The 57,187-nt window shown below is 62.0% G+C and carries 50 protein-coding genes (2 of these 50 running past the window's edge); 19 read left to right on the forward strand and 31 right to left on the reverse strand.

The annotated features are described in order from the left end of the window. Positions 1-199 carry the 5' portion of a formate dehydrogenase subunit alpha gene (gene fdhF, locus MHAR_RS03560; RefSeq protein ID WP_014586252.1) on the reverse strand. 2,552 nt of this gene lie to the left of the window's left edge, so only the first 199 of its 2,751 coding nucleotides appear in the window; the start codon lies at positions 197-199; its stop codon lies beyond the left edge, outside the window. 69 nt (positions 200-268) lie between these two features. Between fdhF and MHAR_RS13620 the strand changes: the two genes are divergently transcribed. The 3 genes from MHAR_RS13620 (at position 269) to MHAR_RS03570 (ending at position 2,984) form a co-directional block, all read left to right on the forward strand. Continuing rightward, on the forward strand, positions 269-442 hold the full coding sequence (locus tag MHAR_RS13620) for a hypothetical protein (protein WP_187287848.1): 174 nt from the start codon (positions 269-271) through the stop codon (positions 440-442). Between the two features lie 185 nt (positions 443-627). Further along, positions 628-2,052: an NADPH-dependent glutamate synthase gene (gene gltA, locus MHAR_RS03565; RefSeq protein ID WP_048144805.1), complete on the forward strand. Its 1,425-nt coding sequence runs from the start codon at positions 628-630 to the stop codon at positions 2,050-2,052. Positions 2,053-2,204: 152 nt separating this feature from the next. Beyond that, the gene (locus MHAR_RS03570) at positions 2,205-2,984 is read left to right on the forward strand and encodes a formate/nitrite transporter family protein (protein ID WP_014586254.1); all 780 of its coding nucleotides are present in this window, start codon (positions 2,205-2,207) and stop codon (positions 2,982-2,984) included. Positions 2,985-3,156: 172 nt separating this feature from the next. On the opposite strand, the gene MHAR_RS03575 is transcribed toward MHAR_RS03570, so the two are convergent. Next, complete coding sequence (locus MHAR_RS03575; RefSeq protein ID WP_014586255.1) at positions 3,157-3,483, reverse strand: hypothetical protein; 327 nt, start codon at positions 3,481-3,483, stop codon at positions 3,157-3,159. A 197-nt stretch (positions 3,484-3,680) separates the two neighbouring features. On the opposite strand from MHAR_RS03575, the gene MHAR_RS03580 reads away from it, so the two are divergent. After that, the gene (locus MHAR_RS03580) at positions 3,681-4,199 is read left to right on the forward strand and encodes a M48 metallopeptidase family protein (protein ID WP_014586256.1); all 519 of its coding nucleotides are present in this window, start codon (positions 3,681-3,683) and stop codon (positions 4,197-4,199) included. Here MHAR_RS03580 and MHAR_RS03585 read toward each other — a convergent pair. Both MHAR_RS03585 and MHAR_RS03590 read right to left on the reverse strand, forming a co-directional pair. Next, on the reverse strand, positions 4,180-4,389 hold the full coding sequence (locus MHAR_RS03585) for a TOBE domain-containing protein (protein WP_014586257.1): 210 nt from the start codon (positions 4,387-4,389) through the stop codon (positions 4,180-4,182). The genes MHAR_RS03580 and MHAR_RS03585 overlap by 20 nt on opposite strands. 322 nt (positions 4,390-4,711) lie before the next feature. Beyond that, positions 4,712-6,085 (reverse strand): MBL fold metallo-hydrolase RNA specificity domain-containing protein, encoded by a 1,374-nt coding sequence (locus tag MHAR_RS03590; RefSeq protein ID WP_014586258.1) that lies wholly within the window; start codon positions 6,083-6,085, stop codon positions 4,712-4,714. Between the two features lie 238 nt (positions 6,086-6,323). On the opposite strand from MHAR_RS03590, the gene MHAR_RS03595 reads away from it, so the two are divergent. Genes MHAR_RS03595 through speB form a run of 3 tightly spaced genes read left to right on the forward strand, consistent with a single transcriptional unit; the run spans position 6,324 to position 8,718 of the window. Continuing rightward, complete coding sequence (locus MHAR_RS03595; RefSeq protein ID WP_014586259.1) at positions 6,324-7,427, forward strand: pyridoxal phosphate-dependent aminotransferase; 1,104 nt, start codon at positions 6,324-6,326, stop codon at positions 7,425-7,427. A 35-nt stretch (positions 7,428-7,462) separates the two neighbouring features. Continuing rightward, on the forward strand, positions 7,463-7,846 hold the full coding sequence (locus tag MHAR_RS03600) for a translation initiation factor IF-5A (RefSeq protein WP_014586260.1): 384 nt from the start codon (positions 7,463-7,465) through the stop codon (positions 7,844-7,846). 5 nt (positions 7,847-7,851) lie between these two features. Further along, complete coding sequence (gene speB, locus MHAR_RS03605) at positions 7,852-8,718, forward strand: agmatinase (protein WP_014586261.1); 867 nt, start codon at positions 7,852-7,854, stop codon at positions 8,716-8,718. A gap of 19 nt (positions 8,719-8,737) precedes the next feature. On the opposite strand, the gene MHAR_RS03610 is transcribed toward speB, so the two are convergent. Together MHAR_RS03610 and MHAR_RS13220 are read right to left on the reverse strand one after the other, a co-directional pair. Continuing rightward, positions 8,738-9,121, reverse strand: a complete 384-nt coding sequence (locus tag MHAR_RS03610) for a type II toxin-antitoxin system VapC family toxin (protein WP_014586262.1) — start codon at positions 9,119-9,121, stop codon at positions 8,738-8,740. A 104-nt stretch (positions 9,122-9,225) separates the two neighbouring features. Beyond that, positions 9,226-9,336 carry an antitoxin VapB family protein gene (locus MHAR_RS13220; protein WP_143763264.1) on the reverse strand — a complete coding sequence of 37 codons (111 nt, stop codon included), beginning with the start codon at positions 9,334-9,336 and terminating at the stop codon, positions 9,226-9,228. A gap of 420 nt (positions 9,337-9,756) precedes the next feature. Between MHAR_RS13220 and MHAR_RS03620 the strand changes: the two genes are divergently transcribed. Beyond that, entirely contained in the window at positions 9,757-10,926 is a 1,170-nt protein-coding gene (locus MHAR_RS03620) for a hypothetical protein (protein WP_014586263.1), read from the forward strand. Positions 10,927-11,103: 177 nt separating this feature from the next. Here MHAR_RS03620 and MHAR_RS03625 read toward each other — a convergent pair whose 3' ends face one another. The 4 genes from MHAR_RS03625 to MHAR_RS03640 are packed head-to-tail and all read right to left on the reverse strand — an operon-like array spanning position 11,104 to position 18,254. Next, positions 11,104-12,018, reverse strand: coding sequence for a restriction endonuclease (locus MHAR_RS03625; protein ID WP_014586264.1), 915 nt, complete (start codon positions 12,016-12,018; stop codon positions 11,104-11,106). Positions 12,019-12,046: 28 nt separating this feature from the next. After that, a complete protein-coding gene (locus MHAR_RS03630; RefSeq protein WP_014586265.1) occupies positions 12,047-12,670 on the reverse strand; it encodes a PD-(D/E)XK nuclease family protein in 624 nt (207 codons plus the stop codon). Continuing rightward, positions 12,667-15,183 (reverse strand): UvrD-helicase domain-containing protein, encoded by a 2,517-nt coding sequence (locus MHAR_RS03635; RefSeq protein WP_014586266.1) that lies wholly within the window; start codon positions 15,181-15,183, stop codon positions 12,667-12,669. Before MHAR_RS03635 ends, MHAR_RS03630 begins: the two co-directional genes overlap by 4 nt. Next, on the reverse strand, positions 15,180-18,254 hold the full coding sequence (locus MHAR_RS03640) for a PD-(D/E)XK nuclease family protein (protein ID WP_143763265.1): 3,075 nt from the start codon (positions 18,252-18,254) through the stop codon (positions 15,180-15,182). The genes MHAR_RS03635 and MHAR_RS03640 overlap by 4 nt, the downstream gene beginning before the upstream one ends. Before the next feature lie 140 nt (positions 18,255-18,394). Between MHAR_RS03640 and MHAR_RS03650 the strand changes: the two genes are divergently transcribed. Beyond that, positions 18,395-19,021, forward strand: a complete 627-nt coding sequence (locus MHAR_RS03650; RefSeq protein ID WP_014586268.1) for a hypothetical protein — start codon at positions 18,395-18,397, stop codon at positions 19,019-19,021. A 645-nt stretch (positions 19,022-19,666) separates the two neighbouring features. Here the strand turns inward: MHAR_RS03650 and MHAR_RS03655 are convergent. Next, positions 19,667-23,398: a C25 family cysteine peptidase gene (locus MHAR_RS03655; protein ID WP_048144324.1), complete on the reverse strand. Its 3,732-nt coding sequence runs from the start codon at positions 23,396-23,398 to the stop codon at positions 19,667-19,669. A 614-nt stretch (positions 23,399-24,012) separates the two neighbouring features. Between MHAR_RS03655 and MHAR_RS14040 the strand changes: the two genes are divergently transcribed. The 3 genes from MHAR_RS14040 (at position 24,013) to MHAR_RS03665 (ending at position 25,658) form a co-directional block, all read left to right on the forward strand. Next, positions 24,013-24,135, forward strand: a complete 123-nt coding sequence (locus MHAR_RS14040; protein WP_266335541.1) for a hypothetical protein — start codon at positions 24,013-24,015, stop codon at positions 24,133-24,135. Between the two features lie 317 nt (positions 24,136-24,452). Beyond that, positions 24,453-24,917 (forward strand): hypothetical protein, encoded by a 465-nt coding sequence (locus MHAR_RS03660; RefSeq protein ID WP_143763266.1) that lies wholly within the window; start codon positions 24,453-24,455, stop codon positions 24,915-24,917. Positions 24,918-24,995: 78 nt separating this feature from the next. Beyond that, entirely contained in the window at positions 24,996-25,658 is a 663-nt protein-coding gene (locus MHAR_RS03665; RefSeq protein ID WP_014586271.1) for a MarC family protein, read from the forward strand. 59 nt (positions 25,659-25,717) lie between these two features. On the opposite strand, the gene MHAR_RS03670 is transcribed toward MHAR_RS03665, so the two are convergent. Both MHAR_RS03670 and MHAR_RS03675 read right to left on the reverse strand, forming a co-directional pair. Next, on the reverse strand, positions 25,718-26,809 hold the full coding sequence (locus MHAR_RS03670) for a (Fe-S)-binding protein (protein WP_014586272.1): 1,092 nt from the start codon (positions 26,807-26,809) through the stop codon (positions 25,718-25,720). Next, entirely contained in the window at positions 26,806-28,263 is a 1,458-nt protein-coding gene (locus MHAR_RS03675; RefSeq protein WP_014586273.1) for an FAD-binding oxidoreductase, read from the reverse strand. Before MHAR_RS03675 ends, MHAR_RS03670 begins: the two co-directional genes overlap by 4 nt. A 196-nt stretch (positions 28,264-28,459) precedes the next feature. Between MHAR_RS03675 and MHAR_RS03680 the strand changes: the two genes are divergently transcribed. Next, positions 28,460-31,600: an Eco57I restriction-modification methylase domain-containing protein gene (locus tag MHAR_RS03680; RefSeq protein ID WP_014586274.1), complete on the forward strand. Its 3,141-nt coding sequence runs from the start codon at positions 28,460-28,462 to the stop codon at positions 31,598-31,600. A gap of 61 nt (positions 31,601-31,661) precedes the next feature. Here the strand turns inward: MHAR_RS03680 and MHAR_RS03685 are convergent, their stop codons facing one another. The 10 genes from MHAR_RS03685 to MHAR_RS03730 form a co-directional block, all read right to left on the reverse strand. After that, complete coding sequence (locus MHAR_RS03685; protein ID WP_143763267.1) at positions 31,662-32,897, reverse strand: acyltransferase family protein; 1,236 nt, start codon at positions 32,895-32,897, stop codon at positions 31,662-31,664. 208 nt (positions 32,898-33,105) lie between these two features. Further along, on the reverse strand, positions 33,106-33,831 hold the full coding sequence (locus MHAR_RS03690) for a Dph6-related ATP pyrophosphatase (protein ID WP_048144325.1): 726 nt from the start codon (positions 33,829-33,831) through the stop codon (positions 33,106-33,108). A gap of 2 nt (positions 33,832-33,833) precedes the next feature. Then, entirely contained in the window at positions 33,834-34,301 is a 468-nt protein-coding gene (locus MHAR_RS12390; RefSeq protein ID WP_014586277.1) for a winged helix DNA-binding protein, read from the reverse strand. Between the two features lie 35 nt (positions 34,302-34,336). Continuing rightward, positions 34,337-35,221: a hypothetical protein gene (locus tag MHAR_RS03700; RefSeq protein ID WP_143763268.1), complete on the reverse strand. Its 885-nt coding sequence runs from the start codon at positions 35,219-35,221 to the stop codon at positions 34,337-34,339. A 106-nt stretch (positions 35,222-35,327) separates the two neighbouring features. Beyond that, positions 35,328-36,242, reverse strand: a complete 915-nt coding sequence (locus MHAR_RS03705; protein ID WP_014586279.1) for a phosphoribosylaminoimidazolesuccinocarboxamide synthase — start codon at positions 36,240-36,242, stop codon at positions 35,328-35,330. A 93-nt stretch (positions 36,243-36,335) separates the two neighbouring features. Beyond that, a complete protein-coding gene (locus tag MHAR_RS03710) occupies positions 36,336-36,944 on the reverse strand; it encodes a hypothetical protein (protein ID WP_014586280.1) in 609 nt (202 codons plus the stop codon). A gap of 53 nt (positions 36,945-36,997) precedes the next feature. Then, positions 36,998-37,627 (reverse strand): hypothetical protein, encoded by a 630-nt coding sequence (locus MHAR_RS03715; protein ID WP_014586281.1) that lies wholly within the window; start codon positions 37,625-37,627, stop codon positions 36,998-37,000. 69 nt (positions 37,628-37,696) lie between these two features. Continuing rightward, positions 37,697-38,392 (reverse strand): hypothetical protein, encoded by a 696-nt coding sequence (locus MHAR_RS03720; protein WP_014586282.1) that lies wholly within the window; start codon positions 38,390-38,392, stop codon positions 37,697-37,699. Positions 38,393-38,469: 77 nt separating this feature from the next. Next, positions 38,470-39,621: a radical SAM protein gene (locus MHAR_RS03725; protein WP_014586283.1), complete on the reverse strand. Its 1,152-nt coding sequence runs from the start codon at positions 39,619-39,621 to the stop codon at positions 38,470-38,472. After that, entirely contained in the window at positions 39,594-40,451 is an 858-nt protein-coding gene (locus MHAR_RS03730) for a polyprenyl synthetase family protein (RefSeq protein ID WP_014586284.1), read from the reverse strand. Before MHAR_RS03730 ends, MHAR_RS03725 begins: the two co-directional genes overlap by 28 nt. A gap of 231 nt (positions 40,452-40,682) precedes the next feature. Here MHAR_RS03730 and MHAR_RS03740 point away from each other — a divergent pair, with 231 nt between their 5' ends. The 5 genes from MHAR_RS03740 to MHAR_RS03760 all read left to right on the forward strand — a co-directional run bounded on the left by MHAR_RS03740 (position 40,683) and on the right by MHAR_RS03760 (position 49,397). Continuing rightward, positions 40,683-42,230: a laminin B domain-containing protein gene (locus tag MHAR_RS03740; protein WP_014586285.1), complete on the forward strand. Its 1,548-nt coding sequence runs from the start codon at positions 40,683-40,685 to the stop codon at positions 42,228-42,230. A gap of 86 nt (positions 42,231-42,316) precedes the next feature. Continuing rightward, positions 42,317-44,362: a PPC domain-containing protein gene (locus tag MHAR_RS03745; protein ID WP_014586286.1), complete on the forward strand. Its 2,046-nt coding sequence runs from the start codon at positions 42,317-42,319 to the stop codon at positions 44,360-44,362. Positions 44,363-44,440: 78 nt separating this feature from the next. Continuing rightward, entirely contained in the window at positions 44,441-45,880 is a 1,440-nt protein-coding gene (locus tag MHAR_RS03750; RefSeq protein WP_014586287.1) for a C45 family autoproteolytic acyltransferase/hydolase, read from the forward strand. A gap of 53 nt (positions 45,881-45,933) precedes the next feature. Beyond that, positions 45,934-46,893 (forward strand): alpha/beta fold hydrolase, encoded by a 960-nt coding sequence (locus tag MHAR_RS03755; protein ID WP_014586288.1) that lies wholly within the window; start codon positions 45,934-45,936, stop codon positions 46,891-46,893. Positions 46,894-47,243: 350 nt separating this feature from the next. After that, positions 47,244-49,397 (forward strand): C25 family cysteine peptidase, encoded by a 2,154-nt coding sequence (locus MHAR_RS03760; protein ID WP_014586289.1) that lies wholly within the window; start codon positions 47,244-47,246, stop codon positions 49,395-49,397. A gap of 129 nt (positions 49,398-49,526) precedes the next feature. On the opposite strand, the gene MHAR_RS03765 is transcribed toward MHAR_RS03760, so the two are convergent. From MHAR_RS03765 to MHAR_RS13625, 4 genes are all read right to left on the reverse strand, one after another. Next, positions 49,527-49,856, reverse strand: coding sequence for a P-II family nitrogen regulator (locus tag MHAR_RS03765; protein ID WP_048144810.1), 330 nt, complete (start codon positions 49,854-49,856; stop codon positions 49,527-49,529). Positions 49,857-49,878: 22 nt separating this feature from the next. Further along, complete coding sequence (locus tag MHAR_RS03770) at positions 49,879-51,081, reverse strand: ammonium transporter (protein ID WP_014586291.1); 1,203 nt, start codon at positions 51,079-51,081, stop codon at positions 49,879-49,881. 362 nt (positions 51,082-51,443) lie between these two features. Further along, positions 51,444-52,022, reverse strand: coding sequence for a hypothetical protein (locus MHAR_RS03775; RefSeq protein WP_014586292.1), 579 nt, complete (start codon positions 52,020-52,022; stop codon positions 51,444-51,446). Beyond that, positions 52,019-52,180, reverse strand: a complete 162-nt coding sequence (locus MHAR_RS13625; protein WP_187287849.1) for a hypothetical protein — start codon at positions 52,178-52,180, stop codon at positions 52,019-52,021. The genes MHAR_RS03775 and MHAR_RS13625 overlap by 4 nt, the downstream gene beginning before the upstream one ends. Positions 52,181-52,518: 338 nt before the next feature. On the opposite strand from MHAR_RS13625, the gene MHAR_RS03780 reads away from it, so the two are divergent. After that, complete coding sequence (locus MHAR_RS03780) at positions 52,519-53,607, forward strand: putative sulfate/molybdate transporter (protein ID WP_048144331.1); 1,089 nt, start codon at positions 52,519-52,521, stop codon at positions 53,605-53,607. Positions 53,608-53,649: 42 nt separating this feature from the next. Here the strand turns inward: MHAR_RS03780 and MHAR_RS03785 are convergent, their stop codons facing one another. The 4 genes from MHAR_RS03785 to MHAR_RS12395 form a co-directional block, all read right to left on the reverse strand. Beyond that, positions 53,650-54,351 (reverse strand): type 1 glutamine amidotransferase, encoded by a 702-nt coding sequence (locus tag MHAR_RS03785; RefSeq protein ID WP_014586295.1) that lies wholly within the window; start codon positions 54,349-54,351, stop codon positions 53,650-53,652. Between the two features lie 61 nt (positions 54,352-54,412). Continuing rightward, positions 54,413-55,411, reverse strand: a complete 999-nt coding sequence (locus MHAR_RS03790; protein WP_048144332.1) for a pYEATS domain-containing protein — start codon at positions 55,409-55,411, stop codon at positions 54,413-54,415. Positions 55,412-55,578: 167 nt separating this feature from the next. Then, positions 55,579-57,027 (reverse strand): LamG domain-containing protein, encoded by a 1,449-nt coding sequence (locus tag MHAR_RS03795; RefSeq protein ID WP_014586297.1) that lies wholly within the window; start codon positions 57,025-57,027, stop codon positions 55,579-55,581. 111 nt (positions 57,028-57,138) lie between these two features. Then, positions 57,139-57,187 carry the final stretch of a HEAT repeat domain-containing protein gene (locus tag MHAR_RS12395; RefSeq protein WP_014586298.1) on the reverse strand. It continues 1,457 nt past the right edge of the window, so only the last 49 of its 1,506 coding nucleotides appear in the window; the start codon falls outside the window, past its right edge; it ends in the stop codon at positions 57,139-57,141.

A 57,187-nucleotide genomic window follows, 5' to 3' on the forward strand; every position in this document is an offset into this window, starting at 1 on the left:
GGGTGGTGCAGGAGGTGGGGCGGAGGCTCTCTCCCTCGATCTCGACGATGCAGAGTTTACACGATCCGATGGGCGTCAGGTCCGGATGGTCGCATAAGGCCGGTATGTAGATCCCGGCCCCTCGGGCAGCTTCCAGGACCGTAGCCCCTCTCCTGGTCCTGACCTTCCGTCCATCAATGGTTAGGGCGATCTCGTCCACTTTCACCACCGCTCAGTTTTAGGAGTTCCGTCGTCATATTTCTAAGTTGCTCTCGATTTTCCGCTTGAAATGGAACTTCTAGATGGTGTATTTGAATCAAACGGGGCGACCGCCGCCTTGATGGATAATATATATGTACTGATGGGCCGGAAAGATCTCTCCGCCTCGTTCGGGCCTCCTCCAAAAGAGTTTAGACCGGTGGCGATCGAGGGACGCCGGAAGGCGAAAACCGAAAAGATTTAAATATCCTGGATTAGGTTGAATGCCACAGCCCATCGAAGGGAGGATTTCGATGGCAGCAAGCCAGGGGGCCCCATCTTATCGCCGCTTTCGTCTAGGCAAAGAGGGCTCCCACGCCGAAGGTGACGGCGCTGGGAAGGCGTCATCCGAAGAGCCGGGAGAGCATCAGGATATCGAAGCGGGATAAGATGTCTGATAATAAGAAGAAGCTGAACCTGAACCGGGTATCGATGCCCAAGCAGTCTCCAGAGGAGCGGCGGCATAACTTCTCCGAGGTGGCTCTCGGCTACGCCGAGGATCAGGCCGCAGAAGAGGCCGATAGGTGCATCCAGTGCAAGAACCCGAGATGTATGGAAGGCTGTCCAGTGGGGATAGATATCCCGGCTTTTATAAGGGCGGTCCGGGATGGCGAGATGGAGGATGCGGTCCGGATCATTAAAGCCAAAAACAGCCTCCCCGGGATATGCGGACGGGTCTGCCCCCAGGAGGTCCAGTGCGAGAGCCGGTGCGTCCTGGAGAAGAAGGGCGCCCCCATCGCCATCGGCCGTCTGGAGAGGTTCGTCGCCGACTGGGAGTCGAAGAACGCCCTCCCGGATCGCCCCCGCCGGTCGGCGGAGTTTCAGGCGGGAAAGAGGGTGGCGGTCGTCGGCGCTGGCCCCGCGGGGATCACCGCCGCCGCCGACCTTGCCAGGATGGGCCACCAGGTCACCGTCTTTGAGGCGCTCCACGACGCCGGGGGGGTTCTGATCTACGGGATCCCGGAGTTCCGCCTCCCCAAGGCGATCGTCCGGTCGGAGGTCGAGTACGTCAAGAGCCTCGGGGTCACCTTCGAACTCGACTCGGTGGTGGGGAGGCTCGTCCAGGTCGATGAGCTCCTGAAGAACGGCTTTGACGCCGTATTCCTCGGGATCGGCGCCGGAGCGCCCCGCTTCCTCGGCGTCCCCGGCGAGAACCTCAACGGCGTCTACTCCGCCAACGAGTACCTCACCCGGGTCAACCTGATGAAGGCATACCGGTTCCCCGAGTACGACACCCCCATCAGGCAGGGGAAGAGGGTGGCGGTCGTCGGCGGCGGGAACGTGGCCATGGATGCGGCGAGGTGCGCCGTCAGGCTGGGGGCGGAGGAGGTCCACGTGGTATACCGCCGGTCGGAGGCGGAGATGCCGGCGAGGCTCGAGGAGATCGAGAACGCCAAGGAGGAGGGGGTGATCTTCGACTTCCTGACGAACCCCACCCGGTTTGTAGCAGACGACCGGGGTAGGGTGGCGGGGATGGAGGTGGTGAGGATGGTCCTCGGCGAGCCGGATGAGAGCGGTAGGCGCAGGCCCGTTGTCGAGAAGGGCTCCGAGCGGATCGTCGACGTCGACACCGTCATCATCGCCGTCGGGACCACCCCAAACCCCCTCCTCCCGGGGAACACCCCGGGGCTCGAGACGACCCGGTGGGGCACCATAGTCGTCAACGACTCCGGGAGGACCTCCCGGGAGGGGGTCTGGGCCGGAGGGGACATAACCACCGGCGGCGCCACCGTCATCAGCGCCATGGGCGCCGGGAAGAGGTCGGCCGAGGACATCGACCGCTGGCTCCGAGAGGATGGCCCTTGGTCCCGCTGACCGCCCATCCGGCCGGGGCCGTTGCTCCAGCCGAGGCGGGACCTCTCAGCCCCTCGAGCTCGGCCGGAGGTTGGACCGAGGCTCCGGGGGCCTACAGCCTTCATTTTTAAGATCCGTCTTTGAGATGAGATAGATTTCAGGGAGAATGATCGATGGGATTCAAATCGCCAAAGGAGACGACCTGCTCGGTCGACAACATCGGATGCAACAAGATCGGTATGGCCATGGGACCTCTTCTCGCTCTCGGTTTTCTCGCCGGAGCCTTCATCGCCTTCGGAGGGCTCCTGGCGGTGATCGTCGGCGGGGGGGTCCCCGATATCAAGCTGGCAAATCCCGGCTTGCAGAAGTTCATCTTCGGGGCCGTCTTCCCGGTGGGGCTCATCCTGGTGGTGGTGGCGGGGGCAGAGCTCTTCACCGGCAACACCGCCTGCTGCGTCCCGGCGGTCCTATCCGGGAAGGCCTCCTGGTCGGGGCTCGCGAGGAACTGGACGTTCTCTTACGTCGGGAACCTCATCGGCTCGCTCTTCGTCGTCCTCTTCCTCACCTATATGACCGGCCTCTTCGCCTCCGATCCGTGGCTTTCGAGCATCACCGGCATCGCTGAGGCGAAGGTCTCCCAGGGGTTCTGGCCCCTCTTCTTCAAGGGGGTCGGATGCAACTGGCTCGTCTGCCTCGCCGTCTGGCTCGCCATCGCCTCCGACGACGTCGCGAGCAAGGTCTTTGGGGTCTGGTTTCCGATCATGGCCTTCGTCGCCATAGGGTTTGAGCACAGCGTCGCCAACATGTTCTTCATCCCCGCGGGGATCATGTACGGGGCCGCCGTCACCTGGGCCGACTTCTTCATCGCCAACCTCATCCCCGTCACCCTGGGGAACATCGTCGGCGGCGCCCTCTTCGTGGGGGCGATCTACTGGTACATTTACGACCGTTAGGGTCGAAAGAAGCTTTGATGGGGCGGTTTTATGCCGGAGGCTCCCGGAGCCCCCGGCCCCAAGGCCCCTCCGAGGGCCTCAGCCTCAGGGCGGGGAGAGCCCCATGGGAGCGATCCTCTCCTCCAACCTCGGGAGGTTGAGGGAGAGAAGAGCTGAGTAAAATGTCTTTACATCACGTCCGGACGCCGATGACGTTCTCGCAGCAGTCGTCGCCGGAGCACATGCACTTGGTGTACCTAAAGGTGCATCGGGGGTTGAGGTTCTCTACGGCGGACCTGACGTACTCCTGGCAGGTCGCGGACAGCTCCCCACAATCTGCTCCTATCTCCATCGCTTCCTTCAGGAGGGGGCAGCCGGTGATCTTCATCACCACCTCCCCGCCGGAGGAGCCCGAGACGACCCAGGAGAAGTTGGGGCCGTAGATCACGTTCGATACGACGCAGAAGACCTCGCCCGCCTCAGAATCTCCATCCCAATCTATCAAATCTCTTGCCTGCATACATCACCGCCTCTTGAAGTTGTTTTGGAGTCGGCTTAATATGTATTTGTTTGAGATGTTTTCACAATTTTTATGAAATTTTAAGAATATATCATAATGGCAGGGGAGGATCGACCGCCAGGACGGCGAAGGGCCCAAAGAGACGATAGCCGAAAGAGATTCATATCATAACATCGACATATTAGTGGAGATGTAGGATGGAAGTGATCGTCAAGAGGTCGCCCCGGCGGAGGAAGACCCTCCAGGCCCGGATGGTGGAGGGCACCCTGGTGGTGATGGCGCCGGCGGCCATATCGGACCGGGAGCTGGCCGAGCACGTATCGCGGTTCAGGGCGAGGATGGCCCTGAAGATGGGGGAGAGGGACGACGCCCACCTGGCGAGGAGGGCCGATCACCTGAACCGGAAGTACTTCGACGGCCTCCTCCGCTGGAGGGGGATCTCCTACTCCGACCGGCAGATGAAGAGGTTTGGGAGCTGCACCATCGAGGACGGGACGATCAGGATCAGCTCCCGGCTGAAAGACGCCCCCCAGTGGGTCGAGGACTACGTCGTCGTCCACGAGCTCGCCCACCTCCTCGAGCCGAGCCACGACAAAAGGTTCCGGGAGCTGGTGGGCCGCTACCCCCTGACGGAGAGGGCGATCGGCTTTCTCTTCGCCCTCGACTGGATGGAGCGGCGAAAGGGGAGGGAGGGGCTCACTCCAGGGCTATCATGACGCTCGTCGCCTTGACGACGACCAAGACCTCCTTTCCCTCCGAGAGCCCCAGCTCCTCGGCGGACCTCTTCGTGATCACGGAGACGATCTCCTCCCCGCCGGATAGCTCCACCACCACCTCGGCGCTGACGACGCCGTAAGTCACCGACTTCACTCTGCCAGAGAGGACGTTCCTTGCGCTTATCTGCATCTGATATCACCTCCTTCAATTATCTGATATCGAACTTTTTATAGATGCCGATCTCACCACCTCTGGGTATTGATACCCCACCGGTCGGGGGAGGGCGGATGGTATCGAAGAAGAAGCAACCAAAAAAGAGGGCCCACCAAGATGGGAGATGCGATCGTCGCCCCCACCTCTCGCCCTCCCGGGAAGCAAACCAGCGAGACCGACCCGAGAGGCGGAAAGGGTTTCGATGCTCGCAGAACCGGGCCCGCGTATCCGGCGACAGTCGGGGCGGGAGAGGTGGAGAGGGGAGGATCACCGCCCCGCCAGCGTCTCGCCCCCATCCTCACTTCAGATCGTACTTTCCCCCAGCTTGCGGCACGACGACCTCGGCGTCGAACTCGCTTCTTATCGCCTCGGCGAAGGAGCGGCTCGCCTCCGGCTCCCCGTGGTTGATGAAGACCTGCCTGGGGAACTCTTTGAAGGAGCGGAGCCAATTTAGCAACCCCGTCCGCCCCACATGGGCCGAGAAGGCGTCGAGATATTCGACCCGGGCCCGGACGTTCCAGTCCCTGTTCATCATCCTGATCTTCTTGGCGCCGTCGAGGAGCATCCGGCCGGTGGTACCCTCCGCCTGATAGCCGATGAAGAGGACGGTGGATTCTCTTCGGCCGATGTTTTGGGCAAGGTGGTGGACGACCCTGCCGCCGGTGCACATCCCGCTGGCGGAGATGATGATGTGCGCATCTTTCATATCGTTTATCGCCTTCGACTCCTCCCTCGACCTCACATACTCGATCCCCGGAAAATCGAGGGGGTTGTCGCCGGATGAAAGGAGGCGGAGCGTCTCCTCATCGAAGTACTCCGGGTGGCGGCTGTAGATCTCTGTAGCCGAGATGGCCATGGGGCTGTCTACAAAGGTCTTTACCCCCTCGAGCCTTCCCCTCTCGGCGTAGTGATTCAGCTCGTAAATTATCTCCTGGGTACGGCCGACGGCAAACGCCGGGATGACGACGTTTCCGCCGCGGTCTATCGTCTCCAGGATCACCTCCATCAGCCTCTTGCCCCGATCGGCCATATCTCCATGATCCCGGTTCCCGTAGGTCGACTCAATCACCAGCCAGTCTGCCTCCTCCACCCTATCGGGATCCCGGAGGAAGGGAGCGCCGCGCCGCCCCATATCCCCGGTGAAGAGCAGCCTCCGTCCGCCGACGGAGAGCTCCACCATCGCCGATCCGATGATGTGGCCTGCGTCCAGGAACCTCGCCGAGGCGCCTCCGATATCCTGGACTTTATAATAATCGACGGGCTTGAACCGCCTGAGAGCGTAGGAGACGTCTTCATCCGTATAGAGGGGAGGTCGGGGCTCGCCATTTCGCTGGTCAGGATGGCGGCTTTCCCGGTCAGCCTCTTCTTTCATCAGGTAAGCGGAGTCCTTGAGCATGATCTCGCAGAGGTCTTCGGTGGCGGGGGTCGAGTAGACCTCTCCGGAGAACCCCTCCTTGACGAGGAGGGGGATTCTCCCGCTGTGGTCGACGTGGGCATGGGTGAGGATTAGCGCCCCGAGAGAGCGGGGATCGTGCCCGAACCCCCCCCGGTTCCGATCCGAATCGCGCCCCTGAAAGAGGCCCGCATCCACTCCGACCCGGATATCACCGGCGTCGAGGACTGTGTGGGAGCCCGTAACGCCGGCGGCCGCCCCGTAGAAGTGAAGCTTCATAAGGAAGTCAAAAGCGTCATCTCCAGATTAAACTTCCGGAGAGTGAGATTTTAGCTGGTCAATTAAATACCACCAGCCATCTTCGCTCCGATCTCTGCCGAGTCAGCCCCCAGGTCAGTTCCTCCGCCTTCCCAGAGCCGAGGCCCTAATCCCGCCCTCCCGAGAGAAGGACCGCCCCTCTATCGGGCTTAACTATTTTTATCTCCCCTTCCAAACCTCGGAGAAAGAGGTCCTGACCATGAAGTTTGCAAGCCACGTCGAGGAGATCGACATCTCCGGGATAAGAAAGAGCTTCGAGGGGGCGGGGCCGGGAGCGATCAACCTCGGCCTCGGCCAGCCCGACTTCGACACCCCCGACCACATCAAGCAGGCTGCGATCGAGGCGATCGAGGAGGGGTTCACGGGCTACACCATGAACCTCGGCATCCCTGAGCTCCGGGCCGCCCTATCCGAGAAGCTAAGGCTAGAGAACGGCCTCGATTACGCGCCGGCGGAGATCATGGTGACGAGCGGAGCCAGCGAGGCGCTCTTTCTCGCCATCGCCTCCGTCGTCGAGGAGGGGGACGAGGTCCTGATGGGCGACCCCGGCTTCGTCTCCTACGCCGCCCTCACCCGGGTCTCCCAGGGAAGGCCCGTCTCCGTCCCCATGGACGAGCGGTTTCACCTCACCGCCGAGGCGGTCGCCGAGAGGGTGACGCCGAGGACGAGGGCCCTCATCGTCAACTCCCCCAACAACCCCACCGGCTCCGTCCAGACGAGGGAGGAGCTCCGGGCCCTGGCGGAGCTGGCCGAGGACCACGGCTTCGCGCTCATATCCGACGAGGTCTACGAGCAGTTCATCTACGAGGGGGAGCACGCGAGCCCCGCCCTCTACTCCGAGAACGTCATCACCATCAACGCCGTCTCCAAGACCTACGCCATGACCGGCTGGAGGCTCGGCTACCTGGCGGCTCGGGGCGAAGCCCTGGAGAATATGCTCAAGGTCCACCAGTACGTCCAGGCCTGCGCCTCCTCCATCAGCCAGAGGGCGGCTCTAGCCGCCGTCAGCGGCCCCCAGGACTGCGTCCGGATGATGAGGGAGGAGTTCCGGCGGAGGAGGGACGTCCTGGTGGAGGGGCTCCGGCGGATGGGGGCCGAGATGGATGTGCCCGCCGGCGCCTTCTACGCCTTCCCGAAGGTGGGAGACGGCGACGCCGTCTCTGCGAGGCTGATCAAGGCAGGGGTCGTCGCGGTTCCGGGATCTGCCTTCGGATCGGCGGCAAGAGACCACATCCGGATCTCCTATGCCGCCTCCATGGCCGATATAAGGACGGCCCTGGAGAGGATGAGAGAAATTCTTTAAATAGGAGCTGCAGTATTCGTCCGGAAGGTGACGAGATGAAAGAGCAGGTGGAGGCTAGAGAGCTGAAAGAGGGAAGGTACGTTATCATCGACGACGAGCCGTGCGTCATCAAGAGCATAGCCAAGTCCAAGCCCGGAAAGCACGGCGCCGCCAAGGCTAGGGTCGACGCCGTCGGGATCTTCGACGGCCAGAAGAGGTCCACCGTCCAGCCGGTGACGGCCAAGGTCTACGTCCCCATCGTCGAGAGGAAGTCGGGGCAGGTCCTGACGATCGGGGAGAGCTCTGCCCAGCTGATGGACCTCGGGGACTACAGCACCATCGACGTTCCCATCACCGAGGAGGACCGGGAGAAGCTGGAGGAGGGGAAGGAAGTCCCCTACCTGCTCGTCATGGGCAGGACGAAGATGGACATCCGTTAACCTCGATGTTCAACAGGTCCAATTTTGCGGACGCCGACGCCGACCCGGAGGTGGCGGATTTCATCATCGTAGGGGCTCCCTTCGATGCCACCACCTGCTTTAGGTCCGGGACCCGCGAAGGCCCCGAAGCCGTCCGGCGGGCATCTTACAACTTCGAGACTTACATTCACCGTTACTCCATCGATTTTAACGACCTCCTGGTCGCCGACCTCGGGGACCTCTACCTGGGGGCGGACCCCGCCGACGCCATGGAGACGATCCGGGAGTCCTTCGGCTTCATCCCCGAGGGGGCGACGCCGATCTTCATCGGCGGAGAGCACTCCATTACGCCGTCGATCGTCGCCGAGGTGGCCCGGAGGCGCGGCGAGATCGGCGTCGTCGTCCTCGACGCCCACCTCGACCTCCGGGACGAGTACGGCGGGACGAGGTACAGCCACGCCTGCGCCAGCCGCCGGATCCTGGAGGTGGAGGGGGTAGCAGGCTACGCCTCCATCGGGATTCGGTCCGGCGACCTGAAGGAGTACCTCTACGCCGAGGAGCGGGGCGTCAGCTACCATTCCAGCGACGAGGTCCGGGAGCGGGGGATCGAGGCGGTCCTGGAGGAGGCCCTGGAGGAGGTGGGCTGCGACGAGATCTACCTCTCCATCGACTTCGACGCCATCGATCCCGCCTTCGCTCCGGGGGTCGGGACCCCCGAGCCCTTCGGCCTCTCCTCCTGGGACGTTCGGCACATTGTCGAGAAGGTGGCGCCGAAGGCCGTAGGCCTGGATGCAAACGAGATCGCCCCCCAGTACGACGGGGGGCAGACCGCCTCCCTGGGCGCGAAGTTGATCCGGGAGTTCATCGCCTCAAAGGCGGCGGCTAGCCGGTAGCTTTTCGAGGCTGGGACGATCAGTAAATTAAGACCGCCAGCTCTGAGACCTGGGAGATCTTCTCAAAATCTCGATCCCGGGATATCAGCCTCTCCGCACCGTTTGTTATAGCGATGCCCGCAATCAAAACGTCCAGGGCGTTCACGGGGGTCCCCTGGCCCAGGAGCTGGCCCATAATAGCGCCAGCCTTTTCGGCAGCCCTCATTTCGAAGTCCAATACGTCGATGCCGGAGAAAAATCGCCTGAAGAACTGCTCCTCCCTCTCAGATCTTCTGTGGCTGATCCCGGCGAAGATCTCGTAGCAGCTTATCATGGTGGTGGCCGCGTCCTCGCCGACGAATTTTCTGATCTCTTCAGATCCTCTGAAGAGGTCGATGAGGGCGCTGGTGTCGAGGACGATCATACCCTCGACCTCGATAGCTCTCTGATCTTCCTCGCGTCCTCTTCAAGTCCCCTCAGCAGCTCCTCGTCCTCGATGGCGCCGAAGTAATCTGCGAGGTTGAACTTCTACCGCCTCATCAGCCTGTCGATGACGTCGCTGAAGCTCTCTCCCTCTCTCTTTTCGCGCTTCAGCATCTCGTAGGTCTCTTCCCTTATCGAAAGGGTCCTGGTCCCCATGCATCTGTGTATGTATGCATAGAGATATATTAGCTTCGCCCTCCAGGGCTCAGAGGGTCGAATCCCTCTATAACCCCCTCTCTTGCGAGGAGGCTCGGGATATATTCCCCGGGCCGTCGGCCTCGAGGTCCGGAGAGATGGCGGTACTGGGAGCGGTAGTTCATCGCCGCCGAGGCGGCGGCTAGCCGACAATCATCCATAGGGTTAATCCCCGGGGGCTGAAAGGGATCCGCATCCCTGAGCGGATCCTGAGGGGCCTTCATCGGCCTTCTCTCCACATGGCCCGGAGGCCGCCTCTCATCGGATCCAAAAAATTTATCTCGTTGGGGGTTGAAGCTCGATCTGGGGAGAGGCCTGACCAGCCATCTTCGAGGCCTCCCGCCAGTTTTGCCGTCCAGAAGATTTCAGAGGTGAAATCCGATGAGAATAGAGGTCATGGTCAAACCGGTGCTGCTGCTCGTCCTCATGACCGCAGCTTCTCTAAATGTTGATGGAGCGCCGACCCTCCCCAGCGGCATGGAAAATCCCCTGGTATTGAGATATCCGGAGCTGGCCACCGCTCCAGCGCCATCCTGGCTGACGGAGGGGACGAGGGCCACCTACTCCGTCATCGCCAGCACTCCCGAATCCGAGTACAGCGAGAAGATCGAGTGGACCACTGGATCTACAGGGCACGGTTTATCTCAGGTGGACGTCGTGGCCCTGGAGGACGGGGTAGCGGCGACCAACACCAAACCCTACGCCCCGTACCTCCAGGGGGGGATGAGAAAGCTCGTCGGCTTTGGGTCGGTCGTCCCCCAGGGCTGCGGCGACTTCTGGGCCAGCCCCGAAGTGTTGAACGGGATCCCTGAAGAGGCCGGCGATAGGATGACGGTCCAGCGCCTCCCGGTGACCGTCGGGGGGGAGGAGTATCAGGCGATCAGGTTCGATTACCGGAATGAAGGGCTGGAGATGGCCCTCGTCTACGACCTGGAATCGGGGCTGATGCTCTACCACACGATGGACTATACGTCCCTCGGGATGGATGCGGGCGTAGTGACCAGTTCCCGAAGCACCCACGCCATCTATGAGCTGAAGAACCTCCGGAAGGTGAACATACCCTGGGCGGATGGAAGCCTCCCCTCATGGCTGGAGGCAGGGCAAGTCTACTATTATCAGGGCCAGTCTCAGAGCCAGATTCAAGGAGCTGCTCCTGTGGCATCCCCTCTGGCGGTCAAGATGTCTATGGGGTCAGTTCACCATCGATTTGCTGAGGCGAGGGAGGATACCATCTACCAAGACCAAGCGCCCTATGTCAAGACCGTCTACGGAGTTTCTCAGCTGATGGGGGGCTTCATACCACCAGAGGCGAGCTCCCTCGGCACCGGCATAGTTGACACCGATCCCGACACCGGGATGAGGGTGGCAGTGATCCAGAACGATGCGAGCGGGATCGCCCTGGAGATGACAAACCAGGTCGACTTCCGAGAGGTCGTAACCTACGACAGTAGTGGCCAGCTCCTTTCGATCTATCAGGAGTACAACCCCGACGTCATCACCTCCAGCGGCTTCACTTCGGTGAGGGTGGTCTACTTACAGCTGGTGGGGTGAGGGGAAAAAAGAGATCTAAACGCGGCCTCTCTTTGGCGGATTGGACCCCCGGATCATCCGGTAGTCCTCTCCAAGCCAAGACCGCGAGTTCGGATGCTCAAGCGAGATCGCGCCATCTCAAGGCGGCAAGCCTTGGGCTGATGAAGGTTGCCGACAAGGGCTCGCCGAAGAGGCGGATCACTCCTCCCCAAAGTAGTCCAGATCGACCCTCTTGACCCTGTAGGTGGCGACGTCGGCGACGCCGATGTCATGATCGATCATGAACTGGGCGAGCTGCTCTCCATCGATCAGGACTATCTTAGGCTGCTGGATCCCCTTGACGTAATCGTTCGCCTCTTTTGTGAACTGAGACGTCGTGATGAAGACACCCTTCCCTGCCCGGTTTCCCATCAGGCTTCCGGCGAAGGCCTGGACCGCGGGCCTTCCAACCGTCCCCTCCCACCTCTTGGCCTGGATGTAGACGGCGTCGAGGCCGAGCTTATCCTCCTTGATGATCCCGTCGATCCCGCCGTCGCCGCTCCTGCCGACGGCTTCCCCGGCATCTCTTCGGGATCCGCCGTAGCCCATCGCCACCAGCAGGTCCACCACGAGCCTCTCGAAGAACTCAGGAGAGCATCCCATTATCCGATCGAGAAGGTCCTGGGCCAGATCCCTCCTCAGGTTCTGGTAGCCGGCCTCCAGGATCTCCTCGGGGGTTCTCGTCTTCTCAGTGACATCATCGTTGAGATCGATGTCGTCATCTTTGGAGGATCTACGATGAAATTCCTGAAACTCTGGAAACTGCTCAAGAGACTTGACGTTGATCTCAGCCGGGTCGGATCTCAGGATCGAGAGACCTCGATCGTTTATCCGGAACTTGCCCCTCCCCGTGCTCTCCAAAAGTCCAGCCTTCTTCATGTACGTCCTGGCCCAACCCACCCGGTTGGCTAGCTTCGCCTGCCTTCCGCTGGGGAGGAGCTCGCGCCTCTCTTCGTCGGTCAGCTCAAACTGATCTGCCAGGCTCTCTATCACCTCGTGAAGGCTGTGCTCTTCACCATCTCCCAAGACCCTCAAGAGGGGGAGCATCAATCTTTGAAAATCTGGAACCGCCATCTCTGCCGACCTCGCAGCCTTCCCTATCTCAGTCCGGATAATTAAGTTCTGTGCCAGAGGAGGCCCCCAGCCTCTCGATCCTCCCCCGGAGCTCCTCCTCAAACCCCTCCACCTCCTCATCTTCGAGCCGGACATCCCGGACGCCCCCGTCCTTGAGGTAGAAGAGCCGCGCCCCCAGCATAGGCCGGAATATCTCCCGGGCGAGGTAGAGGTAGAACTTCATCTGAAACTCGTAGGCGGGAGCGTGGGCGGAGGAGTCGGCGAACTTGAAGTCGACGATATGCCACCCCTCTCTCGTCTTCACCAGCTTATCGACCCTCCCGACGAGGGTGTGCCCCCCGAAGGGGCGGAGGATCTGGTACTCCGTCCTCGTCTTTTCGGCGGCCTCGATCTCCCTCACGAGGCGGTGGCCCTTCAGCCCGTCGAGGACGGTCCAGACCTCCCGAAGCTCGTCCTCGGTGAACCTTCCGGCCAGGAGGTGGGGGGGGCGGCGGGGCCGCTCCGCCGATCCGAGGGCTTCGAGGGTCTGGCCGCCGACGCCGAGGCTCTCCAGAATCTGGTGGGCGAGCCTCCCCAGGTCCTTCGGCTCCAGGGGCTCCTCCTCATCGGCGAGGTCCGCCTCCCCGGTCTCCATCTCCACCTCCAGCTTCACCTCCAGCTCTGCCGCCTCAGGCTTGCGAGCGGGGGCCGGCCCGGCCGGAAGGGCTGGTGCTCCTCCGGATCGACGAGGCGGGTCGGAGAGATCCGGAGGCTCCCGTCCTCGACCTCCATCGGATCGATGAGGGTGAGGTCCGGGAGGATGGCAGACCCCTCGCCCCCGGGGGCGGGGCCGTCCTCCCCGGGCTCCAGATCCGCCGCCCTGACGACCTCGAGGACCCCCAAGAAGGCGGGGGTGACCTCCGGGTTTCCGTCCTCTCCGGAGACGATGGATGCGAGGAGGTCCCGCCAGGGCCTCGCCCCCCGCCTCTTGGGGCCAGATAGGGTGATCGCCAACAGGTCCCTCGCCCGGGTGGCGGCGACGTAGAGGCTCCTCTCCTCCTCTTCGGCCTCCCGCCTCCTCTCCTCCTCCGCCATCTCGGAGAGGAACGTCCCCTCCCCGGCCTTCTCTTCCGGGAGGAGGGAGAAGATGGGCCCACTCCCGCCGTCGCCCCCCCTCCTCAGGAGGAAGGGAGGCGGGGTCGCCGGATCGCTCCAGGAGGTCTCAGCGACGATGACGATCGGAAACTCAAGCCCCTTCGCCTTGTGGACGGTCATCACCTTCACCGCGTCCGTCTCCTCGCCCTCGACGGAGGCGGGCTCCACGTCCTCGAGCCCGGAGCCGTCGAGCCTTTCGATCACCTCCCGAAGGGAGAGCCCCGCCCCGTCCAGGGCCTTCGAGGAGTCCATCAGCTTCCGGAGGTTTGCGGTCCTCCTCCTCAGGGGGTCGGCGAGGGCGAGGTGGGCCTCGTAATCGAGGAGCTCTGCCGCCTCCTCCAGGATGGCGGAGGGGGTCAGGAGTTCTTTACGATCTGCGAAATTTTCCAGAACCTCCCTCAGCCGCCCGACCCGCCTCGCCCTCTCGGGGGAGAGATCTCCCTCCTCGATCCCGCCGAGGGCGTCGAAGAGGGGGGCCCCGGGGCTGCCGGTGGGTGGGGAGCGGGGGCGGCCTTCTGGATCCGTCTCCCCCTCCCCGGCGATGGCCTTCGCCTTCGCCCTCGCCTTCAGCCGGGCCAGGTCCTGGAGGTCGAGGCCGACGGCCGGGGAGAGGAGGGCGGCCGTCATGGCGAGGTCGTCGGCCGGGTCTGCCAGGACTTTGAGGATCGAGACGAGCCCCCGGACCTCGGGGAGGTCGAAGAAACCAGCCTCCCCGACGACGTAGCAGGGGATCCCCATCTCCCTCAGGGCCTTGGCGTACCGGTCCCCCGTCCCGCCCCGAAGCTTCCTCAGGAGGAGGGCGAAGTCTCTGTATCTGACCTTCCGCCTCTCCGGGACGAGGTTCACGCCGCCGGATCCGTCCTCCTTCCTATCCAGAAAGTCGAACTCCCTGCCCACCATCCTCCTTATGAAGAGGGCGGCGGCCTTCCCCTCGTCCTCGGGGTGGAAGAGGATCCTCGCCCGGGGGAGGTCGCCGGTCTTTCCCGCCACCGGCAGGGGAATAACAGGGCTGTACTCCGGACCGCCGGAGATGCCGGCTCCATCGAAGATCCCGGCGAAGAGGCGGTTGGCGAAGTCGAGGACCCCCGGGTGGGACCGATAGTTCGTTGAGAGCTCCAGGACGGTTCCGGACCCCGCCTCCACCTCCCGCCTCGCCTCGGCGAAGACCTCCACCTCCGCCCCCCGGAACCTGTATATCGACTGCTTCGCGTCGCCGACGTAGACGACGCGCGTCTTTCTCCCTCGGAGGAGGTCGACGATCTCCTTCTGGAGGTGGTCGGTGTCCTGGAACTCGTCGACGATGATGTACCGGAACTGGCCGGAGAGCCGCGCCCTCAGGGCGGGGCTATCCAGGAGGAGATCCCGGAGGGCGAGGAGGACTCCGAGAAAGTCCGTCTGGCCGAGCCGATCCATCTCCCGGCGGCGGGCTCCGTCGAAGCGGCGGAAGAGCTCCAGGAAGGCCCGGTTCGCCTCAGCGAGGGAGGCGGCGCTGGCCGGGTCTTCGACGAGGGGGAGGCCCCCCTCGACGGCCCCCGCCGGCCTTGCGGCGATGACCTTCCCCCTCCCATCGACGCCGACGGCGAGGGCTCCGAGGAGGTCGTCGAGGCCCGCGACCCTCAGGATCGGCTCCGCCAGGGCCTCGTTCTCCCAGACCGTCCGGAGGGCCACCCTCCGGACGAGGGCCGAAGAGCCGGCGGCGGCCTCCACCCGGAGGCCGGGATCGATCCCGGCGAGGGCCCCGTTCTCCGCCAGGATCCGGCCGGCGAAGGAGTCGATCGTCCCGATCCAGGCGAAGGGGATGGAATAGAGGAGGCCCGTCCACCGGGGATCTGTCTTCTCCCGGATCCCCTCGACGATCCTCCTCTTCATCTCCCCCGCCGCCTTCCTGGTGAAGGTTATCGCCGCCACCTCCCCGACGGAGATCTCCTCCCCCGCCTGGAAGGCCTCCTCGAAGATCTCGAGGTACCTCTTGGATATGGTGTAGGTCTTCCCCGTCCCGGCGCTCGCCGATATGAATAGGTCGCCCTTCATCGGGACCCCTCCCCCGCCATCCAGGCGGCGATGGCGCAGGGCTCCACCTCGAAGGGGCACCCCCAGCACCCTCCCGTCGACCCCTCCACCTCGGCAGCCCGCCGAAACTCTCTCCCCTGGAAGATCCCGTCCAGGGCCTCTCGGAGCTCCCCGTCCACCTCGGCGAAGGTGGGGTCTGGCTTCGACCTCTGCCGGACCATCCTTCCCTCCCCGGCATGGACCTCCAGGACCCGGGAGATCCCCGGCCTCCGGACGATCCGGAATAGGGCCCTCATCGATCCGGGCCGGGCTGGGACCTCGGGGAGGCCGAGGGCGAGGAGGGCGAGGGAGTAGAGCTGGAGCTGCTCCCACTCGGCGCCGGAGGTGGAGGACTTGTAGTCGGAGAGGACGACTTCGATCTCGCCCTTCTTCCCGGGGGCGCCGAGGTCGATCCGGTCGATCCTCCCCCGGAAGGTGAGGTCCCCGTAACTCTCGGCGGAGCGGGGGAGGAGCTCTCCCATCCTCGATAGCTCGAGGCTGAAGGGGACCTCCGCCATCCGGCGTCGGCCGACGGCGGCCCTGACCGGATCCTCCGCCTCGAATCTGAGATAGCCGAGGAGGTCGGAGGCGACGGCGCTGACGATCCTCCGGCGGACCGCCTCCATCCTCCTGACCTTCTCGTCGGCGAGGAACCTCGCTGCCGTCCTCTCCACCTCCCCGCGGACCAGGTCCTCTCCTCCCCCCTCCCGAAGGTCGGCGCCGGGAGGGGCCTCCCCCCCGACGGCCCTGAGGACGGCGTGGTAGGCGGTCCCCCTCTCCAGGGGGGTGAGCTCGAGGCTTCCGGGGGCCGGCTCCTCGATCCCCAGGGCGCGGGTGAGGAAGAACCGGAAGGGACAGCTCCGATAGTCCCGGAGCTTCGAGTAGCTGAAGCTCCTCACCACCAGGGTCGAGGAGACCCCGGGGTCCTCGATCCTCCACTGGAAGGGGGGCTCCCCGGCCCGGAGGCGGAGGGGATCGACCTCTCCAAGGAGATCCGCCGGGACCTCCAGGCGGCCGCCCCCCGCGATGGCTCGGGCGTACTCCACCCTCAGGTGGCGCCGGCTCAGGATCGTCGGCGATTTCGATGGCTCCTCCTCCGCCTCGGCGGCGGGAGAAACCCCTGCCATCCTCTCCAGCCAGAGGGAGGGGACGAGGGGCGCCCCCTCCCGGGAGGCCCTCGGATAGGTGACGACGGTCCGGGAGGAGGAGGCGATCGCCTTCCGGAGCCAGTACCGCTCGATCCGGTCGTTTCTCAGGTGGAGGTTTCTCTCTCCCCTCCCGGAGGAGAGGTCGTTCAGCCCGTAGAGGGGGTTTGCCGATCGGCTGGGGAAGAGGCCGTCGTTGAACCCCGCCACGAACTTCACCCGTCGGTACCTTTTCGAGGAGAGGGCGGGGGAGAGGATCTCGACGGCCCCGGATCGGGCGGATCCGGCCCAGGCCGGGACCCCGAGGGCCGCCACCAGGATGGAGAGGAGCCGGTCGAGGGGGAGGTCGGCCCGGCCGAGGGCCTCCAGGGTCAGGGCGGTCCTCGTCACCGCCTCCTCAAACCCATCGAGGGCAGGCACATCTCCATCGGAGTCGGAGAGCCTCGGCCGGAGAAGCTCGATCAGCCGCCCCAGCTCGGAGGCGACCGCAGCGAGGCCGGAGCCGTCGATCGCCGCCTCCATCGACGCGAGGCGGTCGAAGAGCTCCTCGGATCGGCTCATGACGAGGGCGCAAGACTCGGCCCGCCGGGCCGCCGCCGCCACCTCGCTTTCCAGAACCGTCTCGTCGGCGGCGAGGACCCGCTCCATCTCCCGGAGGGCGGACTGGTGCTCCGCCAGGGCGGCGATCCAGCTCCGGCGGGCCGAGGCGAGGTCGCCCGCCGGCAGGAGGAGGAGGCCGGCGGCGGAGGCGAGGGCCTCCAGCTCCCGGGGTGAGGTGGGGAGGGAGCCGTCGAGGAGGGTGAGGATCAGCTCGGGGGGGTATCCCGAGGCCGCCGCCCTGAAGGGGAGGAGGAGAACCTGTACCGTCTTCTTCTCCAGGAGGCTCTCCCCGGCGAGGAGCCTCGCCGGAACTCCGGCGTCCTGAAGGGCCCGGAGGATCTCGCGCCCCCGGGTGGCGGGGTCGGCGACGACGATCGATATATCCTCGGGGCGGAGCCCCTCGGAGATCAGCCTCTTCGCCTCCCGGCATAGGGCGAAGGTCTCCGCCTCCGGGTCGGGGTGGCTTTCGACGGAGACGAGGCCCCGGAGGTCGGAGGCCGGGTGGGGCGGTCCATCCAGGAGGAAGGAGTCGAGGCCCTTCGATAGGGGCTCGTCCCGGGGGCGGCATTCGATCTCCTCGAACCCCCCTTCGGCCAGAAGGGCGAGGAACTCCTCCAGCCCTCCCCGGCTCCAGAGGGCGGGGTCGAGGGTGATCGTCGCCTCCTCGAAGAGGGGCAGAAGGCGAAGGAGAAACCCCATCTCCGCCCCCGGAAGGTCGGCTATGCCGTCGGCGAAGAGGCGGGTCCCGTACCTATTCCGGAGTTCCTCCATAGCGCCGGCCGGATCGAATCCGCGGTAGGCGTCGGCCAGGTCGAAGACCCCCCGTCCCCGGACCCGTTCGACCCCCCTCCGGACCGCCCTCGCGAGATTTAGCGCCTCCTCGGAGGCGAGGAGGTCGGCGATCTCGGCCTCGCCCCGGATGGCGAGGTCCCAGGCCGCCTCGGCGGCGGAGCGGGCGAAGGTGGCCGAAGATCGGAGGGGGGAGAAGACCCCCAGCTCATCGGCGGGGAGGTCGGAGAAGGCGTCGGCGGCGAGGAGGTTCACCACGCTCCTGCTGAGGAGCACCTCGCCGGGGTGGGCGAGCCGGTGGAGGTCTTCGGCTACCTTCGAGAGGGTGACGAAGTTTCCGGCGGGGACGGGCCCCTTCAGCGCCCGGGCGAACCTCTCGGCGAAGCTCTCCGCCTCCTCCGGGGTTGGGGCGATGAAGGTGTAGGAGGTGGGGTCCTCCCGGTGGGCCTCCGCCATCGCCGCCATCAGCCTCTCCGTCTTCCCCGAGAGGGCGGGGCCCCGCAGGATCTGCCTCCTCAACTCTCTCCTCCTCCTTCTCCTCTTCCTCCGGGAGATCTGCCGCCGTCGTATATCCCGTTTGCTGAATCTCGCCCGAAGGGCGGAGATGACCAGACCGGTGGAGGAAGGGCTTATGACCCCGGGGCTCGATGGGGTCGGCTATGGCGAGCCCTGAGGATAAGGCGAGGGCGGCGGCGAAGATCCGCCCCCGGTCCCTGGAGGAGGCGAGGGGAGCGGTGGAGGCGCGAGGCCTCCTCTTCTTGAGGCGGCTCGACCGGCTCGAGGCGGGCCTCGCGAGGGTCGGGACGGGCCGGGAGGCCGAGAGGTTCGGCAGGGCGACGGCGATGTTCCTCCTCGACTCGCTGCCGCTGAGGCCGGAGGCCTGCCCCTTCTGCGTCCAAAACGCGGGCGCGAACCGCTGCGGGTCTTGCGGCTACGCCGAGACCCACGGCGGGGAGTGCGACGCCGAGACCAGCGCCTTCGGCCAGCTGATCGAGGCGGTCGTCGACCTAGCCGGAGAGATCCACGAGATCCGTGATAATCCCTCCACCGGAGCCGTCGATCCCGAGGAAGCTAAAAAGGAGCTGGAGGCTTCCATCGCCCGGTCGAGGGAGGCGGCGGAGCGGCTCCTGGCCGAGATCGCCGGGGCCGACGTCTCCGGGCTGATGGAGGCGAAGAGGGCCTACATCGGGGCTATCCTGGAGGCCCTCCCCGCAGGGATCATCGGATCGCCCCAGGTCGATCGGGCCATCGAAGCCGTCCGGGCGAAGCTGGTGCGGTACTGGTAATAGGCGATCCCCAAAAAGATATAAATCAAACCTCAGTCAAGATAGAGAGAGGGTGTTTTCATGGACATAAAAGAGACCTTGCGCCGGTATCCCTGCATCGTAATCTTCAGCCTCTTTCTGCTGATCATGCTGATAGTGGTAATATACACCAAGTGACAGGATGGGCATCCTTTTCTCCTATCTCTTTCATAGCGTCTTCATCGGAGTGCCCGCGTCTGCGGTCATGCCAAAGGTCGATCCGGGGGTCCGAATAAAACCCGGCGGATGCAGCCCCGACGACCTCTCGATGATGATATACAGGACACTCGTGGAGACGGCGGAGGACAGAAGCGTTTTTTATTGTCCTTCGCCTCCATCGATCAGATAATCCGGTTTCTGCCGTCAGGAGATCGAGGAAAAAGATAGATCGAATCAGACCTGATGGCCTCAAGGATTGAGTCAAGACGGGGATGTCTCGGCCAATTCTGCCTGGATCAGAGGCGATGCAGCAGACAATGATAATTCCAGTCTCTCCCGTTCCTCCAAAGACGACGGCCCGGCCTTTGCAGAGAGAGCTCATCCTAAGGAAAAAGGGAGCTTGCGCCATCGGCGCAGCCCGTTTGCTTATTCTGTTGTATGCTCTCTCTCTGCGTGTGATTTCATACGTTATGCTTTACGAAGGAAGTAGCTGGATCCGCTTGCATTGTGTCTCTCTCCCTTCTTGTAGCATGGACCGGTGGTCGATCCGCTGGGACGATGGAGCACCTGACACTTATCGCACCAGCGCCATGGAATCGGATCGTCCGTTATAGAGGGGTCCATTCCAATGGCGTACTTTAAGTGTTCCCCAATGTGCTCATTTCCGTCACGACACTTCCCTGCCTTTTCCTTGTCTCCAGCAAAGAATAGGCTGCGGCACTTCGTGCACCTGCGCCATCCCTGTTGACCGGGAGCATCCGGGGAATCATAGACCAAGACATAACGTTCTCCACTCGCCTCTTCATGGGGGCCATCATCCACAGGACAATGGTTATAACGGGGGTTAGTATTGCTGAATAGCCCATGGCACTTGGTGCATCGTCGCCAGCTTTGCTGGAGCTTGATTACAGGCACTTTTGCGACATAAGGCACGAAGTTCCCCTTTCCGGTCCCGAATTCGGAAGACACGACCGTTAAGGTGATCTCTGTCAAATCTTGAGGGATGGATGGTTTAAAAGATGCCATGCCCTGGCCATCTGTCAGTCTGGACTCCAGGACCACGGGCTCCTGCGAAGAATTGGTCCACCCACCCATCAGAGTCACTCTCTGCAGAGCCATGGGCGAGTCTTTATTCAATACGCAGACCTCAAAGGGTCCGTCATACGGTAGCTCCAGATAGTCCGGGCGGACGACCTGATATTTTTTTGGCACCTTCGTCCAGACGCGCATCTCCGGATCTCCGTACAGTATCCGCTCGTAGACCGACCATAAATCTCGATCTGGCCAGCTCTGGTCTCCTGCCGCAGGTCCCAATCGTCCATTGCGATATAGGCTCCTCCAGAAGGCTTTATGCCGGGCATCATTTCCAAAGCCCATGCGAGTATTGCCGATATAGGCCACTGCACCACCACCTGGATGCAGGACCAGCTTCTCTCCCAGAGATTGATTTCTGTTCTCGGGCGTATGGACATCATTGATATAAGCGTCCGGCTCGGCTGTGTGACATGAGCTATAAGCTACCGCGATGAAGTATTCATTGTGATTCTTAAAATCATCGCGGGCCCCGTGCCCTTCATCGCACCAGACCATAGCGCACCTGCTTGGGTTACCGTGACTCTGCAGGATGGCTAGATGACACCCCCTGTCGAGAGCTGCACGGATGTTCTCCACCTTCAGTGGCTGAGCGGGCGGCAAGCTCGCAGTCCCCCAAACCTCCTTATAGTCCGAGTAGTATCGCTGGTAGTCGTCGAATTCTCCGAAAAGTCCCGAGAGGCAATTGCGCATGCCCTCTGCCTGCCTGGTCCAGGTATCACCACGGGGATAGCCATAGAACCAAATTATTCTCTTGGGAGCAACTTTGAGGGCCGATCCCGTCAGCTTTACATATTCGGTGGGAGTGCTGGAGGAACCCCAATAGTACTTTCGCCCCATACCAACCCTCCGCTCTACGAAACGCCAGCTCAAGAATCCTGTAATTGGGACCGATGACCCATCGTCATAGATGCAGCTGATATCTGTCCCGAACTCTCTATCGGCCTCGAAGAATCTCGCAACTACGTGGAAATTGGATTCTTTCCACAAATCTCTCAGCACTTGAAACAGTTTTTCTTGGAGGTGGATCAGAACAAAGTCATCCTGCACCGAATAGATGAATTTTCCGCTATCTGGTGTTTCCCTAATCCGGTCTGGGTCCTGCCAGAGATTGTTCGTAGTATCCTCTTCGAGGTCTACTGCCATAATCACCCGCTTCAGGTAGGTGGGATCGACGACTTCAGGGACTTCGTTATCTCCAACTGGTGTCTGAAGACGTTCATACGTCAAGACTCTATCGACAAAGGAGCGAGCGTCTTCACCTGTCCTTACGGGAGCGCGCCCCACCCAGATGTCGGGGATGCTGGGATCGGAGCTGTCGACAGGAGTCTCTTCGCCGTGTTCGCCGGTTTCATCGTCCACCCAACGGTACTGGCCATAATAGCCATTATCGAATAGATCGAAGTCGTGTTTATCGGACGGCTCCGAGTCCATACAGGCGTAGTAGAGATCAGAGGGAATCAGCCTATCCTTCTCAAGTATCCAATAAAAATCATCGTTTATGTCTGACTCAGGTCCCTCAACTATGAGGTTACATACCGGTGTGTCCTTGGGTGTCTCAGAGTAACCCTTTTCGGAATTATATGGTTCAGGCTCCCCCTTTAAATCCTGATTGTTGTCCTCGTATAGCGGACGATAATCCCTCTTTGTGAAGTACCACCCAAGTTCACCATTGCCGATCTCCCTTCTATTTTCCTTGAATTTTATCACTTTTCCCCGGGAGCTGCATAGCTTCGTCAGGGAGTTAACGGTGAAAAATCTGCACTCGTGACAGAGGCGAGCTTTTTTGGGATTTCCAACCAAGACGCGTCCTCTTGGTGGTGGATTTGTTCTTGAAGCTTCTATGTCCTCCCCATAATCACAAAAATCCCAGCCAGGATATTTTCCTTTGCAGGTTGCATAACCGAGCAATTTTCTCATGGGGACTATTTCGAGGGAGCCTCCGAGCAGCAGATATTCAAGGCCCCAGTTATTATGAGCCCATTTGATGAAGTTGCGGATAACCTCCTGAAGATCCCGAGCAGGATTTGCAGAGTTGGCATGTGCAAAATCTCCATAATCTCCTGCGAGGATGGACTCAACGGTCACAACTCGTGTGCGCATGCCGCGTGATGTCTTCCATTCCGCCAGCCGCTCGAAGTGCTCTACTGGCCCGGGTCCATTAACATTTAAAGCCTTCTTTCGAGGGTCATTTTTTTCGGGGGCACCGTTCCCGTCTGTGCCCTTCTCAGGCCATGTAGAATTATCGGTGATGATGACATAGGGTATGCTTGGAAGATCGACCACTTCCTTAACGCCAGACCCAACATCTTTGGCCATGAAGACGTGATCCCTATCCAGAACAGACTGGATCCGCTGCAATCTGCGCTGTCTGAACGTGCGATCAGCCGCAAGTGCCTTCTCAGCAGGTCGGGCCTCCTGTAAATCATAGTGAACAGTGTAGCGCAGGTTCGGGTGGAATATGAAGTTGCGCTTGACGGGATCGAACTGGACGGGCCGGACGAGCATCCTGAGGATCTGAACAGACTCTTTCTGTCTGATCGATAACCGGACGACCATATCTGCTGGGTACGGCTTCGTCTGCTTCAGATAGCTGGGATAGACCTGCATGAGGGAAACACTCCCGGGGAAGATGGGTTCTGGGTCTATCCGGTCTCCCCAGTCCTGCTTTGGTGCCCTGACCGGTAGTGGATTAACCTCCGCCGGCAGACGTATCGATCTGCCCGGCTGAACCTCCACCTTGAGGACCTTTGCTCCAAGAGGCAGGACGATGTATTGGATCTTCTCTGGCAGCGAAGGCGCTCCTATCAGCCCTCCGTTATCCCATCCAGGCAGGCGCGGGATGTCGAGCATATCCACCTTCTCCATCTTCAGATCGCTCTGTAAGAGATTTACCCCCGCCTCGACAATGCCGTCAGGGCCGGAGGGAGAGAGCTGGCCGAGCTTTTCGCGAGGTATCTCTAGCTCGATATGCTCTTCATCTTTCGCACCCCACTGCATCTTCTCTTTGGTATCCATCAGGAAACGAAAAGGTGGCGTGAAGATGCGGAGGAATATCTCAGGACGGGCCTCAAACAGGTCTGGAGCTGCGTCTTTCTGATAAACCATTTTAAAACTACCATCGGAATCAGTTATAGTCGTTTTAAGGGACTTGTCATATCTTCTGCCTCTATCATAGGATCGGACAATTAATCCACTGATGCCGAGATGGCTTTCAAGCTCGCGTATGCGTCCAGATATAGTATATTGCATATATACACTCCAGCCAATTTTTTACTTTAGTTATAGTTCATGATATATATCTATTTCTGTCAAAGTGGAAAACTAGTACAAGAAAATATATTATTATGTATATGTAATATCATCGATCGAATCAACGAACTTTATAGTTGGAATTTATAGCAGAAATTTATATTGTATATGGATTAATAGTACTTCTTTACTGACGAAGTGCTGCTACATAATGATCTGATCTCGTTTAATCAATTCATCCCTTAATAAAATATTCCGTATTATCTGTATAATATCTTTCAACAAAAATTTATCATCCCCCTCCTGAAGCTATCGATTATTCCTGGTGATTTGAGGCTTTTAAGGATGCCTGAACTCTATCAAACAGCTGGACCCGCTCGAAGCAGGTCTGGAGGAAAATAATCGGCCGGTCGAGGGAGGCGGCGGAGCGGCTCCTGGCCGAGATCGGCGGGGCCGACGTCTCCGGTCTGATGGAGGCGAAGAGGGCCTACATCGGGGCGATCCTGGAGGCCCTCCCCGCAGGGATCATCGGATCTCGAAAGGTCGACCGGCGGATCGAAATGGTCGCATTGAGGCTGGAGGGGTACTGGTGAAGGCCCCCGAAAAGATATAAATCGGGAAAAGGCGGAATATATAGAAGGTGTTTTCATGGACATAAGAGAGACCTTGCGCCGGTATCCCTGCATCGCCATCTTCAGCCTCTTTCTGCTGATCATGCTGATCGTGGTATTCTACACCAGGTGAGGGGACGGGGGCTCTTCCCCCTACCTCTGAAACCACCTTCGTACCCTTTTTCAGCCATCGTTCGATCCTCCAATTTGATGATCTCTACCGCATCCGACCCCCCAGATCTCCGGGCCTCAAGCCCCCCTCAGGATGATATTTAAGCCTTGAAGTCCTATTGATCCTCATGGAATGCAGCGAGCCCTGCCGGGAGTTCTGTCGGTGGATAGAGACCCTCCCCCACCACAGGAAGTACGTCCTCAGGAAGGAGGAGTACCCGGCCCTTCCCAACTGCTTCAAGGAGACGCTCCTAGGGGAGGCGGTGCCGGGGTCGGTCCGGCAGCTCCGGGGGCCGGCGGGGTCCCACGTCCACGAGTTCCCGGATCGGTGGGTCCTCCACCGGGACATCGCCGACGCCGAGGCCGACCCCCTGGGCCACCTCCTCAGCGACGCCCCCGAGTACCTCGTCTCGGCGATCGCGGGGCTAGCCACCGCCCTCCTCGCCAAACAGAAGAGGGACGGGAGGAACGCCCTCCTCGCCGGATGGTCGATGACCGCCTTCCTCCTCCTCCTGGGGAAGATGGGAAAGACGATCGGCGAGGACGACTCCGAGAAGGAGGCCCAGGCGCCCCGCCTCAAGTCAGGGTTTTGAGGCGGCGGAGGAGCGGGTCCGGATCTTGAGCTCTCCCCCCCCTGAGGGGGGCATTTTCGATGGTTTAAAGGTTTAGGGGTGGATTCGACGATGGTGGAGGTGGCAGGCCATTTCGCTTACTTCTTCTACGCTCTCGCCTCGGTCTTCATCATAGTAAACCCCGTAGAGGCGACGATGGTCTTCATCTCCCTCACCCCGGAGGCCTCCGCCGGGGAGAGGGCGAGGATCTCTTTGCGGGCGGCAGCGGTCGCCTACGTCATCGCCCTCCTCTTCGCCCTCTCGGGGGACCACGTCCTCCGCTTCTTCGGGGCGACCGTCGACTCCCTCCGGGTCGCCGGAGGGATCCTCCTCTTCATCATGGCCATCGAGATGCTGAAGGCGAAGCCCCGGAGGAAGGTGACGGAGGCGGAGCTGGCCGACGCCAGCGACCGGGAGGACGTCTCGGTCTTCCCCCTGGCGACCCCCCTCCTGACCGGCCCCGGGGCGATCACCACCGTCATCGTCCTGATGGGGACGGCTTCAGGCCCCGCCGAGAAGGGGGCGGTCCTCCTGGCCATCACCGCCACCTTCGCCGCCACCTACCTCATCCTCCGGTCCTCGGAGTACGTCGACCGGATCCTGGGGCTGACGGGGATCATGGTGATGACGAGGATCATGGGCCTCCTCCTGGGGGCGATCGCCGTCAACTTCGTCGCCTTCGGAGCCTGGAACATCTACGCCGGGATGGCGGGGCTCTCCTGAGGGCTCCCGCCCCGAAAGGCTGGGATACGTCGGCGAGGATCCTCATCTCTTCGGCCAGCTCAGGGCGGTCCGATGGCTCTTGCCACCAGATCGACGAGGTCGATCACCTCGACCTCGGCTCCGACCCCGGCCCCGGCGTCGGAGAGGTTTCTGATGCAGAGGGGGCAGCAGGAGACGATGGCATCGACGCCAGCCGGCACGTCCTGGAGCCTACGCTTTGCGATCTCCAGGGACAGCTCCGGATAGCCGGCCCGGACCCCGCCCCCGCCGCCGCAGCACCGGGCATCCTCCCGGCTCCTCTTCATCTCCACGAGGCGGCAGATGGCCTTTATCACCTCTCGCGGGGGGTCGAAGATGCCGGCGTGCCTTCCCAGGTGGCAGGGGTCGTGGTAGGTGACGGTCAGGTCGAGCCGCCTTGGTCTGAGGACCGAGAGCCGCTCGGCGAGGAACTCGGGGACGCTCACCACCTCAAACTCGGGAGGGTAGGAGCTCTTGAGGGTCGAGAGGCAGCCGGCGCATCCGGTGACGACGGTCTTCGCTTTCATCTCCCGGATCTGGCGGAGGTTCTCGTCGATGACCTTCAACGCCGAGGAGCCGGTCCTGATGAGGGGAGAGCCGCAGCACTTTTCGTCCGGGAGGAGGGCGACGCCGAACCTCCGGAGGATATCGAAGGTCTTGGCCGCCACCACCGGGTAGCGGTAGGAGTCGAGGCAGCCGACGAAGTAGACGGCCTCGGCCTTCTCTTTTATGGCGCCGGCGTCCGAGAGCCAGGCGAGCCTCTCGCCGACCTCGCCGAAGGTGTTGCCGCTCCCCGCGACCTTCGTTCTGAACCCGGCCTGGGCCTCGGTCATGATCCCCTGGGAGACGAGCCCCCTCCTCGCCGCCTGGACGATCGCGGGGGGGTTAGCCCCCGCGGGGCATTTGGCGGCGCAGATCCCGCAGGTGGTGCAGGTGTTGAGGCTGTCGAGGACGGAGGCGTCGGGGGCGAGCCCTTCGCCGAGGGCTTTAGCCACCATGACCCGGCCCCGGGTGTTCTTTGACTCCCAGCCGAGGACCTCGAAGGCGGGGCAGACCGACCGGCAGGTGCCGCACCGGACGCAGACCTCCAGGGCCCGTTGGTCTATCTTCGCCTCCTGCTGGTCCTGGGTCAACTCGTTCCCCCCGGAGTCCCGTCCGCCCCCGTGCTACACCCACTTCCCCCTACCTCGGCCGGGCCGTCGTCGAGGCCGAGCTTTCCGGGGTTCATGATCCCTCGCGGGTCCAGCGCCTTCTTTATCGCCCTCATCACCGAGAGGGCGCCGGAGCCCACTTGTTCCATCATGTAACCCGACCGGGCGGCGCCGATCCCGTGCTCGGAGCTGACCGTCCCCCCGAGGCGGATCGCCGCCCGGTGGATGGCGTCGGCCGCCCCGGCGAGCCTCGCCCACTCCCCCTCGTCCAAGACGTCGATGAAGAGGGCGACGTGGAGGTTTCCGTCGCCGATGTGGCCGTACTTCATCGCCGGGATCCCGAACCGGTCTGAGATCTCCGCCACCTCCCTTATCAGCGCCGGGATCTCCTTGATGGGGACGCCGACGTCTTCCCCGACGTAGATCCGGCTCTTCGCGGGGTCGAGGCGGGAGATGGCCGCCCCCACGAGGCGGCGGGCGGCCCAGATCTCCTCCATCTCCCCGGACCCGGCAACGACGGCCACCGAAGCGGCCGCAGCGGCCCCGGAAGAGGCGGAACAGAGGGCGGCGATCTCCGCCGCCGCCTCGGCCGCGGCCCCCTCGGAGCCGTCCACCTCGAAGAGGAGGACGTCGCCGTCGGGCAGTTTGAGGGAGGGGTCGCAGCGCCGCAGGACCGCCACCGTCATCCTGTCGAGGATCTCGCAGGCGGAGGGGACGATCCCGGCGGCGAAGGTGGCGGCGACGGCCCGGCCCGCCTCCTCTGCCGAATTGAAGGAGGCGATGACGAGCCTGCGGGCCTTGGGCAGGGGCGCGACCCGCAGGACCGCCTGGGTGATGACCCCCAGGGTCCCCTCCGAGCCGATGAATAGGCGGGTCAGATCGTAGCCCGCCGCCGCCTTGAGGGTCCGCGAGCCCGTCCTGACGACGGAGCCGTCGGCGAGGACGACCTCCAGGTCGAGGACGTAGTTACGGGTCGTCCCGTACTTGACGGACCTCATCCCGGAGCCGTTGTTGGCGATGAGGCCGCCGAGGGTGCAGAAGGCTGCCGAGCCGGGGTCCGGCGGGAAAAAAAACCCATGGGGCTTCAGCGTCTCGTTGAGCCGGGCCTGGACGACCCCCGGCTCGACGACGACGGCCAGATTCGCCAGATCCATCTCGACGATCCGGTTCATCCCCGAGAGGTCGAGGACGATCCCGCCCCGGACCGGCACCGCCCCGCCGGCGAGGCCCGTCCCCGCGCCCCTGGCCGTCACCGCAACGCCTTCGGCGGCGGCCAGGCCGACGACGTCGGAGACCTCCGCGGTGGAGAGGGGGCGGACTACGTAGTCCGGGGTCCCCCTCACCTGGGAGGCGTCGGAGGAGTAGCAGAGCCTCTCGGCGGGGGCGGCGGAGGCCCTCTCGCCGACGATATCGCGGAGCTTCTCGATGATATCCATGGGAGACCTCATAATCGGGAGAATTGCGGCGCCGAAGGGCGGGCGGAGTCGGAGGAGGAATTCCGTCGGGGGGATATAATAGGGTGTCGATGGGCGGGGCGATCGGGTTATTGGCAGGAAGTAAGCAGATCCCGATCGAAATCCATCGGAAGCTTTTTCGGGTATTACTGATATCGGAGGCTTGGAGATGTAGAGTGTGGCCGTTCCGGAGAAGATCCTTGAGTTGGTTGAAAAATTCGAATTGGTCATTGATAAATATAAATCTAGTTATAAAGAAGAAGAAATTAAAATTGAATTTATAAATCCTTTTTTTGAAGCTCTAGGCTGGGATGTCCGAAATAAGAGCAATAACCCCCCAGATCAGAGAGAGGTCAGGTTTGAAGATACCTTGAGGTCAGAGGGGGAGACCCAGAGGCCCGATTATAGCTTCTGGCTTGACAGGGAGAGGAAGTTCTTTCTGGACGCCAAAAAACCTTCAGTGAATATTGAAGGAGGAATAATCCCAGCATTCCAGATAAAGCGTTATGCATACTCTTCTACCCTGCCGCTTGCCATTGTAACCGACTTTGAAGAGTTTGCCGTTTACGATTGCAGGATCAAACCGTTCAAATTTGATAAGCCACAAAAGTCTAGATTATTATTAATAAAATATTATGAATATGAAAAGAGATGGGACGAGATCGCCTCGTTGTTCTCCAAAGAGGCCGTTCAGAGAGGCTCCCTCGGCTCCATCCCTCCGCCAAAAGGAAAAAAAGTCGACGACGCTCTTCTGGAGGACATCTCTGATTGGCGAAATGCTCTGGCGGCGAGCATCACTAAGATGAATCCAGAGATCTCTCAGAAGAGCCTGAACTATGCGGTCCAGATGACGATCGACAGGATTCTATTTCTAAGGATCTGTGAGGATCGGTCTATTGAGGACAGCGAGCGGTTGAAGGGGCTTCTTGATGGGGATGATGTATATAAGAGGCTGTTTGAACTCTTCGAAGAGGCCGATAAGAGGTACAATTCGGGGCTGTTCCACTTCCATCCTGAGGAGGAGAGGAACAACTTCGACGCCATCACCCCGTCGATAAAGATCGAGGACAATGTTCTTAAGAATATAATTCAAAGCTTATACTATCCTGACAGCCCCTACGTCTTCTCTGAGATCCCTGCCGATATTCTTGGTCACGTTTACGAGCAGTTCCTGGGGAAGGTCATCCAGCTGGACGAGAGCCACAAAGTGAGCGTGGTGGAGAAGCCTGAGGTGAGGAAGGCAGGAGGCGTTTATTATACTCCATCATATATTGTAGATTATATCGTTAAAAACACCGTCGGCAAGCTCTTGGAGGGGAAGACCCCCAAGGAGGCCTCTGACCTTCGCATCCTCGATCCCGCCTGCGGTTCGGGGTCGTTTCTGATAGTGGCCTATCAGCACCTCTTGGATTGGCACCTCGACTGGTACAAGGCCCATCTCGTCCCTCTCTTGGATGCTGGAGAGAAGCCGACATCAAACGGGGTGCAAAATCTCCTCCCGTCTCCGATCGAGAGGCCAGGGAAGAACGCCAGGTCCCGATCGAAGAAGATCTGGGAGAGGGCTTCGGTGGCGACCCTCCCCATCGAGGAGAGGGCGGGAGAATGGCATCTGAAGACCGCCGAGAGGAAGAGGATCCTCCTCAACAACATCTATGGCGTGGATATAGACACTCAGGCCGTGGAGGTGACAAAGCTCTCCCTCCTCCTCAAGGTCTTGGAAGGAGAAAATAAGGCCACCATCACCGATCTCAACATGTATTCAGATGAGAGGGCTCTGCCAGATCTTGGAAATAATATAAAATGTGGCAATTCCCTAATCGGTTGGGATATCCTTGAAGATAAGCCCGATCTCTCCCAGGAAGAGCTGGAGAGGATCAATCCATTTATATGGGAGGATGAATTTAAAGAGGTCTTCGCCAAAGGCGGTTTTGATGCGGTAATTGGAAATCCGCCTTATATTAGAATTCAAATGATGAAGGAATGGGCTCCTGTAGAGGTGGAATTTTACAAAGAGCATTACACGGTCGCCAAGAAAGGGAACTATGACGTTTATGTCGTATTCGTCGAAAAGGGATTGGCCCTCCTGAACGAAAGCGGTCGTTTAGGTTTTATCCTACCAAATAAATTTTTTAATGCACAATATGGTTCACCGTTGCGTAGTTTATTATCAAATGGAAAAAATTTAGACGAAATTGTTAATTTTGGGCATGGACAAATATTCTGTGGCGTAACTACCTATACATGTCTGATCTTTCTGAATAAAATGCCAAAAGATTCATTCAAATATACATATGTCGAAGACTTGAATTCATGGAAAGAGGACGCATTATCAATAACGGGTGAAATTCAAGCTAAGAATGCAGCATGTGCTGAATGGAATTTTATTGTTGGAAAAGGTTCAGATCTTTTTGATCGTTTGAGTAAGATGCCTGTGAAGTTGGGAGATGTGGCTGAAAGGGTGTTTCAAGGGATCATTCCTGGAATGGATGCAGTTTATTCGATAAAATTGATCGGGGAAGATGATATTGTAATATGTTATTCGCGGGCTTTATCTAAAGATATTCAGATAGAAAGTAAAATTCTTCGTAAAATCGCCAGCGGTTCTCAGGTGAAGGCTTATACAATTGTAGATGATAAATCAAGAGTTATCTATCCTTATCACTTTGAGGGAGATAATTGTGTTTTAATTCTGCCAGATAAGATGAAACAGGATTTTCCTTTGGCTTATGATTATCTTCAAAAAACCAGAGATCTATTGGACAAAAGAGATCGTGGCTCGGCTAAAGGAGCCCAATGGTATCGTTATATTAGAACCCAAAATATTGGATTACAAGCATATCCTAAGTTGGCCATCCCTCGCCTCGTCCATCGCTTGTGTGCAGCCTATGACGCAAATGCAGATTTTTGTTTGGATAACGTGGATGTGGGTGGAGTGATTCTCTCTGAAAATAGCCCTGTTGGTTATATTTATATACTTGGCTTATTAAATAGCAAGCTACTCAACTATTATTTTAAAATTAATAGTGTTCATTTTCGAGGTGGTTTTTTCTCTGCTAATAGGCAATATATTGAACGTCTCCCCATTCGCACCATCGACTTCTCCGACCCCCAGGACGTCACCCGCCACGACAAGATGGTGAGCCTCGTGGAGACGATGCTCGACCTGCACAAACAACTCCAGGAAGTCGGCACGCCACATGAAAAAACGCGCATCCAAAATCAGATCGGTTATACGGACAAGCAGATAGATGCCTTGGTCTACGAACTGTACGACCTCACAGAGGAGGAGATCGCCATCGTGGAAGAGAGCACAAAATAGCGTTCCTGCACTCATTTTGAATTATAAGCTCCGGCGCCAGCCACACCGCAAGACCCTTATTTCACAGAACCCTCCCCACCACCGGAATCCGCCTCAGCACCAGCTCGCTCGCCACAAAGCACAGCGGCACCGCCACCGCCGCCGCCACGGCGAACTTGGCGAGGGGGTGCCACGCGAATCCCCGCAGCGCGGCGGTGACGAGGATCAGGATCACCGGGTGGAAGAAGTAGACGGCGAAGCTGTTGTCCGCCATGAACCGGGCAAGCCTCCCGCCGGAGTTGAACCGCTCCCGGAATATGACGACGATGCCGAGGCAGGCCCCCACGCAGAAGAAGGCCTCCCAGAGGGCGTAGGCCGCGCTCTGCCAGCGCAGGCCGCCATTGATCATCGATATCTCGCCCTCCGGCCCGATCCCGACGAGGAAGAGGGCGAGCCAGAAGGCGGTCCCGCCGACGAGGGCGGCCTTCAGCCAGACGATCCCGAAGGGATAGGGGATCCTCGCGAGCCAGCGCCGCCGGCGGGCGGCGACCCCCACGACGAAGAGGGCGACGTAGGAGGCGAAGAAGGAGAGCTGCATGTTCAGGACGGCGGTCCCGATCGGCTGGACGAGGCGGATGGCGAAGGCGGCGGCCGCAATGACGAGGATGAGGGCGATGACCTCCCGGTGGCGGGGGAGCGTCGCCTCCTCTCCCGCCCCTTCTGCCCCACCCGCTCCTTCCACCCCTTCCGCTCCTTCCGCCTTCTCCTCGTCCCTCTTCTCCGGATCTCCCCGAAGGAGCCTCGCCGCGGCGTAGGCGGCGGAGAAGATGAGGAGGGCGATGGCAAACCACATCGGCCCCGACCCGCCGAGGAATTGGAGGCCGAGGAGGTATCCGAGGTAAAACCCCCCCGGAGCCGGCAGGGGTGCCACCGCCGAGAGGCTCATCACGTAGTATAGAATCGCCGGGTTGATTATGAGCATGTAGATCAGGGCCGGTACCCCGAGGCGGACCGCCCGGTCCCGCAGGAACCTGCCCGCGCCCTTCCGGCGGAAGGAGGCGGGGACGAAGTAGCCGGCGACGAGGAAGAGGAGGCCCAGGGAGTAGGCCTGGATGAAGGATTGGATGATCCCGAAGGAGAGGGTGGTGAGGGGTTCAAGGGCCGCAGCCTCTCGGTAGTACCACATCCCCAGGCCCGAGTAGGTGACGGCGGCGTGGAGGATGACGACCTGGACTATGACGAAGGAGCGGATGTTGTCGATGAAGTAGAGGCGGCCTTTCTCAGCCGCACCTTCCGGCATGATCATCCTTAAGCTCAACCCATCCTCACGCTCCGGAATCTTCTATTATTTTTCAAATTTCAGCTAAAATGCGTCCACATATTTAACTTAAGCCGCCTCCACCGAAGCCCTCGGCCCAACCCCACCCCACCCCACCCCTCAAAGCTTCCGGCCGGCCATCCCGAAATCGCCAGGGATCATCCGGCAGAGAGATGATAGAGCTTGAGCGCGGCCACCAAAAGATGCCTCATCGGACCCGGCCGCCCTTCTCCTCGACGGCGAACTCCTTTATGTCGAGGAACCGGAGCATCCCTCGAGAGACCGCCTCCGCCTCCTCGATTCTGAGACTATTTTCGAAGATGGGGCCGTCGAGGACTAGGGTGTGAAACTCGCCATTCTCGCCGCAGGGGTCGATGGAGGGGTCGAGGGCTTTCAGCTCCGAGACGAAGCTTCCATCGATCCGGCGGCCGAGCCACTCGTCGCCGAGGAGGTCGGACCGGACCGCGACGATCGCCGCCTCAAAGCCGGAGGCGAGAAGCTCCCCGATGACCTCTTCAGAGTCCATCATCCAGATCGGCATCATCGGCTCTATGCCGAGGTCGGCAGAGATCCGGAGGACGAGGGCGTCGTGGGTCTTTATGTGGCCGAAGATGGCGGTCCCGATCCTCCTTCCCCGGCCCCTCTCGGCCTCGTCGAGCTGGCGAACGATCCGCTTGAACTCCTCCTCGTACGAGAAGAAGCCGGTCCGGATCAGGGGCAGCCCCATCGATTCCGCCTGGGCGGCGAGGAGGGCGGCCTTCACCTCGTGGGCCCCCTCCCGGCCTCTATTCCAGAAGGAGAGGAGGTAACCCACCTTCACCCCCGCCTCCATCGCCCTGTAGGCGGCAAGGCACCCGTCCTTCCCCCCGGTCCAGGAGGCGACGGCGATGGCCTCTCCCGCCAGGTCGGCCTCCTTCCCCGGATCCCTCCTCATCTTCACCCTCCTCCCTCCAGGGTGGAGACTATCCTTCGGTCGAGGGCCCCGGCCGCCTCTCGGACCTCCTCCCCCTCGGCGGCCAAAAGCTTCGCCAGATCCCGCCGGAGGGGCCCGATCCGGAGCGCCTCCTCCTCCGCCGGCAGCCCCCGGGCCGCCGAGACCGCCTCCTCCATCCGGGCGAGCCTCCTCCTTTGGGGGTCGTCCTGGAGGGCGTCGATGAGCCCCGACAACGCCGCCGCCGCCCTATCCCCCCGGGGCGTCAGGGCGAGCCTCCGGATCCTCCCCTCCGGCTCCGAGGTGACGAGGCCCATCCCCTCCATGGCCGCCAGGACCTTCAGGGTGTGGGGGACGGTCGAGTCGATCGCCTTCGCGACGGCGGAGACGTAGGCGGGGTCCAGCTCCCGGATGGCGAGGAGGGCCATCGCCGGCTTATCCCTCAAGAAGAAGAGCTCAGGCCCCCCCTTCATCAATCCCACCTCGGCCGCCGTATCCGGGGGATTCCTCAGGGCTCAGGGAAGCCCTCTCCCTCCGGAAGGTCGGGGGGGAGGACGGGGGCGGACCTCGCCTCCTCCGGGAGGAGGACCACCACCGGCTCGCCGTAGCCCCCAAACCGCCTCACCTCCAGGGTTTCGATCACGATCTCCATACCGCCGGCCGCCTCCGGGGGCATCCTCAGGATCCCCGGCCCGGCGGAATAGACGGCAGAGATCCGGCTCTCCACCGGGAGCCCCGTCTCCTCCGAGACGAGGACGGTCCATTCCAGCTCCGATCCCCTCTCAAAGAGGCGGTCCATCTCGATCAAGAGGGGGATTCTGGGGTCGATGGAGCTGATCTGCCCCAGCATGATCCCGAAGGCGGTGTCCTCGTCGGGGGCGACCTTGAGGCTCCAAACCCTCTCGCCGTCGACCCGGTCCGTCCCCTCAACGGCCACCTCGCCCCGATCGATCATCTCCATCATATGGGCGAGCTGATCGGTCTTCTCCATCCTGAAGGCCGGGTCCGGCTCCAGGAGGCCGATCCACTCCCCTCCCATCCTCTGGTACCGGGTGTTCTTCAGGAAGTAGACCTCGACGGCATCGTCGGCGGTCCGGTCCCCGGCGAGGGTCGTCCTCCTCGACTCGATCTTCTCCATCGAGCTGAAGCCGGTGAGGTTGATCTCCCCCCTCCACCGGAGGGAGATCCTCTCCCCCTCCAGGGACCCCTCTCCGCTGAAGTTCCGGTACTCGACGGTCTGGTCCATCTCGATCTCGAACCGATAGGATTCGAGATCTTCGACCGCCTCCGCCATCATCCCCCTCACCTCCTCCTCCGTCGGCGCCGGCTCCCTCTCGAGGCATCCGGCGAAGGCCACCGCTGCCAGGGCCACCAAGAGCAAGATCCTCTTCACCAAAATCCCCCTCTTCCCTCCCATCGGCCCCCCCGCCCCTCGGCCCTCCGGGCCGAAGGAGGGCGACCTCCCCGGTCTGGGGCAAAGCCTCACGAGCGGCCCTTCCTCATCCGGAGCTCTCGAACTTCTCCCCGGTGATCATCTCGAAGAGCCTGATGTATATCTCGCTCGTGGTGGCGACGACCTCCTCGGGGAGGGGCGGTATATCGGGCTCCGCTTCTCCCTTATCCCGGGCCCCGTAGAGCCGGTCCTTGTACCCGGTCCTCCGGTAGTGCTGGCGGACGTGCTCCTTGGAGAGGTCGACGAACTCCCCCTCCTGATACTTCGCCCTGTCCCAGAACCGGTCCTCGTCGGCGGTCCCGAAGACGTCGATCACCATCAGCTCCCTATCACCATCGAAGGCGAACTCCTTCTTCCCATCGACGTGGATGAGCCCCCGGGGCTCCACCTCTCTTCTTATATCCTCGTCGATCCTGAGGACCGTCTCGCAGATGGCCTCGTACTCCTGGGGGGTGATGCCGGCGAGCTTCAGCGCCTCGCCCCGGTCGAGGAGCCTGTCCACCCTCTCCAGCTTCGTCGATACCTCGATGAACGGATCGGGGAGGGGCTCGCCGTACTCGACCTTATGCCCCCCGGGGAAGCCCAGCTCCTCGGGGCCGACCTTCCCGGTGACGAGCCTGTCGAAGATCGATCCCGCCGCGTACCACCGGCAGATCACCTCCAGGGGGATCAGGTAGTTCCTGGATCCAGGCCCGATGTCCTCAGGCTGGATCACGTCGACCTTCTTGACCAGCATCCCGTTGGGGGGGAGGAACTCCTCGAAGTGGGTCTTTATCCCCATCCTCTTCGCCCGGTTGAACCAGTGGACCCCCTCCCGGCAGAGGGTCTCCCCCTTGTGGGGGATGAGGGTCGGGATCACCTTATCGAAGACGGATATCCTGTCCGTGAACCTGAACTCCAGCTCCCGGCCGAGGTCGTAGACCTCCTTGACCGAGCCCTTCCTCAGAGGCTTCCTTTCCATCGTCCCCCCATCTCCTGGCAGATGGATAACTCTTTTGCTGAACGGAGGTCCGGCGGAGATCTTCGCAAGGTGAAGACCTTCAGATAGGGATGGCTAAGACCACGCCCCCACCCCGGAGGCCGGGCCCCGGGATGATGGGGGCGGCAGGACCCCTCCGGGGTGGAGGGGGGAGGACGCCCCGCCGGGGGGTCCGGCCCAGGAGCCCCGGGCTTCGCCGGTTCCAAGAAGCGCCCCCGGCGCATAGATGGCGTACCTCCCCCCAGCCGGGCTCGTCGAGAGGCCGATCCAGAGCCTGACGAGGACCGGCTCTCCCAGGACTACGCACCGGAGGTCCAGCTGGTTATAGGTCACCTCCCCGGCGGCGGCGACCTGCTGGAGGCGTACGCCCGTGGTCATCGTCCCCTCGCCGAAGATCTGGCCTTCGGCCTGGTAGAGGGTGAGGTCCAGCCTCCGGGGCGCCTCCCCCTCCAGGGTGATCGTCCAGACCCCCGCGGCTTCGGAGGCCCTCGGCCCGGGCGCCGGCCAGGGGGGGACCCTGTCAGCAGATAGGTTCATGATCCCGAGGAGGTAGCCCTCGGTATGGTGGACGTCGGCGATCCTCAGGCCTTCGATCCCGAGCCACTCGTTCCCGTAGTATCCGTAAGCCGACGCCGGAAGGGAGGCGGCGAAGATCGCAGCCGTCAAAGCCAGAAGAATTTTCATATCACAAAACCCTCCTAAAAGTCCGGGGGAAAAAAGATGATATTGGCCTCCGGTCAGGCCATGGCGCTTCCGCCCGATACCCCCATCCCTACTCTGACCGTACCGGAGGAGTCCCCCGGGGCGGTCAGGGCGGTGGGGTAGAAGCGGCTCCCATTGCAGTTTCCGGCCCAGGTGACGCCGTAGGATGAGTAGGCGGTGTAGGTGCCGAAGATGCTGTTTCCGCTCACCATCGTCCGGAGCCTGTACATGTTGTCTCCGCCGACGGTGACGAGGCGGAGGGATAGGGAGGACCCTTCCACCGACCCCGCCGCCGTCACATCCTGGAAGCTGACCCCCGTGGTCAGGACCCCCCTGCCGAAGACCTCGTTTCCGATCTGGTAGAGGGTGAGGTCTGAGCTCCTCGATTCGGTGTCGACGAGGTTGAGGGTCCACCTTCCGGCGACCGCAGCCCAGGGCGACCCCGGGGTCGTCGTCGGCGGGGTGTATACGTTGCCTCCGCCGGCGGCACCGGGGCTCATCCCGGTGACGGGATCGATGTAAAAGAGGGACTCGTTCCTGAAGGAATCCCTGATATCCGCCCGGAGCTGGCTTCCGGTCAGGTCGTCCAGATTCGGGCCGTCGGCCGCCCCTGGATGGGCGAGGGCTGCCAGGGCGATCACGGTCAAAGCTATTTGAAGTCTCATTTCGCGTAAACCTCCTTTATCGTAATGGTGATGGATGGGGCCGGGCCCCGGACCCGGCCTCAGGTTGGCTCAAGCCCTTCGAGAGCCGGAGACCGTCCCCGACCAGTTGGACCCGTCGGTCCCGTAGGCGGAGTAGCTCCCGGAGACGAGGTTTCCAGTGAGGGTGAGGTCGAAGCGGTATAGAGAGACCGAATCGAGGGAGACGAGGTCTAGGACGAGCCCATCTCCGACGACGGTTCCGCTGGCCGCCGCCTGGCTCGCGGATGAGAGCCCCGAGGGGGGCTGGTTCAGCCAGTCGATCATCGACTCGATCCCCCGGTCCCCCGTGGAGGAGCCGACGGCCTCCGATCCGCTCGCAGGTCCTAAGACCCCCTTACCGAAGACGAGGTCTCCCGTCTGGTGGAGGGCGAGGTCGAGGGTCCTGGTGGTGCTCTCCGTCACCGCCAGGGACCATCTCCCCGAGAAGTTGGAGGGCTCCTCCGCCTCCACCTCCGCCGGCGCCGTCGTCCCGGTGGAGGTGCCGATGGCGTACACCTCCCTTCTGGCCCCCGGGGTCGGCAGGGTGGCTATCCCTCCGTCGGTGGGCCTCAGGGTCGTATTATTCGCCGGGCTGCTCCCGGCCTTCTCTAGGTACTCCGCGGTGTTGTTCACGTCGGCTATGCTCATGCTCCACCCTCCGAGCCAGTCCTGGAGGGCCTGGCCGGCGGAGAGGATCGATATGAAGATGACGAGAGATAGCAGAGCTCTCTTGCCGTTTATAGTCAAATCTTAACCCCCGTTCCCTTTAGGTGAACTTCAGGGTATAAAATCATTTGGTCATCAAAAACCGCTTTCGGTGAGGGTCATCTCTCCGGATCGAAGATCTCAGGATGGGCCCGCCTGAACTCCTCATCCTTCATCATGCACCCCTTTGGCCTTCTCCGGAGCCAGCGGTCCCGGCCCATATCCCTCCAGATATCCCGGAGGCTTCTATCCCGGACGTTCCCGAAGGGGGTGGGCATGTAGGCGCAGGGGAGGACGTCCCCGGAGGCGTCGACGTGGAGCCACCTCCTCCCCGCAAAGCAGCCGAACATCTCGGGGCCGAGGAGGTAGGGGAAGGCCGAGACCCGGGGCCCATCGGGCAGGCGGTTCTTATCGAGGTGGAACCGGCCGAGCCGCTCGACATCCGCCGCCGTCAGGACCTCGTCGGCGTGGGAGGACCACCTCCCCACCGCCACGATCTCGTAGAGGGAGAGTTCCTGGACCGAGAGCTCCGCCGCCAGGGAGTAGGCCTCCTCCAGTTGGTCGATGTTCATGGGAGAGGCGACCATGAAGAGGTCGACCATCAGCCCCGCATTCAGGGCGTTTCTTATCCCGGCGAGGGCGTCGGAGAAGGCCCCCTCCCGGCCGCGGAACCGGTCGTGGTCCTCGGGGCGGGGGCTGTCGATGGAGATCCTGACGGCGTAGAGCCCCGCCCCCTTCAGGGCCCTCGCCCGCTCCTCGGTGAGGCCGAAGCCGCTGGAGAAGGTGGTGGTGATCGCCCTCTCGTCGACTCCGGCCACCAGCTCCGGGAGGTCCCGCCTCAGCATCGGCTCGCCGCCGTCGAAGGTGATCAGGTAGGAGCCGAGCTCCAGGGCCTCGCCGATCGCCCTCGATATATCTCCGGAGGCGAGGACCTCCCCCCCCCGGGAGGGGGCGCTGCAGTGGAGGCAGTCGTTGGGGCAGGCGCGGATGATCCCGATGGAGAACTGGTCGGGGACCTTTCGCCGGGTCAGGGCCGCCACCTGGGAGGAGATCATCCGGTCGAAGGCGAGGCTGGGAGCGGGGGGGATCCAGGTGGAGAAGACGATTCCCTCGGGGCCGGAGCTGATCGGCTTCTCGCCGGCGAAGGTCTCGTTGATCTTCCTCATGACCGGGGCCGCGACCCGGGAGAGGGGGCCCGTCGCCCGGAAGGCGATCTTCTCCCCCTCGGTCTCGGCCTCTATCTTCAACAGCGGCCTTTTTGCGACTTGCATTCCTCTCCCCACATGTCTACGATGCTTCCGAGCCTCGCCTTGACCTCCTCGTCCCCCCCCGCCTCGGCGAGGGACCCCTTCGCGGCGCGGCAGTGCTCCCGGATCGCCTCGGCGCAGAGGCGGACCGTCGCCTCCGCCGAGTGGTCCCTCCGGTATATAACCGGAAGGGTGGCGGAGGTCTTAGCCGAAGACTTCCCCTTCTCCATCCCCAGAAACTCGTTCAGGTCGTCGGCGATCTGGTAGGCGAGGCCCAGGTGTCTCCCGTACCTCTCGAAGAGGGCGACGTCTTCGGCGCCTGCCCCTGCTATCATGCAACCGATCTTGGAGGAGGCGGAGATGAGCGACGCCGTCTTCTTGCATATGCAGATGTAGTAGTCCTCGGGGGTCGTCCTGCTGGCGAGGTCGAGCATCTCCCCCTCCGACATCTCGACGCAGGCCTGGGAGAAGGCCTCGATCACAGGCTGGCGGTAGCCGGAGATGAGGCCGATGGACCTGGATATCAGGTAGTCGCCGCAGAGGAGGGCGGCCTCCATCCCGTACCTCTTAAAGGCGCTCTCGGCTCCCCGCCGCTCGATCCCCCCGTCGAGGATGTCGTCGTGGACGAGGGAGGCGGCGTGGACGAGCTCCAGGGCGAGGGAGGCTTTGACCGAATAGGCGGGGTCGCAGCCGAAGGCCTCCGAGGAGAGGACGAGGATGAGGGGCCTGACCCGCTTCCCGGGGGTGTTGAGGACGTACCTGATCACCTCCCCCAGCCCCGAGGCAGGAAGCGTCTCCGTCAGCCCCAAAAGCTCCCCGTTGATCAGATGGTACTCGTCCCAGGCCTCGAACATCTCTGAGGTGGTTTGCGGGATCAATATTTAGTTGTTGCGAAACATGACCTGCAGTTACGTATTTTTGATGAGGCCCCCTCCCTTGATCTTCGAGGCGTCTTCTCCGTTTTATCAGGATATTTCCATCAGGACTTACGCCTTTATCTAAAGAATACGCGGGCTGATGCCAACCTTATCCAGGATAACTGCATCGAATTTTGGATGGATTAGACAAAAGATATTATACTACTTATGCATAATCTGGAGGGAGGCGATTCTGAGATGAGGGCGATATGCGGGATGTGGATGGCACTCCTCGTCCTCCTGGCGCTGGAGGGGTCGGCCACCACCCTGGAGAGCGGCTTCGGCGAGGGGGATGAGGGATGGATCTCGGAGGGAGGCGGCCACGTGAGATGGCAGCGGTTCGGAGGCGATCCGGGCGGCTTTCTGGAGGGGGAGGGCGACGGCATCTGGAGCTATCGGTCGCCCCCATCCTGGGCTGGCGACTGGAGCCGGTACATCGGAGGGGTATTCAGCTACGATCTGAGGCTCATCGCCTCCGGCGGCGCCGAGCCCCCGGGGGTGGAGGTCAAGATCCTCTCCTCCGACGGGACGGTCCTCTCCTCTTCTCCTCCTCCCTCCGAGAGGTTCTGGACCCGGGAAGAGGTCGTCTTAAACGCCTCCAACTTCGGGGTCTCGGAGGCTGACCTGCGGAGGGTTATGAGGTCGGTGGCGGGGATCACCGTGGGGCCCCTCGGGTTTGAGGCGAGGACGACCCTGGGGCTCGACGACGTCGTCGTCGCCCCCCCCTCGGGGCTGGACCTGGCCACGCCCTTCGACGACGGCGACGGGGGGTGGAGGCCCGAGGGGGACGTCTCCATCGCCTGGGTTGAGCGGGGCGGAAACGGCGGAGGCTTCCTCTCGGGCCGGGACCTCGGAGACGGCAGCACCTGGTACTTCGCCTCACCCCGGTCCTGGTCGGGGGACTGGACCCCTTACGTCGGCGGGTCGTTGAGCTTCGACCTGAAGGTGATCGACTCGGGGAAGGGTGGGCCTTACGAGGCGGATCTGGTGAGGATCGTCGGGGCCGACGGGTCGGTGGTCACCGTCCCCTCCTCCCCCTCCGGGCCGAACCCCGAGTCGGGATGGACCCGCCTCCGGGTCGACCTCACCCCCGCCGCCTTCGGGACGACGGAGGAGGCCTTCTGGAGGGTGATGAGGTCGGTGGACCGGGTCGTCATCCGGGGCGAATACTCGGATAGGGGGGACGAGGAGGGGATCGACAACGTCGTCGTCTCACCGCCGGTGGCAACCGACCTCCTCAGCACCTTCGACCTCGGGGACGAGGGGTGGCGGGGAGGCCGAGACGTCGCCCTCACCTGGCGGGAGTCGGGAGGGGATCCGGGAGGCTATCTCCGGGGGGATGACCAGGGGTCGGGCCAGACCTGGTACTACGTCTCTCCCCCCTCCTGGGCGGGGGACTGGACCGGCTACATCGGGGGTACTCTCAGCTTCGAGATCGTCGAGATCGACTCGGGGAACGGCAGCTCCACCTTTGGGGACGTGGTCCGGATATACGGCAAAGACGGGTCCTACCTCTCCTGGTCGTGCGACCCCCCCGGGAAGAGCTGGACCCGCCGGCAGGTATCCCTCGTCCCTTCGAGCTTCAGGGCTGTGGGTAAAAGCTTCGAGGGGGTGATGGAGGAGGTCTCGGAGGTCTGGATCCGGGGGGAGTACAGCAACATGAGGGACGTCGGCGGACTAGACAACGTCCTGGTGACCCTGGGGCCGGGGGGGTAGGCTCCGGTTTTTCCCTCCAGGCCGCCGCCCCAACCGCCGCCCCCATCCGCAAAGTTTTTGGCAGATCCCGGAGAGATATATCCGGCATGAAGGGCATTTTCCGGCGGTCAGCCCCGGGGCTGATCTATGCAACTTTTGTTCTTTTGATGCTGGCGACCTTGGGATATTCTCAGATGGATCCCAACGAGCCGAATAGCGAGCTTGGAAGCGCCACATGGATCAGCCCAGGGGTTTCCGCCGCGGGGACCATAAACCCGGCGGGGGACGTGGACTTCTTCGGCTTTGAGGTCGAAAGCCCAGGGGTCCTGGAGGTGAAGTTGAACGCCCTTCCCCACGATATGAGAGCGAGGATAGACCTCTACGGCAAGAACTTCAACTTCATCACCAGGAAAGACGCCTCAAACCCCGGAGACCTGGTGGCCCTCACCCTCGATCTGGCAAGCCCGGGCCGGTACTACTTCGGGATCGTCGACCTGGCGGGCAAGTCCCACGATACCGGGTACTCCTTCGATCTTTCCTTTGGGCCCGTCGTAGACGTAAACGAGCCGAACGGCGAGGCTGGCGACGCCAAGTCAGTCGGATTCGGCGATCTCATCTTGGGATACATCTTCCCGAAGGGGGACGCGGATATCTACAAGCTCAATGTAACCGGCTCCGGGATCCTGGAGGTGAAGGCCGAGTCCGTCCCCGAGGGGATGAAGACGAGGATCGACCTCTACGGCAAGAACTTCAACTTCATCACCAGGGTCGATGCATCGAACCCCGGAGATCTGGTGACCCTGAAGCACGACGTGGTCAATCCTTATAGCTGGTATCCGGTAAGTTACTACGTCGGGATCACTGACCTCTCGGGAGGCTCCTACCACGTCCCCTACACCTTCAAGGCGGACTTTGAGCCGGTCATCGACGAGAACGAGCCGAACGGCGAGATCGGGGATGCGGTGGCCATCGCCTTCGGCGATCAGATAGAGGGGTACATCTTCTCCAAGGGGGACGTAGACTTCTTCAAGTTTGAGGCGCCGAGCCCCGGAATCCTGGAGGTTAAGACGGCATCCGTCCCCGAGGAGATGAGGACGAGGATCGACCTCTACGGCAAGAGCTTCAACTTCATCACCAGGATTGACGCCTCAAACCCCGGGGATAAGACGACCCTCAGGTTTGATGTGAAGAGCCCGGGAGTTTACCACATCGGGGTCGTCGACCTGGCGGGCAGATCCCATAAGGTCCCTTACAGCTTCGCCGCCTCCTTCGAGCCGGTGGTGGACGATAACGAGCCGAAGAGCGAGATAGGGGACGCCGCCCCCATCAGCCCCGGCGAGGCTGTCGGAGGGGTCATCTTCCCGGCGGGGGACGTCGACTTCTACAAGATATGGGCCGACAGCCCCGGCGACCTGGAGGTGATGCTCGAATCCGTCCCCGATGAGATGAGGGCGAGGATCGACCTCTACGGCAAGAACTTCAACTTCATCACGAGAGCGGACGCCTCAAACCCCGGCGACCTGGCGACCCTCAAATATGGGGCTCCCGGACCAGGCTGGTACTACATCGGGATCGTCGACCTGGCGGGCAGGTCCCACAGCACCGGCTACTCCTTCCGGGCCGTCGGCGGAGGCCTTGGGGGGAGCGGTTCCGGCCCTCAGGAGGGGGGAGCCGTCGGGACCAAGGCCGGAGGGGTGAAGGTGGTATCTGATGGTACCGCCAATGGGACGGCGACTTCGTATCGAGAGGCGACCCTCACCCATTCGGGGTTCGACTTCTCGTTGGGTGAAACCGGCGAATATCCCACCTTCGACGGCGAGATCATAACCTGGCAGCCCAGCGCTGAAGACCATCCGGATTATCCTCGCGACGCCGGCTACCTCTGGTGGAGGAACACCCACCTCGACGACCAGAACCGGGTCAGCCAGACCAGGGATATGGGGTCGGTCGATCTGGAGGCGGTGCGAACCGTCCCTGCGGAATGGGACAGATCTCCCCTGATACCCCCTCTCCTGGAAGGGCATACCATCGTCGCCAGGTGCAATGACGGCTACGTCAAGTTCCAGGTGATATCGGTGGATCCCGAAGCCGAGTCGGTCGTCGTCAGGTATTTCCACTCCCCTGATGCCACCTTCGACGATGGCGCGAGCTGAGGGGACCGATAAAAGGCCTCGGTTTGATGCCGGGGCCGAGCCGGGGAGGAGAGATCTTCATCGGGAGATGGGGCGGATATGAGAGATGAGGTGCTGGAGAGGGCGGAGCTGAAGGAGGTGAGGGGGGTGAAGATCCTCCGCCTCGCCGGGAGCCCCTACGAGATGGGCTACCAGCACGGACGGCTGCTGGCCGAGGATATCGATCTCATGGTCGATACGACGCTAGCGGCCACCGCCGCCTACGTCGCCCTCCAGACCGGATCGGAGCTGGAGCGGGCGGAGGAGATGCTCTGGATCGGCCAGAGGCGGGCGGAGCCGTTTCTTCCCCGCTTCTTGAGGGAGGAGATGGCGGGGATCGCTGACGGCGTCCGGGATGCCGGGGGTAAGGCGACCCTCGAGGAGATCCTCCTATGGAACACCAACTACGACCAGTGGTGCATCTACTGCCATCCTCACTATTGGAACTGCGAAGGCGACGTCGGTGAAGACGGGGGCGTGGAGGGATCCACGCCAGCAGCCTCTCCGCCCCCGGCGCCTCCTGCAGGGGGGTGCAGCAGCTTCTCCGCCTGGGGCGAGGCCGCCGGGGGCGAGGGCGAGCTGATCTTCGGGAAGAACGAGGACAACTTCAACATGCCAGGCCAGCTCGACCGTCGGATGATGGTGGTCGCCGCCCCCGACGACGGCTTCGGCCACGCCTTCATGACCTACCCCGGGATGATCGGCCTCGACGGGGGCGTCAACGAGGCGGGCTTCGAGATGATGACCCAGCTCAATTCGATGCGCCACGAGTCGATGGCGGGATGCGGCATCGCCGTCTTCACCCGCCTCCTCCTCGCTCACGCGAGGAGCGTCGAGGAAGCCATCAATATATTCCGGGACCATCCCCGCTGTGCGGGGATCGCCTACCACGTCGCCGACGCCGGGGCGAGGGAGGCGGCGGTCGTCGAGACCTCTTCAAAGAGGGTGGCCGTCCGCCGTCCCCCGGAGGGGGTCGACGCTCTCTGGCAGACGAACCACTCCAACTGCTATCCGGGCTGGATGGGCTACTGTGGCTACAACATGGTGAGAGATCAGGCCCCCGTCAACGATCTCCTCGACGTATCCTCCGTCGAGAGCTGGCAGAAGAGCCTAAAGGACCCCTACAACTTCTCCGTCCAGGCCCCCAGCAGGTTTGAGAGGTACAGCCAGCTTATCCACGAGCACTACGGGAAGATAACCCCTGAGGTGGCCGTAAAGATCCTCAGCGACCGCTACGACCCCTACACCAGGATGACCAGGCCGGTGGGATTTCCCTCCTGGACCAATAACATCCTCTGCACCATCTCCGCCCTCTACCCCGACTTCGCCTACCGGGCGAAGGAGCCGGTGGGGTCCTTCAAGGCCCACATCGCCAACATGTGGTCCCTCGTCTCCCGCCCCGCGAGCGGGGACCTGTGGCTCGCCATCCGGGGCTTTCCCGCCCAGGAGGGAGGCTACGAGCACTTCAACCTCCACGACCTCCTGGAGGAGATCCGCTGACCTGGGACCGGCAGGGAAAGGGATTTATTACCTTTTGGAGGGCGATTCCGGGCATGAGCTCCACTCGCAGGCCTCCTTCACCGCCCAAGGCCGGAGCCGGCGTCGCCGCCGCCACCTTGGCCCTCCTTTCCCTTCTTCTTCTTCTTCTTCTTCTATCGGCCCCTCCGGCGGCCGTCGGGATGATGGACGGGGATGAGCCCTCTTCAGCCGGAGGAAACGTCACGGTGGGCGAGATCAGATTGTATTACGAGATCCACGGCGAGGGTGAGCCCCTCCTCCTGATCATGGGCCTCGGCGGCCACATCCTCGACTGGGGGTGGGTCCTCCCCGAGAGGCTCGCCGAGGGCCGCTCCGTGATCGCCTTCGACAACCGGGGAGCAGGCCGCAGCGAGCAGCCCCCCGGCCCCTATTCCATCGAGGAGATGGCCGACGACACCGTAGGCCTCCTGGACGCCCTCGGGATCGAGCAGACGGACGTCTTCGGCGTCTCCATGGGCGGTATGATCGCCCAGGAGATGGCCGCCCGCCATCCGGACCGGATCGGCCGTTTGATCCTCGGCGCCACCAGCCCCGGGGGCGCAGCCTCGGTCAGCGCGCCCCCGGAAGTCCAGGCATACCTGGAGCCGCGGCTCGACCTGACGCTCCACGAGGCGCTCTGGTGGTCCGCCCCCGCTGGGTATCCCCAAGAGTTCATCGACTCTCACCCTGAGATCGTCGAGCGGAAGGTCCAGGCGAATATGGCCCACCCGAGCAGCCTTGCAGCCTACGAAGCGCAGCTAGCAGCCTACCGGGCCTTCGAGATAGGCGACCGGATATCCGAGATCCGCGCCCCGACGCTGGTCATGGCCGGCGACTCCGACGTCCTGATCCCGCCGGAGAACGGTTTGATTCTGGCAGAGAAGATCCCCGGCGCGGAGTTCCGCGAGATCGAGGGGGCGGGGCATCTATTCTGGATCAGCCATCCGGAGGAGACGGTGGCGGCGGTGGTGGAGTTTCTGGAGGGGGGAGGATAAGGGTATGAGTATACTAAAATAATATTTATATATAAACATTCTTGACCAGAATTGTCGAATCAATCGGGTGCCTTCGCCGACCTCGCTCCTCAGCCACTGGAGCTCCCTCCTCTCCCGCGCCTCCGAATGATCACGCTGTGGTCGCGCAGAGCATCGGAGACGACCGTAAGGAAAGTCTTTTTATCCGAAGCCCCTGGATATAAGGAGAGATCGATCGGTTTGGCCCCGATGAGGCCGAAGTTATAAGGGAGTCCCTCGGCCTGATTTTTTGGGCATCGATGACAGGAATGGAGCTGATCGGCAAGCTATACATGAGCGTGATCGGGCGAGAGTAGAAGGGGGTTATTTTCATGCCAGGTGCTTCTAAAGGAGTTCAGGGTTCCAGGGACGGCGGGCGGACGCCCCGAAGGGCGGCCACCGGGGTCCGTCTCGCCATCGGTGGCGTCATCGGGATCATATTCCTACTGAGCCTCATCGGCCTATCGGCCCCGGCGGCCCCGGATGGCGGGGGGCCGTCCCCGGCAGGACCAGAACCGCCATCGGATTCGGATCTGCCGGGAGGGACGGTCCGGATGGTCCTGGAGGCGGGGGAGCTCTCCATCGCCAAAGGCGGGGAGGGGTTCGACGTGGTGGCGATGGAGGGCTTCGCCTCCACCACCTCCCCGGGGGACCCCCTCCTCCTTCACCGGGTCTACAACATCCTCGTCCCCCCCGAGGCGATCGGGGAGGATCTCACGATGAAGGTCGTCTCCCAGGACGTCGAGATCCTGGAGGGGACGTATGAGATCGGGCCGGTGGGACCCCTCGCCCCTGCCCTCGCCGGCGACGAATTTGGTGGGGTGGCCTGGGCCGAGTACTGGGGCCTGGGAAAGACGATATCCGACGGGAGGAACCTCGCCGTTTACGAGAGGGATGCGAACTACCCGGAGCCCTTCGCCGTCCTCCTCCCCTACTCCGAGATGAGGAAGTGGAAGTTTGCCCGGGTCGACTTCTTCCCCCTCCAGTACAACCCGGTATCAAAGAGGCTCACCCTGATCAAGAGCTGCGTCGTCGAGATCAGCTATCGGTCCTCCCCCGAGCCCTTGGATGAGGCCTCCGCGGCGGACTTGGTCATGGACGAGGTCGCCCCCCAGATCTTCGACAACTACGAAGAAGGGAGGCTCTGGTACCTCGGGGCCGAGGGTGACCGGCTCGATTCGCGGGCGGAAGGGGCTTACGATTACGTCATCATCACCACCAGCGCCATCGTCGCTGGGAGCGGAAAGCTCGCCGACTTCATCGCTCACAAGGAGAGGATAGGATACCGGGTCCTGGTGGTCACCGAGAGCGACTTTCTGCCCCTGACGGGCCAGGCCCCGAACAACAGGGCGGAGAGGATCCGCCAGTGGCTGAAGAACAACTACGCCTCCCTGGGGATAAAGTACGTCCTCCTGATAGGCGATCCCCGGCCCTTCGAGAGCGGCGAGGGGGAGATCCCCATGAAGATGTGCTGGCCGAGGTATGCCGAGACTACCTATAAGGAGGCGCCCACCGACTACTTCTATGCCGACCTCACCGGCAACTGGGACAAGAACGGCGACGGGATCTACGGCCAGTGGGGGTCTAAGAAGGACTATCCCGTCGCCGGAGGCGTCGACTTCACCCCCGAGGTCTACGTCGGCAGGATCCCCGTATATGACGCCGATTATCCCGCCCTCGACAGCATCCTCGAGAAGACCATCCGCTACGAGCTCTCCGCCGGCACCGACTGGCGGAGGTCCGCCCTCCTCCCCATGGCCTTCAGCGACTCCGTAACCGACGGGGCCCGCCTCAGCGAGCAGATGAGGGACGATTATCTCAACCCCGGAGGCTACTCATCCTGGCGGATGTATCAGCAGGGGACGGTCGGGTCGTGTGCAGACTCCAAGTATGATAGCGAGGAGGAGCTTCACGGAGGGACGGTGGTCAGAGACCGGTGGTCCGCCGGCGACTACGGAATAGTCTGCTGGTGGGCCCACGGGAGCCCGACTTCGGCGTCCATAGGCTATTCCGGATGCAGTGGCGGCCTCCTCTTCGATAGCTCCTACGCCGCCAGCCTCGACGACGCCCACCCCTCCTTCACCTATCAGTGCTCCTGTCTCAACGCCCAGCCTGAGACTACCGATAACCTCGCCTACTCCATCCTGAAGAACGGCGGGATCGGGACGATCTCGGCGACGAGGGTCTCCTGGTACTACGTAAATCAGTTATATGGCAACTTCGATGGGAGCCCCTCAAACTCGGGGCTCGGCTACGAGTACGTGAACAGGCTGGTCGATGAGCTTGCCGCCGGCGACGCCCTATACCAGGCGAAAGGGACCGTCTACCCGGGGACCTACAGCGAGACGACGATGAACTGGTACGTCATGAACCTCTACGGCGACCCCTCGGTCTCCCTCAAGAACCCCCCCGTCCCCCCCGTCCCCCCCGAGCCGGAGGTGACCGCCGTCCAGAAGAGGATGGGGATCTGGCAGCGACCCCGATAGGCGGATAGACGGCTGAATCCCTCACAGAGATTCTTGGTCCAGGTGGAGGAGGATTAAAAGAGATCGGATCTGCTCAAGAGATGGAACTAAAAAGGAAAGGAGGATGGAGGGAGGTGGGAAGGTTGGCCTTCAGATCACCTCCTCCCCCGTCCTCACCCGGACGGACCTCGCCACCGGGATGACGAAGATCCTCCCGTCCCCGGGCCGCCCGGTCCGGGCGGCGGCGGAGATCGTCGCGATCAGATCGTCGACCGCCTCGTCTTTTACGATCAGCTCGATCTTGACCTTGGGGAGGAGGTCGACGTCCATCGTCCTCCCCCTGTACTGGAGCTTGATCCCCTTCTGCTCGCCCCGCCCCGTCACCTCGGAGACGGTCATCCCCACAAAGCCCTTCTCCTCCAGGCTCTTTTTGACCTGGTCCAGCCGCTCGGGCCGGATTATGGCCTCAACTTTCATCATCGCCAATCACCACCTCTCGCCGCTATGCGTAAGCCTTCTCTCCGTGCTGGGATATGTCGAGGCCGACGTACTCCTCGTCCTCGGTGACCCGCAAGCCCATCGTCGCGTCGACGACCTTCGCAATGGCGTAGGTGACGACGAAGGCGTAGACGACGGCGGCGACGGCCCCGATCACCTGGGCGACGAATTGGTCGACGTTCCCCTGGAGGAGGCCGGAGGCGCCGCCGACGGCCTCGACGGCGAAGATCCCCGTAGCTACGGCCCCCCAGAGGCCGCCGACGCCGTGGACCGCCCAGGCGTCGAGGCTCTCATCGAGGCCCCTCCCCACCCTGAAGAGGAGGGCTCTGTAGCAGAGGACCCCGGCGACTCCTCCGATGACCAGGGCTGATAGGGGATCGACGAACCCCGCCGCCGGGGTTATGGCTACGAGGCCAGCTATGGCGCCGCTGACCATTCCGAGGGCGGACGGCTTTCCCCTCACCCAGGAGGCGAAGAGCCAGGCGAGGGCCCCCGCCGAGGCGGAGACGTTCGTCACCACGAAGGCGCTCGCGGCGAGGCCGTCGGCGGCGAGGGCGGATCCGGCGTTGAACCCAAACCACCCGAACCAGAGGAGGGCGGCCCCGATCATCGTCATGGGGATGTTGTGGGGCTCCATGTCGTGGTCGCCAAACCCGATCCTTTTGCCGATGACCAGGGCGAGGGCGAGGGCGCCGAAGCCTGAGCTTATGTGGACGACGGTCCCTCCGGCGAAGTCGAGGGCCCCGAGCTGGCCGGCCCAGCCGCCGCCCCAGGCCCAGTGGGCGAGGGGGTCGTAGACGAGGGTCGTCCAGAGGAGGCCGAAGACGATGAAGGAGCCGATCCTCACCCTCTCGGCGACGGCGGAGGTTATGATCGCAAGGGTGATCCCCGCGAAGACGAGCTGGAAGGCCATGAATAGGAGGCCCGGGATCGTCCCCTCCCCCGCGTCCATCCCTACGCCCTTCAGGCCCAGGAGGTCGAGGCCGCCGATGAAGCCTCCGACGTCCGCCCCGAAGGAGAGGCTGTAGCCGACCAGCACCCACTGGACGCTGACCAGGGCCAGGGCCAGGAAGGAGAGGCCTATCATGGAGACGACGTCCTTCTTCCGGACGAGGCCCCCGTAGAAGAGCCCGACTCCCGGTATCATCAGCATAACCATCGCCGTCGAGACCAGGACCCAGGCCGTATCGCCGCTGTCAAGTACCATTATTTACCACCCGTAAACTTCCAGGTTCGCGTCTGGAATTTGCCATCGACGCGTCCGACCCGTTTTACAAGGCAGAATGGGCCCCTGGGGATTTAAAAAGAGATTTGATAAAGCTTCATAGGTATTATGAAAAGAGCTTACCCGGTATGCCCCGATCTGAGAAAAGAGGAGCCTAGACCATCTCCCCTATCCCCCCGTCTCAGCTCCTCGGCCATCCAGGAATGTCTGGCGATCCGTTATATTTGACCGCCGCCCGAGGAGAGCCGCTCTGCGGAGCCGAAAGGGGGAAGAGGAGGCTCCCGGGAAGGGATCTTTCCTGGACGGGGCCCACCGCCTCCGGTCCGATCATCTCCTTTGATCGATCATCTGGGGGGCAGGATCTCGACCCTGATCTTCGAGAGGTCCTCTCTTATCTCGGCCCTCCTTCCCATCTTGGAGATGATCTCTTCGATCTCGGTCCGGATGAACCTCTTTGGGACGTCGTACCCCAGGATCAGGGTGAATTCCGTCTCAGAGGTCCTGATCAGCTTGAAGAGGTTGCAGGCCTCCAGCCTCCGGAGTACCGTCTTAATATCGTGGCTCTTTTGTATGAACTCCTCGGCATGGGCCTGGGATACCTTTTGATGCATCTCCCAGAACTTCTCTTTATCAGGGTGCGACTCGATGAACCTCAAAAAAAGTATCCAGTGGTCTATGTCCAGGATGACGTGCTCCCCCTCCGAGAGCATCTCCGTATAGATGCGGAGCCGATCACCGTCGAGGGATTCGAAGAGGGCTTTGTGTCTGCTGTAAAACTTCAGCGCCGTCCTCAATAGCTCGCTCTGAGATCCCACCAGCCCATCCTTCATCTCCCTGAATATGCCCGCGGATTCGCGGTCGAAGGAGATGGTGACCAAGAACTTATCCGGACCCTTCTCCTGGGACCCCTCCCCTCCCCTCATGATCCCGCCCTCTGGGATGGCTCGGTCTCAGGATCGCCGAGGGGCAAGTCGACGACCTCCTCTCCCCTCCCCGGCGGATCCTCCTCCATCTTGCAGCCTCTGGCCCGGATCGCCCTCGTCGGAAGATTCACCTCGCCACAAACCTCCAGAACTCTCATGGCATTTTTGCCATCCCCGCTTATATGGAGGTATTTGAGATTTCTGAATACAAATTAATACAAATTATGAATCATCATTATAACAATATACGAACCGATAAATTTCATTTATGGCAATATAATCCATTCTGGGCCGCCGAAGGGCTCTTTACAGCCGAACAGAGTTTTCGCTCTGCTGGATGGGGATCGGAGGCGGCCCAAAAGGCGGCTCCGGCAGATCCGGGTCGTAAGAAGGCTTACCCCCCGCATCATCTCGTTACAATAGAAGATCTCTTGGGCGAAGGCTGCCACGGCGTCATTGAGATATAGCTGGCGGGACTATGCCTTTCCCCAGTTCCATGAAAGATCCCGTATGGACTTCCAACCGGATCCTCCGGGAGATCTCCGGATCGATGGGAAACTTCGGGACGGTCCTTCCCATCCTCCTCGGGGCCGCCCTCGTATCGGAGGTAGACCTGGGGCCCGCCCTCCTCTTCATCGGCCTATGGTACATCGTCATGGGGATCCATTACGGGATTCCCATGTCGGTGGAGCCGATGAAGGCGATCGGGGCCATCGCCATCGCCGGGGAGCTGACCTCCGGGGAGATCGCGGCCTCGGGGCTGATCCTGGGGGTGGGGCTCCTCGCCCTGGGGTCCTTTCGGGGGTTTGAGCGGCTGCAGGGGCTGATCCCGGAGGGCGTCGTCCGCGGGGTCCAGCTGGGGCTCGGCCTCATCCTCATCAAGACCTCGGCGGGGATGATGGTCCAGGACCTCATATTTGCGGCCGCCGCCGTGGGGATCTTCCTTTTATTCCTCCTGGTCAGGAGCTGGAGAGGTCTCCCGGACGTATCCATCCTCGCCGTCTTCGGCCTGGGCATCGGTTACGGCATCTCCACCAGAGGCGTCCCCGATATCCAGCTCATCTCGATAGGGGTCCTCCCCGTCCCGGACCCGGCGACCTTCATCTGGGCCGGATGGCATCTGGTCCTCCCTCAGATCCCCCTCACCCTCACCAACGCCACGGTGGCGACCGCCCTCATCGCCGAGGACCTCTTCAAGAAGAGGATCGAGCCCGACAGGCTCTGCGTCACCATGGGTATCATGAACATCATCTCGGCGCCCTTCGGCGGGTTTCCGATCTGCCACGGGGCGGGGGGGCTCGCTGCCCACCACCGCTTCGGGGCGGTGAGCGGCCTTTCGACCGTCATGGGGGGGCTCGTCCTCCTCGTCGTCGCCCTCTTCTTCGCCGGCGCCGAGGCCCTGGCGATCCTCCCGATCGGCCTCTTCGGGGCTCTCCTCCTCTTCGTCGCCCTGGAGATGGGACGGTGCGGCCTCCGGACGGATGCGCCCCTCCTCACCGGCAGCATCGCCCTTCTGGCCTTATTCACCAACGTCGGCCTAGCCTTCCTCTTCGGGATCGTCCTCGCCGCGGCTCTGAGGCGCTAGATCCACGTCCGGTACCAGCCCTCCTCAGCGGAGTGGGGCCCCTCATGGGCCGTATAGCCTCTCCACCCCGTCGAGAAATCGGTCCATGAGCCCGTTGATCTCCGGTATGGTTTCTAAGCCTGCGAGGATCTCCTCTGCGGCCTGGACGAACCTCCCGCCGCCGGCGAGCTCGTCGGAGCAGTATCTGATGAGGCTCCTGATCCCTTCCGCCGTCGCTTCCAGGTGGAACTGCAGCCCGATGGCCCGGCCGAGCTGGAAGGCCTGATTTGCACAGCCACCGCTCTCCGCCATCCGGACCGCCCCCGGGGGGATGTCGAAGGTGTCGCCGTGCCAGGAGAGGGGGAAGAACTCCTCGGGGAGAAGGCCGAATAGGTCGGACTTGGACCCCTCGGAGGTGAGGTTGACGGGATGCCAGCCGATCTCCCGGTCTTCGTTCTTCCTGACCCGGCCGCCGAGGACGTCGGCGATCAGCTGGGCCCCGAGGCATATCCCCAGGACGACCTTTCCCTCATCGATCGCCCTTCGGATCAGCACCTTCTCCGGGGCGAGCCAGGGGTACCTCTCCTCCTCGTAGACGTTCATGGGGCCGCCCATGACGATGAGCCCGTCGAACTCCCCCGGGTCCGGGAGGCCTTCGCCGGAGAAGAGGCGGGTCCAGGAGACGGTATGGCCCCGCTCCTCCGCCCAGTCTCCGATCGATCCCGTCCCCTCGAAGGGGACGTGCTGAAGGGTGTGGATCCTCATATTCGTCGGCAGAATGATCCCGGACGATTTATACGCTTCTTCCTATCTGCCGCCTCTCTCCTTACCAGACCCTCACGAAGGGCACCCCTCTCCTCTGGGCATCCCTCAGCTGGTCTCCGAAGGTGAAGCGGTAGTCGTACCTGTATGCCCTTCCGTCCGTCATCGTCACGGTGATTGGCATGTTGAACGCCCCCCAGGTCCATAGCTCCAGCTCGAAGTTGTCTCGCGGGTTTGTCATGGTCTGCTCCGACGGGCTGAAGGTCGGGTGGAGCTGGTAGTGGACGGACCTGATCCTGTAGAGGTCGGGGCCGGTCACCAGGACCTTGATCCTGAAGATCTGGAGCCCCTGTGGGTTGTAGGAGTAGTAGACCCGGTTAGTCTGCGGGTCCACCGCCTGGGTCACGATCTGGATGTTGGGCCTCCCGTCGGGGGCGGGTGGCGGAACGGGGACGCCGGCTCCGACGTAGAAGGTCAATACGTCGCTGTAGGGGCCGTTTCCTATCCTGTACCTCAGCTGGTGGATCCCCGGGGCGTCGGCGTAGAACCATGTCCTATATTGATTATGCGCCCAGACGTTCCCCAGGTAGCGGGTCTGAACGAGGCCTGAGGGAGTCCTCTTCTCCACCATCAGCGACCCCGAGGATGAGGGGATGATAAGGAGCCTTGCATAGTGGTAGACGGGGATGTTTACGGCCTGCCAGTAGCGGGAACCGTCGCTGCTGACGATCCAGAAAGCGTTCTGGCCTCCACCGGGGGCGATGGAGAAGGGGGCGACGGTTGGAGCCGGGGATGAGGCCGGCCTGTACTCGAAAGACCCTCCCTCCTCGATCAAGGTCTCGGGGCTCTCCAGGATGCTGCTCGGGAAGTCGGCCTCTCCCGTCTCGGAGGTCTCAGAAGGTGGCGGCTCCGTCCAGCCGAAGGATGACGATCCCTCCTCTTCCCAGGGGCCCAGATCCCCCGGACTATCCCACCCTCCGAACTGGGCTAGGGAGGGCGAAGATCCGAATAAGATCAGTCCAAGAAGAAGGACCGTCGGCTTGAAGGCGGATCGGACTATCATGATATATAACTTGATAAAGCGGCATAAAAGCTTTTCATCCGCCTTTATACGCACCGCTCCACGGCCTCGCTCCCATAGGCGGGGTCCTTTGATATGGATCCGGCATCGGAGGTTATTTTAATAGATGCGTTATTTTAATAAAATGCTGAGGGATGGCCGCCAATTCCTCAAGGGGCATCGGCCATCTCGACACAGAGGACATAGGGATCCGCCGCAGATCGCTGGTACCAGAGCCTCGCCTGACTTGGACCCACCTGGTCCAGCATGGAACTCAGCTCCTCCGGCGCCACCGCCTTCAACGTTCCTTCGTAGACGTCGAAGAGGTAGCTCGTCCCTCCCTTCAGGGTGAACGGTCCATAGGCCTTCCAGTCGTCGGATACCCCGATGTATCCGGAGACCCTCTTTCCGCTCCAGATCATGTATGTCCCGGGGTCTAAGAGGGGTCCTGCGGTCTTCCTCTCCGGGGAGGTGGCCCCGAGGTCGGCATAATCGACCACATCCTCGGGCAGGGGGTCGAAGCTCTGGCATGGCGCCCCATCCCTGCAATCGAAGTCTGCACACTTCGGCCTTCCTCCGACGTGACCCATCTCTTCCGACCCGTCGATGCTCTCATCAGAGAAAAATTTCTGAACATCGTATATCGCGACCCCTCCTATCAGCCCATGGGTGTCCCATCTCCACGAGTCTGTTCCGATGAGGACCGTCGCGTAATTAGGGTTTGGAAGCCCGCCGGTATGGGGTTTCGTCCCCCTAAGAATCCCATCGACCCAGATCTCCAGCCCCCGGGGCCCCCAGGTCCCCATGACATGCCGCCATTCTCCGATGAGATCTTCTGGAGGTATGCCGCTATCTGCCACCTTCCATCCGCCAGCCCATATCATGAAGACCAGGTTTTTGGAGTAGCTGCTGTGGGTACCCAGGTAGAACCCGTCGTCGAAGCTTCCGCCGTACTCCCTCCCGGACGCCGCCAGGACGAAGTTGGTGGGGGCGGACTCGAGCTTTACCCACATCTCTATAGACCCCTGACTGAGATCTCTAGTCGGGTCCTGATGGACGTTCCCGACCCTCACATAATCTCCGCTCCCGTCGAGCTTCAGGGCCGGAGCGGATCCCTCTTCTGCGACGAAGGATGCGTCACCAAATAATTCTCCGGGATGCCGTCCGGTGGCATCGTCGGCATCCCCATCGAAGTGGTAGCGGGCGACGACGTTTTCTTCGATCTCTCCGTTTGCGGCGGGGGAAGGCTCCCTCAGCACCACCGAGACGGGGTTGCTCCGGGCGATCTCTTCATAACTGCCGCTTCCGGCCCAGTTCTCAAACATCCTGAACTCGTAATCCCCCAACTCCTGGGGGGCGGTGAAGGTCAAAGTCCCGCTCTTTTCGCCTCGGAGGTAGCTCCACTCCCCGTACCTTTCATTCGCTTCGTCTATCCTGTAGATGGCGATCCAATCGGTATCGAACCCTGGTGCGCCAGAGTAGACGACGGTTATCTCATCTGCGGGGTTTACTGCAGACGGCGAAGCAGAAAGGGTTGGCGGCTGGCCGGCACCGAGGCTGGCGACGGCGATGAAGAATACGGCCATGACGGCAGCGCATAGAAAAGGTCTCCGTTTCATCTGGTCACCCTCATGGCGAAGTATACCATCAATGATCAATAAATATTACGGTTTAGACGCTGCAGATTGAATTTCCCCATTCCCGCCTGGTGAAGGCGCCACCGCCCTCCCCTAGCCTCCCAGCTCCCGGCCCCTGGAGAAGGCGGCCTCCGCCTCTTCC

It is taken from the genome of Methanothrix harundinacea 6Ac (genome assembly GCF_000235565.1).
GTDB lineage: Archaea > Halobacteriota > Methanosarcinia > Methanotrichales > Methanotrichaceae > Methanocrinis > Methanocrinis harundinaceus.

Excerpts from the sequence above, each read along its gene's own strand:
- MHAR_RS13620 (WP_187287848.1), top strand. The coding sequence starts at position 269 with ATGGAACTTCTAGATGGTGTATTTGAATCAAACGGGGCGACCGCCGCC.
- gltA (WP_048144805.1), top strand. The coding sequence starts at position 628 with ATGTCTGATAATAAGAAGAAGCTGAACCTGAACCGGGTATCGATGCCC.
- MHAR_RS03570 (WP_014586254.1), top strand. The coding sequence starts at position 2,205 with ATGGGATTCAAATCGCCAAAGGAGACGACCTGCTCGGTCGACAACATC.
- MHAR_RS03575 (WP_014586255.1), bottom strand. The coding sequence starts at position 3,483 with ATGCAGGCAAGAGATTTGATAGATTGGGATGGAGATTCTGAGGCGGGC.
- MHAR_RS03580 (WP_014586256.1), top strand. The coding sequence starts at position 3,681 with ATGGAAGTGATCGTCAAGAGGTCGCCCCGGCGGAGGAAGACCCTCCAG.
- MHAR_RS03585 (WP_014586257.1), bottom strand. The coding sequence starts at position 4,389 with ATGCAGATAAGCGCAAGGAACGTCCTCTCTGGCAGAGTGAAGTCGGTG.
- MHAR_RS03590 (WP_014586258.1), bottom strand. The coding sequence starts at position 6,085 with ATGAAGCTTCACTTCTACGGGGCGGCCGCCGGCGTTACGGGCTCCCAC.
- MHAR_RS03595 (WP_014586259.1), top strand. The coding sequence starts at position 6,324 with ATGAAGTTTGCAAGCCACGTCGAGGAGATCGACATCTCCGGGATAAGA.
- MHAR_RS03600 (WP_014586260.1), top strand. The coding sequence starts at position 7,463 with ATGAAAGAGCAGGTGGAGGCTAGAGAGCTGAAAGAGGGAAGGTACGTT.
- speB (WP_014586261.1), top strand. The coding sequence starts at position 7,852 with ATGTTCAACAGGTCCAATTTTGCGGACGCCGACGCCGACCCGGAGGTG.
- MHAR_RS03610 (WP_014586262.1), bottom strand. The coding sequence starts at position 9,121 with ATGATCGTCCTCGACACCAGCGCCCTCATCGACCTCTTCAGAGGATCT.
- MHAR_RS13220 (WP_143763264.1), bottom strand. The coding sequence starts at position 9,336 with ATGGGGACCAGGACCCTTTCGATAAGGGAAGAGACCTACGAGATGCTG.
- MHAR_RS03620 (WP_014586263.1), top strand. The coding sequence starts at position 9,757 with ATGAGAATAGAGGTCATGGTCAAACCGGTGCTGCTGCTCGTCCTCATG.
- MHAR_RS03625 (WP_014586264.1), bottom strand. The coding sequence starts at position 12,018 with ATGGCGGTTCCAGATTTTCAAAGATTGATGCTCCCCCTCTTGAGGGTC.
- MHAR_RS03635 (WP_014586266.1), bottom strand. The coding sequence starts at position 15,183 with ATGAAGGGCGACCTATTCATATCGGCGAGCGCCGGGACGGGGAAGACC.
- MHAR_RS03650 (WP_014586268.1), top strand. The coding sequence starts at position 18,395 with ATGGCGAGCCCTGAGGATAAGGCGAGGGCGGCGGCGAAGATCCGCCCC.
- MHAR_RS03655 (WP_048144324.1), bottom strand. The coding sequence starts at position 23,398 with ATGGTTTATCAGAAAGACGCAGCTCCAGACCTGTTTGAGGCCCGTCCT.
- MHAR_RS14040 (WP_266335541.1), top strand. The coding sequence starts at position 24,013 with ATGGAGGCGAAGAGGGCCTACATCGGGGCGATCCTGGAGGCCCTCCCC.
- MHAR_RS03660 (WP_143763266.1), top strand. The coding sequence starts at position 24,453 with ATGGAATGCAGCGAGCCCTGCCGGGAGTTCTGTCGGTGGATAGAGACC.
- MHAR_RS03675 (WP_014586273.1), bottom strand. The coding sequence starts at position 28,263 with ATGGATATCATCGAGAAGCTCCGCGATATCGTCGGCGAGAGGGCCTCC.
- MHAR_RS03690 (WP_048144325.1), bottom strand. The coding sequence starts at position 33,831 with ATGAGGAGGGATCCGGGGAAGGAGGCCGACCTGGCGGGAGAGGCCATC.
- MHAR_RS12390 (WP_014586277.1), bottom strand. The coding sequence starts at position 34,301 with ATGAAGGGGGGGCCTGAGCTCTTCTTCTTGAGGGATAAGCCGGCGATG.
- MHAR_RS03705 (WP_014586279.1), bottom strand. The coding sequence starts at position 36,242 with ATGGAAAGGAAGCCTCTGAGGAAGGGCTCGGTCAAGGAGGTCTACGAC.
- MHAR_RS03710 (WP_014586280.1), bottom strand. The coding sequence starts at position 36,944 with ATGAAAATTCTTCTGGCTTTGACGGCTGCGATCTTCGCCGCCTCCCTT.
- MHAR_RS03715 (WP_014586281.1), bottom strand. The coding sequence starts at position 37,627 with ATGAGACTTCAAATAGCTTTGACCGTGATCGCCCTGGCAGCCCTCGCC.
- MHAR_RS03725 (WP_014586283.1), bottom strand. The coding sequence starts at position 39,621 with ATGCAAGTCGCAAAAAGGCCGCTGTTGAAGATAGAGGCCGAGACCGAG.
- MHAR_RS03730 (WP_014586284.1), bottom strand. The coding sequence starts at position 40,451 with ATGTTCGAGGCCTGGGACGAGTACCATCTGATCAACGGGGAGCTTTTG.
- MHAR_RS03740 (WP_014586285.1), top strand. The coding sequence starts at position 40,683 with ATGCATAATCTGGAGGGAGGCGATTCTGAGATGAGGGCGATATGCGGG.
- MHAR_RS03745 (WP_014586286.1), top strand. The coding sequence starts at position 42,317 with ATGAAGGGCATTTTCCGGCGGTCAGCCCCGGGGCTGATCTATGCAACT.
- MHAR_RS03750 (WP_014586287.1), top strand. The coding sequence starts at position 44,441 with ATGAGAGATGAGGTGCTGGAGAGGGCGGAGCTGAAGGAGGTGAGGGGG.
- MHAR_RS03755 (WP_014586288.1), top strand. The coding sequence starts at position 45,934 with ATGAGCTCCACTCGCAGGCCTCCTTCACCGCCCAAGGCCGGAGCCGGC.
- MHAR_RS03760 (WP_014586289.1), top strand. The coding sequence starts at position 47,244 with ATGCCAGGTGCTTCTAAAGGAGTTCAGGGTTCCAGGGACGGCGGGCGG.
- MHAR_RS03765 (WP_048144810.1), bottom strand. The coding sequence starts at position 49,856 with ATGATGAAAGTTGAGGCCATAATCCGGCCCGAGCGGCTGGACCAGGTC.
- MHAR_RS03770 (WP_014586291.1), bottom strand. The coding sequence starts at position 51,081 with ATGGTACTTGACAGCGGCGATACGGCCTGGGTCCTGGTCTCGACGGCG.
- MHAR_RS03775 (WP_014586292.1), bottom strand. The coding sequence starts at position 52,022 with ATGAGGGGAGGGGAGGGGTCCCAGGAGAAGGGTCCGGATAAGTTCTTG.
- MHAR_RS13625 (WP_187287849.1), bottom strand. The coding sequence starts at position 52,180 with ATGAGAGTTCTGGAGGTTTGTGGCGAGGTGAATCTTCCGACGAGGGCG.
- MHAR_RS03780 (WP_048144331.1), top strand. The coding sequence starts at position 52,519 with ATGAAAGATCCCGTATGGACTTCCAACCGGATCCTCCGGGAGATCTCC.
- MHAR_RS03785 (WP_014586295.1), bottom strand. The coding sequence starts at position 54,351 with ATGAGGATCCACACCCTTCAGCACGTCCCCTTCGAGGGGACGGGATCG.
- MHAR_RS03790 (WP_048144332.1), bottom strand. The coding sequence starts at position 55,411 with ATGATAGTCCGATCCGCCTTCAAGCCGACGGTCCTTCTTCTTGGACTG.
- MHAR_RS03795 (WP_014586297.1), bottom strand. The coding sequence starts at position 57,027 with ATGAAACGGAGACCTTTTCTATGCGCTGCCGTCATGGCCGTATTCTTC.